The 56,565-nt window shown below is 66.6% G+C and carries 49 protein-coding genes and 1 pseudogene (1 of these 50 only partly in view); 22 read left to right on the top strand and 28 right to left on the bottom strand.

What is annotated here, in order from left to right:
* The 10 genes from BCEP18194_RS23025 to BCEP18194_RS22980 form a co-directional block, all read right to left on the bottom strand.
* Positions 1–305 carry the 5' end (the start) of an aldehyde dehydrogenase gene (locus BCEP18194_RS23025; RefSeq protein WP_011353666.1) on the bottom strand. It extends 1,144 nt beyond the left edge of the window, so only the first 305 of its 1,449 coding nucleotides appear in the window; the start codon lies at positions 303–305; its stop codon lies beyond the left edge, outside the window.
* A gap of 37 nt (positions 306–342) precedes the next feature.
* Complete coding sequence (locus BCEP18194_RS23020; protein WP_011353665.1) at positions 343–1,173, bottom strand: p-hydroxycinnamoyl CoA hydratase/lyase; 831 nt, start codon at positions 1,171–1,173, stop codon at positions 343–345.
* 220 nt (positions 1,174–1,393) lie between these two features.
* On the bottom strand, positions 1,394–1,897 hold the full coding sequence (locus tag BCEP18194_RS23015) for a MarR family winged helix-turn-helix transcriptional regulator (RefSeq protein WP_011353664.1): 504 nt from the start codon (positions 1,895–1,897) through the stop codon (positions 1,394–1,396).
* A gap of 172 nt (positions 1,898–2,069) precedes the next feature.
* Positions 2,070–2,972, bottom strand: a complete 903-nt coding sequence (locus BCEP18194_RS23010) for an SMP-30/gluconolactonase/LRE family protein (RefSeq protein ID WP_011353663.1) — start codon at positions 2,970–2,972, stop codon at positions 2,070–2,072.
* Between the two features lie 45 nt (positions 2,973–3,017).
* Positions 3,018–4,037: an L-arabinose ABC transporter permease AraH gene (gene araH, locus BCEP18194_RS23005; protein WP_011353662.1), complete on the bottom strand. Its 1,020-nt coding sequence runs from the start codon at positions 4,035–4,037 to the stop codon at positions 3,018–3,020.
* 33 nt (positions 4,038–4,070) lie between these two features.
* Positions 4,071–5,639: an L-arabinose ABC transporter ATP-binding protein AraG gene (araG, locus tag BCEP18194_RS23000; RefSeq protein WP_011353661.1), complete on the bottom strand. Its 1,569-nt coding sequence runs from the start codon at positions 5,637–5,639 to the stop codon at positions 4,071–4,073.
* A 20-nt stretch (positions 5,640–5,659) separates the two neighbouring features.
* Positions 5,660–6,673 (bottom strand): arabinose ABC transporter substrate-binding protein, encoded by a 1,014-nt coding sequence (locus BCEP18194_RS22995; protein WP_011353660.1) that lies wholly within the window; start codon positions 6,671–6,673, stop codon positions 5,660–5,662.
* A gap of 74 nt (positions 6,674–6,747) precedes the next feature.
* Positions 6,748–7,677 carry a Gfo/Idh/MocA family protein gene (locus BCEP18194_RS22990; RefSeq protein WP_011353659.1) on the bottom strand — a complete coding sequence of 310 codons (930 nt, stop codon included), beginning with the start codon at positions 7,675–7,677 and terminating at the stop codon, positions 6,748–6,750.
* 47 nt (positions 7,678–7,724) lie between these two features.
* Positions 7,725–8,654, bottom strand: coding sequence for a dihydrodipicolinate synthase family protein (locus BCEP18194_RS22985; protein WP_011353658.1), 930 nt, complete (start codon positions 8,652–8,654; stop codon positions 7,725–7,727).
* A gap of 103 nt (positions 8,655–8,757) precedes the next feature.
* Complete coding sequence (locus tag BCEP18194_RS22980) at positions 8,758–10,509, bottom strand: IlvD/Edd family dehydratase (protein WP_011353657.1); 1,752 nt, start codon at positions 10,507–10,509, stop codon at positions 8,758–8,760.
* A gap of 114 nt (positions 10,510–10,623) precedes the next feature.
* Between BCEP18194_RS22980 and BCEP18194_RS22975 the strand changes: the two genes are divergently transcribed.
* On the top strand, positions 10,624–11,574 hold the full coding sequence (locus BCEP18194_RS22975; protein WP_011353656.1) for a LysR family transcriptional regulator: 951 nt from the start codon (positions 10,624–10,626) through the stop codon (positions 11,572–11,574).
* A 103-nt stretch (positions 11,575–11,677) separates the two neighbouring features.
* On the opposite strand, the gene BCEP18194_RS22970 is transcribed toward BCEP18194_RS22975, so the two are convergent.
* Positions 11,678–12,322, bottom strand: a complete 645-nt coding sequence (locus BCEP18194_RS22970; RefSeq protein WP_244273059.1) for a glutathione S-transferase family protein — start codon at positions 12,320–12,322, stop codon at positions 11,678–11,680.
* A gap of 28 nt (positions 12,323–12,350) precedes the next feature.
* A complete protein-coding gene (locus tag BCEP18194_RS22965) occupies positions 12,351–12,827 on the bottom strand; it encodes an OsmC family protein (protein ID WP_041493435.1) in 477 nt (158 codons plus the stop codon).
* A gap of 131 nt (positions 12,828–12,958) precedes the next feature.
* On the opposite strand from BCEP18194_RS22965, the gene BCEP18194_RS22960 reads away from it, so the two are divergent.
* Positions 12,959–13,600 carry a GntR family transcriptional regulator gene (locus BCEP18194_RS22960; RefSeq protein WP_011353653.1) on the top strand — a complete coding sequence of 214 codons (642 nt, stop codon included), beginning with the start codon at positions 12,959–12,961 and terminating at the stop codon, positions 13,598–13,600.
* Between the two features lie 356 nt (positions 13,601–13,956).
* Entirely contained in the window at positions 13,957–14,979 is a 1,023-nt protein-coding gene (locus BCEP18194_RS22955; RefSeq protein ID WP_011353652.1) for a hypothetical protein, read from the top strand.
* A gap of 105 nt (positions 14,980–15,084) precedes the next feature.
* On the opposite strand, the pseudogene BCEP18194_RS22950 reads toward BCEP18194_RS22955, so the two are convergent.
* Positions 15,085–15,528, bottom strand: a pseudogene (locus BCEP18194_RS22950) (DUF6306 domain-containing protein); the annotation flags it as partial.
* 273 nt (positions 15,529–15,801) lie between these two features.
* Positions 15,802–16,572: a transcriptional regulator GlcC gene (gene glcC, locus BCEP18194_RS22945; protein ID WP_011353650.1), complete on the bottom strand. Its 771-nt coding sequence runs from the start codon at positions 16,570–16,572 to the stop codon at positions 15,802–15,804.
* Positions 16,573–16,791: 219 nt separating this feature from the next.
* On the opposite strand from glcC, the gene glcD reads away from it, so the two are divergent.
* The 8 genes from glcD to BCEP18194_RS22905 all read left to right on the top strand — a co-directional run bounded on the left by glcD (position 16,792) and on the right by BCEP18194_RS22905 (position 27,568).
* Complete coding sequence (gene glcD, locus BCEP18194_RS22940; protein WP_011353649.1) at positions 16,792–18,291, top strand: glycolate oxidase subunit GlcD; 1,500 nt, start codon at positions 16,792–16,794, stop codon at positions 18,289–18,291.
* Positions 18,291–19,367: a glycolate oxidase subunit GlcE gene (glcE, locus tag BCEP18194_RS22935; protein WP_011353648.1), complete on the top strand. Its 1,077-nt coding sequence runs from the start codon at positions 18,291–18,293 to the stop codon at positions 19,365–19,367. Before glcD ends, glcE begins: the two co-directional genes overlap by 1 nt.
* A gap of 24 nt (positions 19,368–19,391) precedes the next feature.
* On the top strand, positions 19,392–20,612 hold the full coding sequence (gene glcF / locus BCEP18194_RS22930) for a glycolate oxidase subunit GlcF (protein ID WP_011353647.1): 1,221 nt from the start codon (positions 19,392–19,394) through the stop codon (positions 20,610–20,612).
* A 20-nt stretch (positions 20,613–20,632) separates the two neighbouring features.
* Positions 20,633–21,037 carry a GlcG/HbpS family heme-binding protein gene (locus tag BCEP18194_RS22925; RefSeq protein WP_011353646.1) on the top strand — a complete coding sequence of 135 codons (405 nt, stop codon included), beginning with the start codon at positions 20,633–20,635 and terminating at the stop codon, positions 21,035–21,037.
* A 43-nt stretch (positions 21,038–21,080) separates the two neighbouring features.
* The gene (locus tag BCEP18194_RS22920; protein WP_011353645.1) at positions 21,081–23,255 is read left to right on the top strand and encodes a malate synthase G; all 2,175 of its coding nucleotides are present in this window, start codon (positions 21,081–21,083) and stop codon (positions 23,253–23,255) included.
* Between the two features lie 529 nt (positions 23,256–23,784).
* Positions 23,785–25,347, top strand: coding sequence for a sensor domain-containing diguanylate cyclase (locus BCEP18194_RS22915; RefSeq protein WP_041493140.1), 1,563 nt, complete (start codon positions 23,785–23,787; stop codon positions 25,345–25,347).
* A gap of 161 nt (positions 25,348–25,508) precedes the next feature.
* A complete protein-coding gene (locus BCEP18194_RS22910; RefSeq protein WP_011353643.1) occupies positions 25,509–26,894 on the top strand; it encodes a cache domain-containing protein in 1,386 nt (461 codons plus the stop codon).
* Positions 26,895–26,923: 29 nt separating this feature from the next.
* A complete protein-coding gene (locus BCEP18194_RS22905) occupies positions 26,924–27,568 on the top strand; it encodes a response regulator (RefSeq protein ID WP_011353642.1) in 645 nt (214 codons plus the stop codon).
* Between the two features lie 58 nt (positions 27,569–27,626).
* On the opposite strand, the gene BCEP18194_RS22900 is transcribed toward BCEP18194_RS22905, so the two are convergent.
* Positions 27,627–29,147: an MFS transporter gene (locus BCEP18194_RS22900; protein ID WP_011353641.1), complete on the bottom strand. Its 1,521-nt coding sequence runs from the start codon at positions 29,145–29,147 to the stop codon at positions 27,627–27,629.
* Between the two features lie 144 nt (positions 29,148–29,291).
* Between BCEP18194_RS22900 and BCEP18194_RS22895 the strand changes: the two genes are divergently transcribed.
* Positions 29,292–29,930, top strand: a complete 639-nt coding sequence (locus tag BCEP18194_RS22895; RefSeq protein ID WP_011353640.1) for a TetR/AcrR family transcriptional regulator — start codon at positions 29,292–29,294, stop codon at positions 29,928–29,930.
* An 80-nt stretch (positions 29,931–30,010) separates the two neighbouring features.
* Here the strand turns inward: BCEP18194_RS22895 and BCEP18194_RS22890 are convergent, their stop codons facing one another.
* Positions 30,011–30,607, bottom strand: a complete 597-nt coding sequence (locus tag BCEP18194_RS22890) for an MlaC/ttg2D family ABC transporter substrate-binding protein (RefSeq protein WP_011353639.1) — start codon at positions 30,605–30,607, stop codon at positions 30,011–30,013.
* A gap of 323 nt (positions 30,608–30,930) precedes the next feature.
* On the opposite strand from BCEP18194_RS22890, the gene BCEP18194_RS22885 reads away from it, so the two are divergent.
* Both BCEP18194_RS22885 and BCEP18194_RS22880 read left to right on the top strand, forming a co-directional pair.
* Entirely contained in the window at positions 30,931–33,564 is a 2,634-nt protein-coding gene (locus BCEP18194_RS22885; protein WP_011353638.1) for an MMPL family transporter, read from the top strand.
* Positions 33,557–34,546, top strand: a complete 990-nt coding sequence (locus BCEP18194_RS22880; protein WP_011353637.1) for an MlaA family lipoprotein — start codon at positions 33,557–33,559, stop codon at positions 34,544–34,546. Before BCEP18194_RS22885 ends, BCEP18194_RS22880 begins: the two co-directional genes overlap by 8 nt.
* 125 nt (positions 34,547–34,671) lie before the next feature.
* Here the strand turns inward: BCEP18194_RS22880 and BCEP18194_RS22875 are convergent, their stop codons facing one another.
* From BCEP18194_RS22875 to BCEP18194_RS22855, 5 genes are all read right to left on the bottom strand, one after another.
* Positions 34,672–35,328, bottom strand: a complete 657-nt coding sequence (locus BCEP18194_RS22875) for a phosphorylase (RefSeq protein ID WP_244273139.1) — start codon at positions 35,326–35,328, stop codon at positions 34,672–34,674.
* Positions 35,329–35,379: 51 nt separating this feature from the next.
* Positions 35,380–37,353, bottom strand: a complete 1,974-nt coding sequence (gene shc / locus BCEP18194_RS22870; protein WP_011353635.1) for a squalene--hopene cyclase — start codon at positions 37,351–37,353, stop codon at positions 35,380–35,382.
* 11 nt (positions 37,354–37,364) lie between these two features.
* Entirely contained in the window at positions 37,365–38,618 is a 1,254-nt protein-coding gene (gene hpnE / locus BCEP18194_RS22865; RefSeq protein WP_011353634.1) for a hydroxysqualene dehydroxylase HpnE, read from the bottom strand.
* A 13-nt stretch (positions 38,619–38,631) separates the two neighbouring features.
* Positions 38,632–39,480 carry a presqualene diphosphate synthase HpnD gene (gene hpnD, locus BCEP18194_RS22860; RefSeq protein ID WP_011353633.1) on the bottom strand — a complete coding sequence of 283 codons (849 nt, stop codon included), beginning with the start codon at positions 39,478–39,480 and terminating at the stop codon, positions 38,632–38,634.
* 259 nt (positions 39,481–39,739) lie between these two features.
* Positions 39,740–40,072, bottom strand: coding sequence for a hypothetical protein (locus tag BCEP18194_RS22855; protein ID WP_011353632.1), 333 nt, complete (start codon positions 40,070–40,072; stop codon positions 39,740–39,742).
* A gap of 175 nt (positions 40,073–40,247) precedes the next feature.
* Between BCEP18194_RS22855 and BCEP18194_RS22850 the strand changes: the two genes are divergently transcribed.
* On the top strand, positions 40,248–41,132 hold the full coding sequence (locus BCEP18194_RS22850) for an alpha/beta fold hydrolase (RefSeq protein ID WP_011353631.1): 885 nt from the start codon (positions 40,248–40,250) through the stop codon (positions 41,130–41,132).
* 69 nt (positions 41,133–41,201) lie between these two features.
* Here the strand turns inward: BCEP18194_RS22850 and BCEP18194_RS22845 are convergent, their stop codons facing one another.
* Genes BCEP18194_RS22845 through BCEP18194_RS22835 form a run of 3 tightly spaced genes read right to left on the bottom strand, consistent with a single transcriptional unit; the run spans position 41,202 to position 43,124 of the window.
* The gene (locus tag BCEP18194_RS22845; protein WP_011353630.1) at positions 41,202–42,140 is read right to left on the bottom strand and encodes a GGDEF domain-containing protein; all 939 of its coding nucleotides are present in this window, start codon (positions 42,138–42,140) and stop codon (positions 41,202–41,204) included.
* Positions 42,137–42,763 carry a chemotaxis protein CheC gene (locus BCEP18194_RS22840; RefSeq protein ID WP_039344650.1) on the bottom strand — a complete coding sequence of 209 codons (627 nt, stop codon included), beginning with the start codon at positions 42,761–42,763 and terminating at the stop codon, positions 42,137–42,139. The genes BCEP18194_RS22845 and BCEP18194_RS22840 overlap by 4 nt, the downstream gene beginning before the upstream one ends.
* On the bottom strand, positions 42,756–43,124 hold the full coding sequence (locus tag BCEP18194_RS22835) for a response regulator (RefSeq protein ID WP_011353628.1): 369 nt from the start codon (positions 43,122–43,124) through the stop codon (positions 42,756–42,758). Before BCEP18194_RS22835 ends, BCEP18194_RS22840 begins: the two co-directional genes overlap by 8 nt.
* A 20-nt stretch (positions 43,125–43,144) precedes the next feature.
* Here BCEP18194_RS22835 and BCEP18194_RS40065 point away from each other — a divergent pair, with 20 nt between their 5' ends.
* Positions 43,145–43,486: a hypothetical protein gene (locus BCEP18194_RS40065; protein ID WP_011353627.1), complete on the top strand. Its 342-nt coding sequence runs from the start codon at positions 43,145–43,147 to the stop codon at positions 43,484–43,486.
* A gap of 108 nt (positions 43,487–43,594) precedes the next feature.
* Positions 43,595–45,853, top strand: a complete 2,259-nt coding sequence (locus BCEP18194_RS22830; RefSeq protein WP_041493139.1) for a hybrid sensor histidine kinase/response regulator — start codon at positions 43,595–43,597, stop codon at positions 45,851–45,853.
* Between the two features lie 52 nt (positions 45,854–45,905).
* Here the strand turns inward: BCEP18194_RS22830 and BCEP18194_RS22825 are convergent, their stop codons facing one another.
* Complete coding sequence (locus BCEP18194_RS22825; protein WP_011353625.1) at positions 45,906–46,460, bottom strand: NADPH-dependent FMN reductase; 555 nt, start codon at positions 46,458–46,460, stop codon at positions 45,906–45,908.
* Positions 46,461–46,827: 367 nt separating this feature from the next.
* Between BCEP18194_RS22825 and BCEP18194_RS22820 the strand changes: the two genes are divergently transcribed.
* Positions 46,828–47,427: an RNA polymerase factor sigma-70 gene (locus BCEP18194_RS22820; RefSeq protein WP_011353624.1), complete on the top strand. Its 600-nt coding sequence runs from the start codon at positions 46,828–46,830 to the stop codon at positions 47,425–47,427.
* The gene (locus BCEP18194_RS40060) at positions 47,405–47,626 is read left to right on the top strand and encodes a zf-HC2 domain-containing protein (RefSeq protein WP_011353623.1); all 222 of its coding nucleotides are present in this window, start codon (positions 47,405–47,407) and stop codon (positions 47,624–47,626) included. Before BCEP18194_RS22820 ends, BCEP18194_RS40060 begins: the two co-directional genes overlap by 23 nt.
* An 87-nt stretch (positions 47,627–47,713) precedes the next feature.
* On the opposite strand, the gene arsC is transcribed toward BCEP18194_RS40060, so the two are convergent.
* Positions 47,714–48,073 carry an arsenate reductase (glutaredoxin) gene (gene arsC / locus BCEP18194_RS22815; RefSeq protein WP_011353622.1) on the bottom strand — a complete coding sequence of 120 codons (360 nt, stop codon included), beginning with the start codon at positions 48,071–48,073 and terminating at the stop codon, positions 47,714–47,716.
* A gap of 1,090 nt (positions 48,074–49,163) precedes the next feature.
* Between arsC and parA the strand changes: the two genes are divergently transcribed.
* Both parA and BCEP18194_RS22805 read left to right on the top strand, forming a co-directional pair.
* Positions 49,164–49,826, top strand: a complete 663-nt coding sequence (gene parA / locus BCEP18194_RS22810; RefSeq protein ID WP_011353621.1) for a ParA family partition ATPase — start codon at positions 49,164–49,166, stop codon at positions 49,824–49,826.
* A 23-nt stretch (positions 49,827–49,849) separates the two neighbouring features.
* Positions 49,850–50,911, top strand: a complete 1,062-nt coding sequence (locus tag BCEP18194_RS22805) for a ParB/RepB/Spo0J family partition protein (RefSeq protein ID WP_011353620.1) — start codon at positions 49,850–49,852, stop codon at positions 50,909–50,911.
* Between the two features lie 90 nt (positions 50,912–51,001).
* Here BCEP18194_RS22805 and BCEP18194_RS22800 read toward each other — a convergent pair whose 3' ends face one another.
* Complete coding sequence (locus tag BCEP18194_RS22800; protein ID WP_011353619.1) at positions 51,002–52,369, bottom strand: replication initiation protein; 1,368 nt, start codon at positions 52,367–52,369, stop codon at positions 51,002–51,004.
* Positions 52,370–54,190: 1,821 nt separating this feature from the next.
* On the opposite strand from BCEP18194_RS22800, the gene BCEP18194_RS22795 reads away from it, so the two are divergent.
* Positions 54,191–55,372 (top strand): DNA-binding protein, encoded by a 1,182-nt coding sequence (locus tag BCEP18194_RS22795; protein ID WP_011353618.1) that lies wholly within the window; start codon positions 54,191–54,193, stop codon positions 55,370–55,372.
* 136 nt (positions 55,373–55,508) lie between these two features.
* Here BCEP18194_RS22795 and BCEP18194_RS22790 read toward each other — a convergent pair whose 3' ends face one another.
* Positions 55,509–56,528: a tyrosine-type recombinase/integrase gene (locus BCEP18194_RS22790; RefSeq protein ID WP_011353617.1), complete on the bottom strand. Its 1,020-nt coding sequence runs from the start codon at positions 56,526–56,528 to the stop codon at positions 55,509–55,511.
* Positions 56,529–56,565: the final 37 nt, after the last annotated feature.

The following is a 56,565-nucleotide window of genomic DNA, read 5'->3' as shown; positions in this document are numbered from 1 at the left end:
ACGTTGAAGCCGATCCAGCCCGGCGTCGCGCCGGTTTCGGCCACACCGGTCGCGATGAACGTGTCGATGCGGGCGTCCATCAGGTCGGCCGCCTTCAGCAGCAGCCGGCGGCGCTCGGTCGGCGCGAGTGCGGACCAGGCGGGAAACGCGCGGTGCGCGGCGTCGATCGCCGCGTCGGCGTCGGCGAGGCCGGCCGCCGGCGCACGCGACGCCAGCGCACCCGTCGCGGGATTGAATCGGTCGAAGGTGCGCCCGTCGCGTGCGGCGCACCACTCGCCGGCGATCAGCATCCGTCTGTCGGTCATGTTGTCTCCTGCCATGCGTGTCTCTCGTCCGGTTGCGTCAGCGCTTGTAGGCCTGCAGGCCCGGCTTGATCGTCTTGTCGTCGAGGAACTGCTTGAGCCCCTGTTCGCGGCCGTGCTCCGGATCGCGCAGTTGCGCCTGGTCGAGCTTCGCGTACAGGTAATCCTCGCACTGCTCCCACGTCAGTTCGCGCGAGCGCTTGAAGCCGTGCTTTGCCGCGCGCAACACGACCGGGTTCTTGTCCATCAGGCGGGCCGCGAGCGCGATCGTCGCTTCACGCAGTTCGGCCAGCGGCACGCTGCTGTTCACGAGGCCCATGTCCGCCGCTTCGGTGCCGGTGAACGTGTCGCCGGTCATGATGTAGTGCAGCGCGCGGCGGTGCCCGACCGTGTCGGCCATCGCCTTGCTGACGAGGTTGCCGGGCGGGATGCCCCAGTTGATTTCCGACAGCCCGAACACGGCTTCGTCGGCCGCGATCGCGAGGTCGCACGCGACGAGCGGCGAGAAGCCGCCGCCGAAGCACCAGCCGTTCACCATCGCGATCGTCGGCTTGTTGTACATCCGCAGGCGGCGCCACTGCCATTCCGATGCGTCGCGGCGCACCTTTTCCTGCATTGCGTCGGAGCCGCCATCGATCTCGCGGAAGTATTCCTTCAGGTCCATGCCGGCCGTCCACGCGGCGCCCGCGCCGGTGAGGACGAGCACCTTCGCTTCATCGTCGAACTCGACCGCGTCGAGTACCTGCAGCATCTCCCGGTTGAGCGTCGGGCTCATCGCATTGCGCTTGTCCGGGCGGTTCAGCGTGACCCACGCGATGCCGGCCTCCACCTTCACTTCAACGGTCTGCCAGCGGTTGTCGTACTTGCTCATATCGTTTCCTGTCGTTCGTTCCTGTGCGATTCGGGGCGCAGCATCCCTGCTGCGGACGGCTTCATTTAATATCAGGCTACCTGATATTGCAAGCGGCACGAGCGCCGGTGTAAACCCGGAGCGGAAAGCGGTGGAAACGACGGAATCGGGGAACGGTCAGGCGACCGGCAAAGCGAACGCGGGCCCCACGGGCCCGCGCAATGAAGGTTCTGGAAGGGGGTCAGCCGCGCAGGTTGCGCGAGAACAGTTCGAGCGTGCGCTGCACGTCCGCGGCGGCATCGGCGGAGATGTCGCCGAGCATGCGCGTCTCGAGCGGGCGCAGGACGGCTTCGCATTCACGCAGCATCGCCGCGCCTTCGTCGGTCAGCGTCAGCAGGATGATGCGGCCGTGCGACGGGTCGGCTTCACGCGTAACGAAACCGCGGGCGGCCATCACGCTCATCACTTCATTCGCCGATTGTGGCGTGATCCACGAGCGCTCGGCCAGTTGCGCGTTCGACGATGCGCCGCGCGCCTCGAGCACCGACAGCGCCGTGTATTGCGCGAGCGTGATGCCGAGCGGTGCGAGCGCGTCGGTCATGTGGCGGCGCAGCAGCCGGTCGAGACCGCCGATCACGTAGGTCAGGCGCTGCTGCACGCGCGCCTTCGGCTTGTCGCCTGCCGCGCGGGCGGTGTGCTTCGCGGGAGTCTTCGGGTTCGCGGGTTTGGTCGGTGCGGAACTCATGGTGCGGGCGGGATGGGATTGCGGGCCATCTTACCAGCACGTCGGGCGGTGAACGGCGGGTTCCAGGCATGTCGGGCAGCAGCCGCGCGCTCACGCACGCGCGACGGACTGCCGGGCTGGCCGCGAAGCCCGCTGCGTCAGCGGCATCCCATGAACGGCATCCCGCACGCGATCAGCCGCGCGGCGTCCCCGCAAACCGCGCCGTCGCCATCCCCGCGTGCCGCGTCTGCGCGACGAACACGCCGCCCGCATGCGGGTCGCCGGCCAGCGCATCGTCGCTCAACCCGATGCGGGCGCTCGTCACGTACAGGCGGCCTTCGCCGTCGAGCGCCGTGCAGCTCGGCTGCGCGGTCGGTACGGCCACGCGATCCGTCTCGACACCGTCGGGCCCGTAGCGCACCACACGCCTGCCGCCCCACTGCGCGTTCCACAGGCCGCCATCGCGATCGATCATCGAGCCGTCCGGGTCACCGTCGGGATCGGTCAGCCGCGCGAACGGCCGCACGTTGGCGACATCTCCGCCCGCGCGGTAATCGCAGACGAAGATCTCACGCACGAGCGAATCGCAGAAATACAGCTTCGACCCGTCCGGCGAAAACGCGATGCTGTTCGCGATCGCGGCCGGCGGCAACGCGAGCCGCTCCAGCGTCAGGTCGGCATTGAGCCGGTAGAACCCGCCGACTGCCTGCGGCGGCTCGCTTCCCTCGTCCTTCATCCCGAACACGAGTGCGCCGAACGGGTCGCAGCGCCCGTCGTTGAGCCGCGTCGGCAGCTCGGGCTCGACGTCGACGATCCGAGTGAACGCACCGCTGCGCAGGTCGAAGAACGCGAGATGCGTCGCGAGCCCGACGAGCAGCACGTCCGGGTCATGCGTCAGCGCAAAGCAAGCGAGCCGCTCGGGCATGGCCCACGGCGTCAGGTCGGAGCCGTCCGCGCGACAGCGCCACAGTTGCGCGCCTTCGATGTCCACCCAATACAGCGCGTGCGTCCTGTCGCACCACGTCGCGCCTTCGCCGAGCGTGTTGCGGCTGTCGGCCAGCAGCGTCGCCTGCCCGGCCGGATGAGTCTGTTGCATGCCGTCTCCCGATATCTGTCGCGTTCGCGCGCAGCCGCGCTTTCGTCAGAGCTTCATCGCGCGCCGCTGGTTGCGACGATACTGGTCGAACAGCACCGCGAGCAACAGAATCCCGCCGCGTATCAAATATTGGTAAAACGTCGGCACGTTCAGCAGGCTCATCGCATCCTGGACAGAGCCCATGATCAGCACGCCGACCAGCACGCCGGAGATCGTCGCGACGCCGCCCGTCAGCGATACGCCGCCGAGCACGCACGCGGAGATCACGCCGAGTTCGAGCCCGACCGACGTCTTCGGGTCGCCGAGGCTCATCCGCGACGCGAGCATCACGCCCGCGAAGCCCGTCACGAGCCCCTGCAGCACGAACACGGTGATCTTGATGCGCATCACCGGCAGCCCCGCGAGCAGCGCGGCCTCGCCGTTGCCGCCGACGGCCAGCACGTTCTTGCCGAACACCGTCTTGCGCAGCAGGAAGCCGAACACGACGAAGCCGACGATGTTGCTCCAGATCGGATACGAGATGCCGAGAAACGACCCGCCGCCGAGATCGAAGAAGCGCTCCTCGGAGATCATCACCGCGTCGCCGTTCGACGTGATGAACGCGAGTCCGCGCACGACTTCCATCATCGCGAGCGTGACGATCAGCGAGTTGATCCGCCAGCGCGCGATCAGCACGCCGTTGACGAGCCCGACCGCACCGCCCGCGAGCACGCCGCCCGCGATGCCGAGCACGACGCTGTGCGTCGCGGTGATCAGCGTCGACGCGACGACGCCCGAGAACGCGACGATCGACGCGACCGACAGGTCGACCTCGCCGAGCGCGAGCACGAACATCATCGTCACCGCGATCGAGCCGATCAGCGTGACCGACAGCAGCAGGCCCTGGATGTTGCGCGGCGTGAGGAAGTCCGGCACGGTCAGCGACAGCGTCGCGAACAGCACGAGAAACACCATCACGATGCCGGAGCGGTTGATCAGCTGCCACACGCCGCCGCGCGCTCGCGCGGGTACGGCGGCGGCATCGGCGGACGGGGACGTGCGTTGGGGTTGCATTGCCTGGCTCATGTCGTTTGCATTCCGGTTGATCGTTGCGGGGCGCTAGCGCGGCAGCGCGAGTTTGATCAGCGCGTCGGGCGTCGCCTGCGCCTTCGCGACCTCGCCCGCGATCCGTCCTTCCTTCATCACGATGATCCGGTCCGACACGCCGATCACCTCGGCCAGGTCGCTCGACACGAGAATCACCGTGCGGCCCGCTTCCGCGAGTTCGTAGAACAGGTTGTAGATTTCCGCGCGCGCGCCGACGTCGATGCCGCGCGTCGGCTCGTCCATCAGGAACACGTCGATGCGTTCGGCCAACCAGCGCGCGAGCACGACCTTCTGCTGGTTGCCGCCGGACAGCGCGCCGATCGGCGTGTCGCCGTCGCGGGTCTTGATCGCGAGCCGCTCGATGTAGCGTTGCGCAAGCTCGCGTTCGCGCCGCGCGTCGAGCAGCATGCGCGCCGGGCTGAAATGCCGGCGTGCGCTGATGTTCAGGTTGTCGGCCACCGACGCGATCGCGACGATGCCCTCCTGCTTGCGGTCTTCCGGGCACAGCGCGAGGCCGGCGCGCACCGCGTCGCGCGGGCTCCCGAACGCCACCCGCTTCCCGTTCAGCTCGACGTGCCCCGCGCTCGGGCGCGCGGCGCCGTACAGCAGCTTCATCAACTCCGAGCGGCCCGCGCCGACCAGCCCGAAGAAGCCGACGATCTCGCCGCGCCGCGCGGTGAACGACACGGGCTCGGACAACCCGGGCCCCGCCAGCCCTTTCGCCTCGATCAGCACGTCGCCGGCCGTGCGCGGCCGGTAGCCGTACACATCCTCGATCGAACGGCCGACCATGCAGCCGATCAACCGGTCGCGATCGAGATCGGTCACGGAATCGAACGTGTCGATGCGGCGGCCGTCGCGGAACACCGTCACCCGGTCGCACAGTTCATAAACCTCTTCCATCCGGTGCGTGACGTAGATGATCGCGCGGCCCTCCGCACGCAGCGCCCGGATGATCCGGAACAGCTGCGTGGTCTCGCGCGCGGACAACGAACTCGTCGGTTCGTCGAACGCGATCACGCGCGCATCGCGCATCAGCGCCTTGCCGATCTCGATCATCTGGCGCTGGCCGATCGACAGATACTTCACCGGGATGCCCGGATCGATGTGCTCGCCGAGCCGCTCCAGCGCATCGAGCGCACGCGCCGCGAGCGTGCGCTCGTCGACCACGCCGAGCCGGCTCGGCAACTGCCCGAGCATCAGGTTTTCGGCGACCGTCAGCTCGGGCACCAGATGCAGCTCCTGGTAGATGATCGCGATGCCGGCCTCGAGCGCCGCGCGCGTCGACGCGAAGCGCTGCGCGGTGCCGTTCAGCGCCAGCGTGCCGGCCTGCGGCTGGTTCACGCCCGACAGCACCTTCAGCAGCGTCGACTTCCCCGCGCCGTTCTCGCCCATCAGCCCGTGCACCTCGCCCGCGCGCACCGACAGCGACACGGCATCGAGCGCGCGCACGCCCGGGAACGTCACCGTGATCCCGTCGAGCGCGAGCAGCGGGCCGCCGGGCTTCCGCGCGCCAGCATCGACATCGGCACCGGTGTCGCCGTCGTTGCCGGATACGGCCGTCATCGTCTGCGTGGTCATCGCGTTCTCGCCTCGTGCGCTCAGATGCCGAGCTCGGTACGCACGGCCTGCCAGTTCGCGCGCGTCATCAGCTTGCCGCTCGTCTGCGTGTCGGGCGCCGGCGTCTTGCCGTTGCGGATCCAGTCGACGAGGTTCTGCGTGCTGTCCTTGCCGTGGTTCGTCGAGCTGACGGCGATCGTCCCGTAGAAGCCGGTCGGCTCCTTCTTCTGGAATTCGGCGAACGCCTCGCCCGCACCGTTGATGCCCACGCCGATCACGTCGGCCGCCGGGATATGCAGCTGCTCGGTCGCGCGCACCGCGCCGAGCACGGTTTCCTCGTTCAGCGCGTAGACCACCCACTTCTTCACGTTCGGATGGCGCGCGAGCACCGGCGCGGCCGCGCTGAAACCGCCTTCGTCGTCGGTCGTCTTCTGCGGCGCGTCGAAGATGTTCTCCTTGCGGAAGCCGTTCGCGAGCAGCGCCTGCGTCGCGCCGTCGGTGCGCAGCTTCGCGGTCGGCAGCTCGTAGTTCGTGATCCGCAGCGCACCGACTTCCTCGGGCTTCCAGCCGCGCCGCTTCATCTCGTCGGCAATGGCCTGGCCGACCTGGTTGCCGATCTTGGTCGCCGACATCCCGAGGTGCGGCACGTTCGGCAGCGGCTTGCCGGTCGAATCGACGAGCTGGTCGTCTACGGTCACGAACTTCATGTTGTAGCGCTTCGCACGCGCGGCGATTGCCGGGCCGAGGCGCACGTCCGGCGCGCAGATCACGAAGCCTTGTGCGCCCTGCGAGCCGAGGTTGTCAATCGCGGCGAGCACCTTCTCGCCGTCAGGCGTGCCGATCTTCACGACCGAGAAGTTCTCCTTCTGGCCGAGCGCGGACGCGGCGTTCTGCTCGTTGATGAACCACGCCTGCTCGGGCATCTTCACCAGGAAGCCGATCTTCAGCGGCGCGTCGGCGCGCGCGGCGCCCTGCATGCCGAGCGGTGCGATGCAAAGCGCGGCGAGCAGCGCGCGCAACGTATGGCGGCGGATCGTGTGGGTCGTGCGGTTCATGCGATGTCTCCTTTGTGTCGGCTCATGCCGTAATGATTCGTCGTGCGTGATCGCGCCGCAGCGCGCCCGCAGGGTCAGCGGCCGAACGCGTCGGTCTGCACGCGCCGGCCGAACAGGAACGCATCGGCGACGAGCCGCAGCGGCCGTACGTCGACGTCGCTTTCGCCACGCGCGATCAGCGCATGGAAGTGCGCATACAGCGCCGGATACTCGCGCTCGGGACCGAGCCAGACCGGCTCGCCCGCGATCGACAACTGCGCGCCGCCGCGACTGATCGCGAGCACGCCGTCGGCCGTGTCGACCGCGATCTCCCATTGCTCGACCGGACCGTGCCGCCAGTCGAATTCCGCGCGCACCGGTACGCCGTCGGTATCCACGCAATCGAGTTCGGCGGCGATCGGCGTCTGCACGTCGCTCGGCACGATGAGCGTCGCCTCGCGCAGCACAAGCTCGCGCGGCAGGATTCGCGTGACGATCGACAGCGCATTGATGCCCGGGTCGAACACACCTAGGCCGCCGGGCTCCCAGATCCATTGCTGCCCCGGATGCCAGCGCCGCACGTCTTCCTTCCAGCGCACCTGCACCGCGCGGATCGCACGCGTCGCAAGCCAGGCGCGGGCCGGCTCCACCGCACTCGCGCAGCGCGAATGCCAGGTCGCGAACAGCGTGAGGCCGCGCTCGCGCGCGAGCGCTTCCAGCACGGCCACTTCGCCGAGCGTCGCGCCCGGCGGCTTTTCGAGCATCACGTGCTTGCCCGCTTCGAGCGCGGCGCGCGCCTGCGCATAGCGCACCTGCGGTGGCGCGCACAGCGACACGGCGTCGAGCTCGCGCTCGGCGGCCAGCAGCGCGCGCAGATCGCGGTAATTGCGTACCCCGGCGACTTCCGCGTGCCGGCTCGCGCACGCGGTCAGCTTGAAACCCGGTTCGGCGTCGATCGCCGGCAGATGCTGGTCGCGCGCGATCTTGCCGATGCCGACGACACCCAGCGAAACCTGATCACTCATCGTGCATGCCTCCTTCGCGAATCCTTCGGTGGTCCTTCGCTGATCGTTCAGCGTGCCCAGCGCAGCACAAGCGGATCGAGCCGCCGCGCGATCGCGAGCAGTTCCGCACGCGTGTCCGGATGCAGCTCCGGCATCGGGTGCCGCGGCCGCTCGCACGCGATCACGCCGCCTTCGCGCATCAGCGCCTTCGCGGTGAGAATCCCGGACTGGCGGTTCTCGTGGTTGATCAGCGGCAGCCAGGCCTGGTAGCGCGCGTAGGCGTCGTCGTGACGCCCTTCGCGGAAGGCTTCGAGGATCGGCCGGATGCCGTCCGGATACGCGCCGCCCGTCATCGCGCCGGTCGCGCCTGCGTGCAGATCGGCGAGCAGCGTGATCGCCTCCTCGCCGTCCCACGGCCCTTCGATTGCATCGCCGCCGAGCCGGATCAGCTCGCGCAGCTTGTTCGCGGCGCCCGGCGTCTCGATTTTAAAGTACGCGACCTGTTCGATCTCGCGTGCCATCCGCGCGAGGAACGGGGCCGACAGCGCGGTGCCGCTCGCGGGTGCGTCCTGGATCATGACCGGAATGGCGATCGCATCCGACACGCGCGCATAGAACTCGAAGATCTGCGCTTCGGGCACGCGGAACGTCGCGCCGTGATACGGCGGCATCGCCATCACCATCGCTGCGCCGAGCTGCTGCGCGCGCAGGCTGCGCGCCGCGCACACCTGCGTGCCGTAATGCGACGTCGTGACGATCACCGGCACGCGGCCCGCGACGTGGTCGAGAATCGTGCGCGTGAGCACGTCGCGTTCGTCGTCGGTGATCGCGAACTGCTCGGAGAAGTTCGCGAGGATGCACAGCCCGTCCGAGCCCGCGTCGATCATGAAATCGACCGCGCGCTTCTGGCTCGCGAGGTCGAGCTCGCCGGTGTCGGCAAACGTCGTCGGGACGACGGGGAAGATGCCACGATAGCGCGGCGTGCTGCTCGATGTCATGGTTCGCGTCCTGCGCCGGCCCTTGTAGCGGCCGGCCGTCATGCGTTCACGGTTTCACGAAGCGCGGGCCGGGAAAGCCCGCAACCGGCTGCCGCGCAGCCGCTCAGTGCGAATGGCTCGGCACCTCCGCGCCGCGCGTGCCGACCAGGAAGTCGAGGTCGCATCCCTCGTCGGCCTGCAGCACGTGATCGATGTACAGCCGGGCGTAGCCGCCCTTGCCGAGCTGGCCGGCGACGCCCGGCGCCGCGGCCGGATCGACGTCCGACAGGCGGCGTTGCAGTTCGTCATCCGTAATGTCGAGATGCAGCGTACCGGCCTCGCAGTCGAGCTCGATCCAGTCGCCGTTTCGCACGGCCGCGAGCGGCCCGCCGGCGGCGGCCTCCGGCGCGACGTGCAGCACGACCGTGCCGTACGCGGTGCCGCTCATCCGCGCGTCGGAAATCCGTACCATGTCCTTCACGCCCTGGCGCAACAGCTTCGGCGGCAGCCCCATGTTGCCGACCTCGGCCATCCCCGGATAACCGCGCGGCCCGCAGTTCTTCAGCACCATCACGGAGCTTGCGTCGACGTCGAGCGCCTCGTCGTTGATCGTCGCCTTGTAGTGGTCGAGGTTCTCGAACACGACCGCGCGGCCGCGATGCTTGAGCAGCTCGGGGCTCGCCGCCGACGGCTTCAGCACCGCGCCGCGCGGCGCAAGATTGCCGCGCAGGATCCGGATGCCGCCGTCCGCGATCAGCGGCCGGTCGAGCGGGCGGATCACTTCGTCGTCGTAGTTCGGCGCTTCACGCACGTTGTCCCACAGCGACTTGCCGTTCACCGTCAGCGCGTCCGGGTTCGGCAGCAGCCCGCCTTCGCCGAGCCGGCGCAGCACGGCCGGCAGCCCGCCCGCGTAATAGAACTCTTCCATCAGGAAGCGCCCCGACGGCATCAGGTCGACGATCGTCGGCGTGTCGCGGCCGATGCGCATCCAGTCCTCCAGTTCGAGCGGCACGCCGATGCGGCCCGCGATCGCCTTCAGGTGGATCACCGCGTTGGTCGAGCCGCCGATCGCCGCATTCGCGCGGATCGCGTTCTCGAACGCCGCGCGCGTGAGGATCTTCGACAGCACGAGCCCGTCGAGCGCCATCTCCACGATGCGGATGCCCGACATGTGCGCGAGCACGTAGCGGCGCGAATCGACGGCCGGAATCGCCGCGTTGTGCGGCAGCGCGACGCCGAGCGCCTCGGCCATGCACGCCATCGTCGACGCGGTGCCCATCGTGTTGCAGGTGCCGGCCGAGCGCGACATCCCGGCTTCGGCCGACAGGAAGTGATGCAGGTCGATCTCGCCGGCCTTCAGCGCTTCGTGCAGCTGCCACACGGCCGTGCCCGAGCCGATGTTCCGGCCCTCCAGCTTGCCGTTCAGCATCGGCCCGCCCGACACGACGATCGCCGGCACGTCACAGCTCGCCGCGCCCATCAGCAGCGCGGGCGTAGTCTTGTCACAGCCGGCGAGCAACACGACCGCGTCGATCGGATTGCCGCGAATCGCCTCCTCGACGTCCATCGAAGCTAAGTTGCGCGTGAGCATCGCCGACGGACGCAGGTTCGATTCACCGTTCGAGAACACCGGGAACTCGACCGGGAAACCACCGGCCTCGGAGATCCCGCGCTTCACGTGCTCGGCGAGCTTGCGGAAGTGCGCATTGCACGGCGTCAGTTCGGACCACGTATTGCAGATGCCGATGATCGGCCGGCCATCGAACTCGTGATCGGGGATGCCCTGGTTCTTCATCCAGCTCCGGTACATGAAGCCGTTCTTGTCGTTCGTGCCGAACCATTGGGTGGAGCGCAGCCTGGGTTTCGTTGCCGACATCGTCAGTCCTGTGGTGACGGGATACCGGCGCAGTCTAGGCAGAATTTTGATAACTCGCTAATGACGTTTTGGGCGATTACGATATCCATTTCGATATCGATATAAACCCGTACGATGCCCGATGCCAGCCCGTGGGGAAACCGTGGCCGCCTGAAGACGCGCCAGCTTCTGCTGGTCGTCGCGCTTGCCGACGAAGGCAGCATTCACCGCGCGGCGGCCGCGCTGAACATGACGCAGCCGGCCGCGTCGAAGCTGTTGCGCGAACTCGAGGAATCGATCGGCGCGGTGCTGTTCGAGCGCCTGCCGCGCGGGATGCGGCCGACGCTGTACGGCGACGCGCTGATCCGCCATGCGCGCGCGGCGCTCGGCAGCCTCGACCAGGCGCACGAGGAACTGGCCGCGCTGAAGGCCGGCCATCTCGGCCATGTGGCGGTGGGGGCGATCACGTCGCCGGGCCTGCGGCTCGTGCCGCCGGCCGTCGCCGCCGTGAAGGGGACGCATGCCGGTCTGCACGTGTCGGTCGAGATCGACACCAGCAACGTGCTGCTCGAACATCTTGCGCAGGAAAAGATCGACATCGTGCTCGGCCGGCTCTCCGCCGAACACGACAAGCTGCGTCTGCGCTACGAGCCGCTGACCGGCGAGCCGGTGGCCGCGGTGGTACGGCCCGGCCATCCGCTGCTCGCGCAGGCACCGCTGTCGCTCGCGGACGTGCAACGCGCCGCGTGGGTTGTGCCGCCGGCCGGCAGCGTGCTGCGGCATCGCTTCGAACTCGTGTTCCAGCGCGCGAGCCTCGCGCCGCCGGCGAACCTCGTCGAGACGTCCGCGCTGCTGTTCATCACGCAGCTGCTCGAACAGAGCGACATGATCGCGGTGCTGGCCGAGGACGTCGCGCGCTACTACGCGCGGCACGGGATCGTCACGGTGCTGCCGCTGGAGATGGATTGCCGGATGGACGATTTCGGGATCATCACGCGCACCGACCGGCTGCATTCGCCGGCCGTCGCGGTGATGGCCGATGCAATCCGTGTGACGGCGCGGGAGGTGTATGGCGTTGCGCTGTGACGCTGACGCCAATGCTGAGTTCGCGACGTCATGGCCGCTGCCGTTTCCGGATCGCTCAGCACGCATGCGCATCGAGTGACGCGCATGCTGCCGCCATGATGCGTCACACCCAGGGCTGCGCAAGCCCTTCAGTCTGCAACGCCCGCTGGATCGCCGGGCGCGCGAGCACCCGCTGCAGATAGCCGCCGAGTACCGGACGCTGCCGCGCCGGCTCGGCAAAGCCGCGCGTCCAGCGGCACAGCATCAGCGCATACGGATCGAGCACCGTGTAGTGTGCGCCGAGCAGCCAGGGGCCGCCGCTCGTCTCCAGCTGACGCTCGAGCTGATCCAGCAGCGCCGCGATTTTCGCCTCCGCGTGCGCCTTCACCTGCGTGGCGCCCGCCACGTTGCCCACGTCGACCCAGCGCTCCGGATAGAAGTACGCGATCAGCGTCGTCTGGAGCGTGTTGGTGAGCCACATCAGCCATTTGTAGAACTGCGCGCGTTCCGGTGTGCCGAGTGCGGGCGCAAGCCGCTGCTCGGGATGCGTATCCGCGAGATGCAGGCAAATGGCGGCGGCTTCGTACAGCACCAGGTCGCCGTCGGTCAGCACCGGGATAAGCCCGTTCGGATTCAGCGCGAGGTAGTCCGGCGACTTGTGCTGGTCGTGCGTGCGGTCGACGAATTCGAGTTCGAACGGCTTGCCGATTTCTTCCAGCACGAAGTGCGGCGCCATGCTGGCATTGCTGGGGTAGTAGAAGAGCTTCATCGTCGATGTCATCCGGCGGGTGTCGTTATCACGCTGCGGCGAATTCGATCACGGGTTCGCAGCGGATCGGAAAATTGACCGAGTTCGCGATATAGCACTTCGCGTGCGCGTCATGATGCAGATGTTCCGCCCGCTCGCGATCGTCGCCGGCCTGGATCGTCACGTGCGGGCGCAACACGATTTCCGTGAAGCGGCCCGGCTCGACGCTGTCGACCATCGTGCCTTCCGCGTTGTCGACATAGGCGAGCACGCGGATGCCCGCGTCGGAACACAGATGCAGGTACCAGAGCTTGTGGCACGCCGATGCCGACGCCAGCAGCAGGTCTTCCGGATTCCAGCACGCCGCATCGCCGCGAAACGCCGGGTCCGACGAACCGGGAATGTCTGGCTTGGAACCGGCCCGGATCAGATGATCGCGGCCGTACTCGCGATACCCCGACGTGCCGGTGCCACGATTGCCCGTCCACTCTACTGCGACGCGATACTTGTGTTCGCCAGATGCCATCTCGCTCTCCATTGATGTGGGTTGCTTCGGCCGGGCCGGATGTCGTTTTACGAAGCCCGCCTGCGCTCGCCATTTTGGCACCGGATTCCCGTTTGGTATACCATTATTCCAAATTGACGGAACATGCAGGCATGGAAGCCAAACTCGATTCCACGGCGGACGCCGTGGCCGCCTCGTTGCGGGACATGATCATCAACGGCGAACTGGAAGCCGGCGAGCGGCTCGTCGAGCGCGACCTCGCCGACCGGTTCGGCATCAGCCGGATTCCGATGCGTGAGGCGATCCAGCGCCTGGAGCGCGAAGGCTTGCTGGATATCTTCAGGAATCGCGGCGCCGTCGTGCGCATGCTGAGCGCATCGGACGTGCAGGAGATCTACGACCTGCGCGCGCTGCTCGAAGGCGACGCGATCTACCGGAGCGTGAAGCGGCTCGACGACGAAACGCTCGCGCGTGCCGAACTCGTCCATCGCCTGCTCGGCGATGCCGCCGTGCCGCGCCGGCAGGGCGAGCTGAACCGCGAATTCCACGCGCTGCTTTATTCGTGCTGCGGCAACGCGCGGCAGTTGAAGACGATCGCGGAGCTGCGCAGCCAGGTTGAACGGTACGAGCGCCTGCAGACCACGCTGCTCGCGGATACACCGTCGTTCCAGGTCGAGCACGAGGAGATCCTGCAGGCGTGCCGCGAACGCAATGCGCGCGCGGCACGTTCGATGACGGTCGCGCATCTCGAATCGGCCAGAAGCATCGTGCTGCGGCTCGTCGAAGGCGGTTGAGGCCGGCGGGCACGCCGTTCGTTATGCCGGGCGCGGCAATAATCCGGCCGGGATCACCGGGCGGGGCGGCGCGACCAGAGAACGTGGACTCACACCCGCACGGGTGTCGTTCGCGCTGCGAATCGCGAGGTCATCCGCTTCGACGGGCGCTCTCTTTCTGGTTGTCGCTCGTGGATTGAGCGGGCGAGATGTACTGCGAAACCCCGGAAGCTGCCATCTATAGCAGTTGACAGACTTGCTTCCGGAATCAATATTCGACACATTCGAAGCGAGAAGGTCGCCAAGGTCGCCGGCGACAAACAAAACAATCGTCGAAATCAGTAACAGCGGCTCGACAACAACAACGACAAAACGATATGAACATGCATTCCGGGAATCGCAGGTCCAAGTATTCGAAAGCGGCAATGTGGCTTGCTTTGGCGCCGACATGTGCGTTGCTGGCGGGCTGCCCGCCCTTGATCATGCCGAATGTCGAGACGCACAAATACGATAAGACATATCGCTTTCCTGCCGATCCGCAACCCTGGCTGACACTGGAACGCGACGGAATCAGTTTTTACATCTATCAGGATTGCAGCGGATCATCGGACGTGTGCCCCTGGCAAAATCTGGTGGCGTTGAAGACAGGCACACCGCCTGACTGGAAGAACCTGATCGACGCTCGTGCGATCGACTGGAACGTCAAGAATGTGGATATCCCCATCCGTCGCCCGCTCTCTGCGTATGTACCGGGTACGCGCTATCGCCTGGTGGGTTCGTTCGGCCATCATCCCAAAATCGTGCTCGCAGATCCGGAAGAACTGGTCAGCAAAAATAGCGCCTATCGTTACGTGCAGGGAAGCCGCGACATGCACATCGAGAGCTTCAACGATCTCGTTTACCCCGCAGATATCGACGTGCAGCTGGTGATCTACAACGACGATCATCAATGGGTTTTCGTCAACCCGCCCAAGTTCAAACCGAACACCGGCGAGCACCCCACCGATCTATACGTTCCCAGCAAGCTGTTTCACTTCGAAGCCGGCAACGATGCACGGTTGAACCAGCCAATGGCACTCTATTACACGCAGAAAAGGATGTCCTTTACCGGTTATCGCGTCGTATCCGGCAAGGCAGAGGAATGGTGGATCGACAAGAATCAGGTCAAACACCCCGCGAATCAGATCACGCTGGCGGAGGTCGTGTTTCCGTCAGTGCCGCTCAAACTGGACACCTTGACCCTGGATGACAAGACCGTGTCCGGCGCGCCAACGCTGCGGTGCCGCTACAGCCATACCCAGTTCAACCTGGGCTGGCTGGATTCAGGCCCGCGCGGCGGGCCTTCAGAGGCCTATCGGAAGGGTTGCGATCCGTATCCCGCGCAGGCGCAGGCCGAGTGATCGTCGAGCCGGGCTCATCGAAGCGTTGCGCTGCCGAGCGGCGCTTGCAGGCCAGGATGCCGCAGCCGCGGCAATCCGCGATGCACGTTTCCCCGCCTGCTGCCGCTACACTGCGCCCGGTTCGCCGCCCTTGATCCGCAACTGCACATCCACCGCCCCGATATTCTTCTCATGCGCCACCAGCATCTGCGTGAGCGCATGATGCATGTCCGGCTGCGCGAGCGTCGGCAGTAACGCCTGCAACTTCCGCACGACCCACCGCTGCCCACGATTCAAAAACGCCAGCCGCTCGGCCAGATCATCGATCGCCATCGCCTTCTCATAGAACGCCCCGGTAGCATGCGTCGGCGTCGCATCGAGCGACCGAATCGCATCGACCAGCACCGCACACCAGTGCGCCTCATCCTGTCGAATGCCGGCCACCAGCCGATGAAGTTCGGGATCGTCGATTTCCACCGCCGTCTCCGACGCAACCCGCGCACCGGCGCGCTCGGCTTCCAGCAGCTCATTCAGCAACGCGAGCAACGCGTCGCGCTGCGCATCAGCGGATTCGTCCGCGGCTTTGGCGGGGCGGGCGTCGTGCCCGTCGTCGTGGGTCCGGTTCGACATGCGATGTCCTCCGTTCAGGAAGCGTGGCGCACCGGTTCGTCCGGCGTGGTTCCGTCAGACACTGTTCACACGACAGCGTCCACGCATCACGACTGACAACAGCGGGGCCACACGAAGAATGGCTCACAGTCTGACATAGCCCTGTGACACGCGTCTCGAGGCGGCTCACTGTGCGTGATACGCATCAAGACACACCGCAACGCGCAGCCGACATCACGTCCACCCTTCAAGCCTCAACGTCGACCGCACCAACCGCTGCTCCTCCTGCTCGATCTCCCGCAGATACTCGACGCACTGGCGAATATGCTCGCTCGCCGCCTTGCGCGCCTGATCGGGCAACCGCCCCGTCACCGCGTTATAAAGCCGCGCATGCTGCCGATCGATCTGCTTCTTTAGCGGCTCACGGTGATAGAGATTGTTCACCGACGCAAACACCGAACTCAGCAGCAGATCCGTCAACGACTGCAGCGTATTCACCAGCACCGGGTTATGCGAAGCCTCACAGATCGCGAGATGGAACGCATGATCGAGCTTCGCGCGCGCGGCCGGATCGAGATCCTGCGCGTCGGCCGCAGTCATCTCTTCATAGCGACGCTTGATCAGGATGAAGTCGGCCGGCGTACCGCGCAGCGCCGCGAGCCGCGCGGCCTCCGTCTCGAGCATCCCGCGTACCTCGAACAGGTCGTACAGCGTGCGCGGCTGCGAGCCGAGCAGATGCATCATCGGCGTGATCTCGCGTTGCGGGGTCAGGCTCGCAACGAACGAGCCCTTGCCGTGCGCGGTGTCGATGATGCCGCGCGCACGCAGCAGCTTCATCCCTTCACGCACGGCCGTGCGCGACACGCCGAGCTTCTCGGTCAGCCGCCGTTCGGACGGTAGCGCCTGCCCGGCCTTCAGCACGCCGTCGACGATCAGCTTCTCGATGCGCTCGGCAACGACGTCGGCCACGTTGCGCGCCGGGCCCGCCTGTTCCTGCATTTCCATACTGGTATGACCACTTCGGAAGGATATCGGCGATTTTCCCACAAACCCTTGTAGCTATTCGGTTTTATAGCAATCGACGCAGCCGCCTTCCGAGCCCTCGACAAAAACTGGTATGACCACATTCACCACGTCTGGACACGCGCGCGCCGCCCGCCAAGAATCCATTCCTTCCGGCGTGCCGCGCGTCGCGCAGCCGCCTGCATGGTGGAGACAACCCCGATGAGTTTCACCTACGACGAACGGATCGACGGCCCATTGGCGACCGTCGGCCGCGACACACTCGTCGCCGCGCTGCACGCGGCGGCGCCCGGCCTCGACGTGCTGCACGAACGCGAGGCGCTCAAGCCGTTCGAATGCGACGGCCTCGCCGCGTACCGCACGGTGCCGCTCGCGGTCGCGCTGCCCGACACGGTCGAGCAAGTGCGCGCGGTGTTGCGTGTCGCGGCCGCGCTCGGCGTGCCGGTGGTTGCGCGCGGCGCGGGCACCGGCCTGTCGGGCGGCGCGATGCCCCTCGAAAAAGGCCTCCTGCTCGTGATGGCGAAGTTCAACAGGATTCTCGACATCGACCCCGATGCCGGCATCGCGCGCGTGCAGCCCGGCGTGCGCAACCTCGCGATTTCCCAGGCAGCCGCGCCATACGGCCTCTACTACGCCCCCGATCCGTCGTCGCAGATCGCCTGCTCGATCGGCGGCAACGTCGCCGAAAACGCGGGCGGCGTGCACTGCCTGAAATACGGCCTCACGGTGCACAACATCCTGAAGGTCGAGATCCTGACGATCGACGGCGACACGCTCACGCTCGGCGCCGACGCGCTCGACGCACCCGGCTTCGACCTGCTCGCCTTGTTCACCGGCTCGGAAGGGATGCTCGGCATCGTCACGGAAGTCACGGTGAAGCTGCTGCCGAAGCCGCCGAGCGTGAAGGTGCTGATGGCGAGCTTCGACGACGTCGCGGAAGCCGGCGCGGCGGTCGCGCGAATCATCGGCGCGGGCGTGATCCCCGGCGGCCTCGAGATGATGGACAACCTCGCGATCCGCGCGGCGGAGGATTTCATCCACGCGGGCTACCCGGTCGACGCGCAGGCGATCCTGCTGTGCGAGCTCGACGGCTCGCCGACCGACGTCGACGAAGACGCCGAACGCGTCGCCACGCTGCTGCGCGACGCGGGCGCAACCGAGATCCGCGTCGCGCGCGACGAAGCCGAGCGCCAGCGCTTCTGGGCCGGCCGCAAGAACGCATTCCCGGCGGTCGGCCGCATGTCGCCCGACTACTACTGCATGGACGGCACGATTCCGCGCCGCGAGCTGCCGCGCGTGCTCGAAGGCATTGCCGCGCTGTCCGCCGAATACGGGCTGCCGGTCGCGAACGTGTTCCACGCGGGCGACGGCAACATGCACCCGCTGATCCTGTTCGACGCGAACCGCGCGGGCGAGCTCGACCGCGCGGAAGCGCTCGGCGGAAAGATCCTCGAGCTGTGCGTCGCGGCGGGCGGCAGCATCACCGGCGAGCACGGCGTCGGGCGCGAGAAGATCAACCAGATGTGCGTGCAATTCAACGCCGATGAAATCACGTTCTTCCACGCTGTGAAGGCCGCGTTCGATCCGCAGGGCCTGCTCAATCCCGGCAAGAACATCCCGACGCTGCACCGCTGCGCCGAATTCGGCGCGATGCACGTCCATCACGGCAAGCTGCCGTTTCCCGAACTGGAGCGCTTCTGATGCGACGCGACATCGAATCGATCGACGACAGCGCGGCGCTCGTCGCCCAGGTCGACGCGGCGATCCACGACCGCCAGCCGCTGCACATCCGCGGCGCCGGCACGAAGGCGTTCCTCGGCCGCCCCGTCGAAGGCCGCACGCTCGACGCGCGCACGCATCGCGGCGTCGTGTCGTACGACCCGACCGAACTCGTCGTCACCGCGCGCGCGGGCACGCCGCTCGCCGAACTCGAAGCGATGCTCGACGCGGCCGGCCAGATGCTGCCGTGCGAGCCGCCGACGTTCGGCGGCGCGGCCACGGTCGGCGGCATGTTCGCGGCGGCGCTGTCGGGCCCGCGCCGCCCGTGGGCCGGCGCGGTGCGCGACTTCGTGCTCGGCTGCCGCGTGATCACCGGCCACGCGAAGCACCTGCGCTTCGGCGGCGAGGTGATGAAGAACGTCGCGGGCTACGACGTGTCGCGGCTGCTCGCGGGCAGCTTCGGCTGTCTCGGTGTCGTGACCGAGGTGTCGCTGAAGGTGCTGCCGAAGCCGCGTGCAACTGGCGATCTCGCATTACAACTTGCCGTGGATGAAGCCGTACAGCGCGTCGCCGCGTGGCGTCGCGCAGGGCTGCCGCTCGCGGGCGCATGCCACGCGGACGGCGTGCTGCGCGTGCGGATCGAAGGCGGCGAGGGCTCGGTGAAGGCCGCGCGCGACACGATCGGCGGCGAGCGCATGGACGATCGCGACGATGCTTTCTGGGCACGGCTGCGCGACCTCGCGCTGCCGTTCTTCGACGATCCGCGCCCGCTGTGGCGCCTGTCGGTGCCGGCCGCCGCGCCGCTCGACGCGTTGCCCGGCGCGCTGCTTGCCGACTGGGGCGGTGCACAGCGCTGGCTGAAGAGCGACGCCGCACCGGCCGACGTACAGCGGTTCGCCGCGCAATGGGGCGGCCACGCGACCTGCTTCACGCCGGGCACGACACGCGAGCCGTTCCAGCCGCTGCCGCCCGCGCTGCTGCGCGTGCACCGGCAGCTCAAGGCGCAGCTCGACCCGCACGCGATTTTCAATCCCGGCCGCCTGTACGCCGACTTCTGACGCGAACCCGATCCCCACCCGCCGATGCAAACCAATCTCAGCGAAGCAAGCAAGGCCCTCGCCCGGGCCGACGAAGCGGAAGCGATCCTGCGCGCGTGCGTGCACTGCGGCTTCTGCAATGCGACCTGCCCGACCTACCAGGTGCTCGGCAACGAGCTCGACGGGCCGCGCGGACGCATCTACCTGATCAAGCAGCTGCTCGAAGGCGAGCCGTGCGGCGAGCGCACGCAGCAGCATCTCGACCGCTGCCTGACGTGCCGCAACTGCGAGACGACCTGCCCGTCCGGCGTGCGCTATCACACGCTGCTCGACATCGGCCGCGCGGAAGCCGAGAAGCGCGTGCAGCGGCCCGCGCGCGAGCGCCTGCTGCGCGCGGGGCTGCGGCACGTCGTGCCGCGCCCGGCGACGTTCGCCGCGCTGCTGAAGGCCGGCCGCGCGCTGCGCCCGCTGCTGCCCGGCACGCTGCAGGACAAGATCCCGGCCGCCGTTCCCGCCGCCGCCCCGCGCCCGCCCGTGCGTCATGCTCGGCGCGTGCTGATGCTCGAAGGCTGCGTGCAGCCGTCGCTGTCGCCGAACACCAATGCGGCCGCGGCGCGCGTGCTCGACCGGCTCGGCATCAGCGTGACCCCGGCGCGCGAAGCCGGCTGCTGTGGCGCGACCGAATATCACCTGAACGCGCAGGATGCCGGCCTCGCCCGTGCGCGCCGCAATATCGACGCCTGGTGGCCCGCGATCGAAGCGGGCGCGGAAGCGATCGTGCTGACGGCCAGCGGCTGCGGCGCCTTCGTCAAGGAATACGGCGACCTGCTGCGTTCTGACCCCGTCTATGCGGAGAAAGCGCAACGCGTCAGCGCGCTCGCACGCGATCTCGCCGAAGTGATCGCTGCCGAGCCGCTCGACGCGCTGGCCGGTTCGACGCCACGTCGCATCGGGGTGCACTGCCCGTGCACGCTGCAGCACGCACAGCGCCTCGGTGGCGCGGTCGAACGCATCCTGACGCAGCTCGGCTTCGATCTGACGAATGTCGCCGACGGCCATCTGTGCTGCGGCTCGGCCGGCACGTATTCGCTGACACAGCCCGAACTCGCGACGCAACTGCGCGACAACCGGCTCGACGCGCTCGAAGCCGCGCGGCCCGACCTGATTGTCACGGCCAACGTCGGCTGCCAGACTCACTTGAACGGCGCAGGCCGCACGGCCGTGCGCCACTGGATCGAGCTCGTCGACAACCACCTCGTCAACTGACCTGATTCCGGAGGAATGCCATGCAGACGAAACCCGAACTCGAACTCGCCGATGCCGACCGCATGCTCGCCGCCGCCCGCGCGGAAGCGGAACGCCACGGCTGGGCCGTATCGATCGCCGTCGTCGACGACGGCGGCCACCTGCTCGCGTTCGCGCGGCTGAACGGCGCATCGCCGGCCAGCACCTATATCGCGCAGGACAAGGCGCGCGCGGCGGCGCTCGGCCGGCGCGAGACGAAGGCGTATGAGGATATGATCAACGGTGGCCGCACCGCGTTTCTCAGCGTGCCGCTGACGGGGTTGCTCGAAGGCGGCGTGCCGGTCACGGTGGGCGGCCGGATCGCGGGCGCGATCGGCGTGTCTGGCGTAAAGTCCGAACAGGACGCGCAGATCGCCCGCGCCGGCACACAAAGCGTCGCGGTATAACCAGCCAAAGCCGCGCGCGATTTTTTCCCCGGGAGGATTAACGATGATCGACCAAGCAGGACTGCAAGTCGCGCCAGCGCTGAGCCAGTTCATTGAAAACGAAGCGCTGCCGGGCACCGGCATCGACAAGGCCGCGTTCTGGAGCGGTTTCTCGGCCCTGGTGCACGACCTGGCGCCGCGCAACCGCGAACTGCTCGCGGAACGCGACCGCCTGCAGCAGGAACTCGACACCTGGCACCGCGCGCACCCCGGCCCCGTGCGCGACCACGCCGCGTATCGCGCGTTCCTCGAACAAATCGGCTACCTCGTGCCGGTCCCGTCGAACGTCGCGGCAGCCACCGCGAACGTCGACAGCGAGATCGCCACGCAGGCCGGCCCGCAGCTCGTCGTGCCGCTGTCGAACGCGCGCTACGCGCTGAACGCCGCGAACGCCCGCTGGGGCAGCCTGTACGACGCGCTGTACGGCACCGATGCGCTGCCTGAAGACGGCGGCGCCGAACGCACCGCGACCTACAACCCGACGCGCGGCCAGCGCGTGATCGACTACGCGCGCAACGTGCTCGACAACGCAGCGCCGCTCGCGAGCGGCTCGCACCGCGACGCGCTGCGCTACCGCGTGCAGGACGGCCAGCTCGCCGTCGAAACCGCGAAGGGCATCGTGGGCCTCGCGCAGCCGGCGCAGTTCGTCGGCTACCAGGGCGCGGCCGACGCACCGTCCGCGATCCTGCTGAAGCACAACGGCCTGCACCTCGAGATCCAGATCGACGCGTCGACGCCGATCGGCCGCGCCGATCTCGCGAACGTGAAGGACGTCGTGCTCGAAGCCGCGGTCAGCACGATCATCGACTGCGAGGATTCGGTCGCGGCGGTGGACGCAGAAGACAAGGTCCAGCTCTACCGCAACTGGCTCGGCCTGATGCAGGGCACGCTGGTCGAGGAAGTCGCGAAGGGCGGCAAAAGCTTCACGCGCCGCCTGAACGCCGATCGCGAGTACACCACGCCCGCCGGCGGCACGCTGTCGCTGCACGGCCGCTCGCTGCTGTTCGTGCGCAACGTCGGCCACCTGATGACCAACGGCGCGGTGCTCGACCGCGACGGCAACGAGATTCCGGAAGGGATTCTCGACGGCGTCGTCACGGTGCTGTGCTCGCTGCACGACCTGAAGGCGAAGCGCAACTCGCGCACGGGTTCGATCTACATCGTGAAGCCGAAGATGCACGGCCCGGTCGAAGTCGCGTTCGCCGATACGCTGTTCGCGCGCATCGAGGATCTGTACAACCTGCCGCGCAACACGCTGAAGATGGGCATCATGGACGAGGAACGCCGCACCAGCGTGAACCTCGCCGCGTGTATCGCCGCGGCCGCTGCGCGCGTGGCGTTCATCAACACCGGCTTCCTCGATCGCACCGGCGACGAGATGCACACCGCGATGGAAGCGGGCCCGATGATCCGCAAGGGCGACATGAAGTCGTCGGCGTGGATCCAGTCGTACGAGCGCAACAACGTGCTCGCGGGCCTGTCGGCCGGCCTGCGCGGCCGTGCACAGATCGGCAAGGGCATGTGGGCGATGCCGGACCTGATGCACGCGATGCTCGAGCAGAAGATCGCGCATCCGCGCGCCGGCGCGAACACCGCATGGGTGCCGTCGCCGACCGCCGCGACGCTGCACGCGCTGCACTACCACCTCGTCGACGTGCAGGCCGTCCAGCAGGAACTCGAGAAGACGCCGTACGCAAGCGAACGCGCCGCGCTGCTCGAAGGCCTGCTGACCGTGCCGGTCGTCGAGCGCGCCGCGTGGAGCGAGGCCGAGATCCTGAGCGAAGTCGAGAACAACGCGCAGGGCATCCTCGGCTACGTCGTGCGCTGGGTCGAACAGGGCGTCGGCTGCTCGAAGGTGCCCGACATCCACGACGTCGGCCTGATGGAAGACCGCGCGACGCTGCGCATCTCGAGCCAGCACATCGCGAACTGGCTGCGCCACGGCGTGATCACCGAGGCGTTCGTACTCGACGTGTTCAAGCGGATGGCGCGCGTCGTCGACCAGCAGAACGCCGGCGACCCGAACTATCGCCCGATGGCGCCCGGCTACGACCAGTCGACCGCGTTCAAGGCCGCGTGTGCGCTCGCGCTGCAGGGCACGTCGCAGCCGAGCGGCTATACCGAGCCGCTGCTGCACCGGTTCCGCCTCGCGTTCAAGGCGCAACAGCACGGCGGTTAAGCGCAGGCGTGCTTCACGAAACGGGCGGCCGCAACGGCCGCCCGTTTTCATTTTCGCGTTCGCCCGACCGTTGAAACGGATAATCGGCGCAAATCGTCTGCCTTCATTTTTCGCGTTCGCGTGCCGTTAACCGGGGGGAATCGGCAGCTGGATGCCGCGCGCGACGTCCCTGCATGCCGCAAAGCCTTGCGCTGGAACGCTCTGCCCGATATTCGCAAGCCCGTGAATTCACTGTAATTTGATCCGGATCAACGGTCCGCAACATTTTCCGCGCACGCGGACGCGCGCGTTATACTCCGTTGAATTCGCGTTGCCCGATTCGTCGGATCGTTGAATCGGCGCAGATGTCACCAGTGAATGCTTGATTTACCGGTATATCTGGCCGCGGTTACCGATAATCGGCGTCCATTTTCTCCGCCGGCCGGCAGGAAGGCGTCGGAATGGCCGCGTAACGGATCGCCGCCGGCACGTCATACGAACAATCGCATCGGCCCGCCTCCCGGCGGCAATGCCCATCGATCCACCGACCATGGCAGAAACCGACTACGCAATGCCCAGCGAATCCGGCCTGACGAGCCGTGTCGCTGCTCATCTGCGCCGGTTCCTGCTGCCGCACCTGATCTTCTATACCGGGCTGCTGATCGCGTTGGTCCTGCTGCTCCTGTGCGGGGTCGTGCTGTACGAAGGCCGCATCGACGCGCGCGACCGCTCGGCCGCGATGCAGCAGAATCTTGCGCTGATGGCGTCGTGGGACATCGAGCGCAACATCGAGATCTATTCGCTGTCGCTGCAGGCCGTCGTCGAGGGCGAGAACGACCCCGACGTCGTCAAGCTGCCGATGCCGCTGCGCCGCCAGGTGCTGTTCGACCGCGCGACGACGGCCAAGTACCTCGGCGGGATCTACGTGCTCGACGCAAAGGGCGACATCTCGGTCGACGGCAAGAGCGACGTGCCGCGCAAGGCCAACTTCGGCAACGAACCGTACTTCGCCGTACACCGCGACCATCCCGACGCCGGCCTGTACGTCAGCCCCCCGTATCACTCGCGGCTGCGCGGCGGCTCGCCGAGCATCGCGCTCAGCCGGCGGATCACGAAGCCCGACGGCTCGTTCGGCGGCGTCGCCGTGATGTCGATCCGGCTCGAATATTTCCAGAACCTGTTCTCGCGCCTGTCGCTTGGCGATCGCGGCTCGATCGCGCTGATCAACACGGACGGCAAGATGCTCGCGCGCGAGCCTTACGATCCCAAGATCGTCGGCCGCGACATCAGCCGCGCGAGCACGTTCCGGCGGTTCATGAGCGCCAATGAAGGGAGCTTCGCCGACACCGCGTCGATCGACGGCGTGCGGCGCCTTTACGTGTTCCGGCACCTCGAGAACCTGCCGCTCATCATCATGGTCGCGCGCTCGGAAGCCGATACCTACGCCGCGTGGTACGACCGTGCGATTCCGATCGGCTCCGCAATGGTTGCGCTCGCGATCGGCTTCGTCGGCCTGTCGCTGCTGCTCGACGTGCAGCTGCGCAAGCGCCACCGCGCAGAAACCGAACTGCAGGCGCTCGCGCGTACCGACGGCCTCACCGGCCTCGACAACCGCCGGATGCTCGACGTCACGCTCGCGCGCGAATGGCGCCGTGCCGCGCGCTCGCAGCACGCGCTGTCGCTGCTGTTCATCGACGTCGATTACTTCAAGCGCTACAACGACACGCAAGGGCACCAGGCCGGCGACGACGCGCTCGCCGCGGTCGGCCACTGCATCGCCGGCTGCCTGCGCCGCCCGGCCGATTACGCAGCGCGCTACGGCGGCGAGGAGTTCCTCGTCGTGCTGCCCGACGTCGACACGACCGGCGCAGTGGCGATCGCCGAGACGATCCGCACCGGCATCCTGGATCTCGGCATCCGGCACGATGCCGGTACGTCCGGCCGCCTGACGGTGAGCATCGGCGTGACGACCAGCTATCCCGAACACGACGACGACATGCAGGGCGCGCTGAAACTCGCCGACGACGCGCTGTATCGCGCGAAGGAAGGCGGGCGCAACCGCATCGTCGTGCATGCGGCCGCTTCCGGCGGCCTCGCGGCGCGGCAGGCCTGAGCGGCCGGGACACATCCCGCGCCGCCGAGCAGCAGCAGGGTGGCCGCCGGGCCGCCATCGCCGCCCGTGCGCAAAATCGCCGACAATGTCGCCTCGACACGCCGCCGCACGGCTGACGCGCCCGGCCGGCCCGCGCGGGTGCGCGGCCGCTTCGCACCACCATGAGACTCAAGGCAAAGATCTTCCTTCTGGCCATCGTGCCGTTCCTGCTCGCGATCGCCGGCATCGGCTTCGGCGTGCGCCAGCAGGCGACGTCCCTCGCGCGCACGCAGCACGCGACGATCCAGGCCGCGTACCTGTCGAGCAAGGAAGTCGAGCTGAAGCACTATGTCGAGCTGGCGACGAGCGCGATCATGCCGCTCTACGACGCGAGCGGCCGCAACGCGCGCGACGACGCGATGCTCCGCACGCAGGCGCTCGCGATGCTGCAGAAGATGGATTTCGGCCCCGACGGCTATTTCTTCGTATACGACCTGCACGGCAATTCGCTGATGCATCCGCGCGAGCCCGAGCGCGTCGGCCATAACTACTGGTCGATGCGCGACCCGCAGGGCGCACTGACGATCCAGAAGCTGATCGGCGCGGCGGCGAGCGGCGGCGGCTACGTGCGCTACGCCTGGCAGCGGCCGTCGACGGGCCGCGTCGCGCCGAAGCTCGGCTACGTCGTCGCGCTCGAACGCTGGGGCTGGATGGTCGGCACCGGCATCTATCTCGACGACGTCGACACCGCGCTGCAGCGCATCGACGCGCGCGCGTCCGCGAACATCGAGCGCACGATGAGCTGGCTCACCGCGATCGCGCTCACGGGTGCGGCGGCGATCGCCGTGTGCGCGCTGGTGCTGAACGTCAGCGAGTCGCGCAGCGCCGACGCGAAGCTCAAGCTGCTCGCGCAGCGTGTGGTCGAATCGCAGGAGCAGGAGCGCGCGCGGCTATCGCGCGAGCTGCATGACGGGATCAGCCAGATGATGGTGTCCGCGAAACTGATGCTCGAATCCGCGCTCGCCCGTTTCGAACGCGGCACGGCGCGCCTGCCCGAAGCCGAGCAGGCGCTGGCATCGGGCGTCGGACGGCTCGGCGACACGCTGCGCGAAGTGCGGCGCATCTCGCATGCGCTGCGCCCCTCCATGCTCGACGACCTCGGCCTCGCAGCCGCACTCGAACAGCTGGTTCGCGAACTCGGCGCCGAAAGCGGCATCGACATCGGCTATACGCAGGTCGCACACAGCGGCACCCGGCCGCTGCCCGAAGCCGTCAACACCGCGCTGTTCCGGATCGCCCAGGAAGCGCTCAGCAACATCGTGCATCATGCGCAGGCGTCGCGCGCGGCCGTCACGCTCGACGTCGGCGCACATTCCGTCACGCTGACCATCGCCGACAACGGCTGCGGCTTCGACGCCGAACGCTCGCAGGCCGACGCACGCCGCGGCATCGGCCTGCGCAACATGCGCGAGCGCCTCGACGCGCTCGGCGGCATGCTGACGATCTCGTCGCAGGTCGGCCACACGATCGTCGCCGCGCGCGTGCCGCTGCCCGGCGCCGCGTCATGACGCGCCCCATCACAGGAGACCTTTCACGCATGAGCGCCCCCGACACCGCCCGGCCCGTCGCCCGACTGCTGCTCGTCGACGATCACCCGCTCGTGCGCGACGGCCTGCGGATGCGGCTCGAAGCGGCCGACCTGTCCGTGGTCGGCGAAGCCGGCAACGCCGACGAGGCGCTCGCGCTCGCCGCGTCGCTCGAACCCGATCTCGCGCTGATGGACGTCGGCATGAACGGGATGAACGGCATCACGCTCGCGGGCGTATTCCACGAGCGCTTTCCGGGCATCCGCGTGCTGATGCTGTCGATGCACGACAACGTCGAATACGTGACGCAGGCCGTGCGTGCCGGCGCGAGCGGCTACCTGCTGAAGGATTCGCCCGCGAGCGAGATCGTGCGCGCGATCGGCGCGGTGCTGGCCGGCCAGACGTTCTTCAGCGAAGGGCTCGCCGCGCGGATGATCCACGCAAGCGCGACCGCGTCGCCGCTCGACCGGCTCACGCCGCGCGAACGCGACATCCTCGACGCGCTGGCGGAAGGGCTGTCGAGCAAGCAGATCGCGCAGCAGACGGGGCTGTCGGTGCGCACGGTCGAGACGCACCGGCTCAACTTGAAGCGCAAGCTGGAGATAGAAGGGCAGGCCGAGCTGATCAAGTTTGCGGTCGAGCATCGGCGAAGGTAGGCAGGTCCGACGGACGCCCCGATCCGCTACGAAAGGCTCGACCTGCCGGCACGCCGCATCATTCCGGCTGTGACGACGTCACGCACGCCGCCGCGCGTCCCGATTGCTGCTTCGTTTCACGCCGCATCATCAGCATCGCCGCAATCAAAATACTGAGGATTCCGGAGCACAAGACCGCGATCGAAAACCCGTACGCCATCGCGTCCCGATACGCACCGAGCAGCGCCGGCCGCCCCGCCGCGAACACATGTTCCATCACCGCCTGCCGCGCGAGCGTATCCGCGTGCGCGCTGCCGGCCGCCTGCATCGCGCCCGTCATCCGGTGCAGCGCCCCGACGCTCATCATGCTGCCGAGCACCGCGATGCCCATGCTCATCCCGGTCTGGCGCAACGCGTTCATCGTCGCCGACGCCATGCCCGCGCGCTCGGCCGGCGCCAGTTCCATCACGGTCATGCCGGTCGCGGGCACCGCGAGCCCCATGCCGACGCCGAGCACCGCCAGCACGATACCGACCGGCAGGTACGGCGTTCCCGCGCCGAAACCGGCCATGACCGCGAGCATCGCGCCGATCAGCCCATAACCGGCCACCATCAGCGCGTGCAATGGAATACGCGCCGCGATGCGCCCGAACAGCATCGACGTGATCGCCGTCATCACGAACTGCGGCATCAGTTGCCAGCCGGCCTCGGCGGGCGTGCGCCCCTGCGCCTGCTGCAGGAACAGCGACAGGAAGAACAGGCTGCTGTACCCCGAGAATCCGAGCACGAACGACGCGAGATTGGCGCGCACCAGCCGCCGGTCGCGAAACAGCCAGACCGGCAGCAGCGGCCGCTCGACGCGCGTTTCGACCTGCACGAACGCGACGAACGCCACCGCGGCGCCCGCCAGCGGCACGAGCACCTTCACATGCCACGCGCCGGCTTCGCCGATGCCGATCAACCCGTACGTGAGCAGCCCGAGCCAGATCACGCTCAACACCTGGCCGAGCGGATCGAACGCCGCGTGCTGCGGATGCCGGCGCTCCGGAATGCCCCATGCGCCGAGCAGCACGGTCACGATGCCGATCGGCACGTTGACGAGGAAGATGTTCTGCCAGCCGCCATGTTCGACGAGCAGGCCGCCCACCAGCGGCCCGAGGATCAGCGCGAGCGCACTGAACGCGGACCACCCGCCGATCGCGCGGGCGCGCTCGCGCGCATCGGGAAACGCATGCGTGAGGATCGGCATCGCGCCCGGTATCAGCAATGCGCCGGCGAGCCCCTGGATCGCGCGTCCGATCAGCAGCGGCTCGATGCTGCCCGCGCACGCGCAGACCACCGACCCGGCCGTGAACAGGATCACGCTGGCAAGCCACACGCGCTTGTGCCCGTAGCGATCGCCGAGCGGCCCGGCCGACAGCATGAACGCGGACAGCGCGAGCGCATACGCATTGACGACCCACTGAAGGCCGCCGATATCGGTGTCGAGTGCCGTCTGCAGCGTCGGCAGCGCGACGTTGACGATGCTGATGTCGAGCGTGGCGAGAAAGGTGCCGAGACAGGCGGCCAGGACGAGTGCGGCGCGACGATAGCGAGGCATGGTGGTCAGCCCTTCCCGGGCACGAAGATGAGAATGATTCTCATAATATATATCGACTGACCGTCGGTCAATGGATTGAATTGGCCGTGAGCAGGGCGCTGGCCTAAACTGCGGGCTTTGCACGAACGGGCGTCGAGCCGCGCGATGACGGACAGGACCAAGGCAGAGATCACGACAATGAAAGACGGCGTGCCGGCGAGCAAGCCGCGCACGAAGCCGGCGGAAGTGCGGCTCGAGGAACTGATGGCGGCGGCCGAAGCGCTGTTCCTCGCGCAGGGCGTGGAAGCGACGACCATCAGCGAGATCGTCGAGCACGCGCAGGTCGCGAAGGGCACGTTCTATCACTACTTCGAATCGAAGTCCGACATGCTCGCCGCGCTCGCGCAGCGCTACACGTCATCGTTCCTCGACCGACTACAGCACGCGGTCGACGCGTGCGACGCCGACGACTGGCTCGCGCGCCTGCGCGCGTGGATCCGCACCAACATCGAAACCTACGCGGCGACCTACCGCACGCACGACATCGTCTACACGAACCACCATCATCACGATCGCGCGAATGCCGACAAGAACGCGATCCTCGAGCAGCTCGGTGCGATTCTCGACGGCGGCGCACGGGCCGGCACCTGGCGGCTTGCGCATCCGCAGGTCACCGCGCTGCTGATCTATGCGGGCGTGCATGGCGCGACCGATCACATCATCGCGGCACCGGAAACGGATCATGCCGCGTTCGTCGAGGCGGTGGTCGACGATTGCCTGCGGATGCTCGGCGTCGGCGCGTAACGCGCCGTCAGCGCAAAGCCATGAAAAAGGGCGCCCGAGGGCGCCCTTTGTGCATCCGGACTGCAGCCTGGCCGCGGCTGTCAGTTCGTCCGCGAATTGTGCTTCTGCAGATACGCGATCAGGCCATCGATCCCGCCCGATGCGAGCTGGCTCTTGAACTGGCCCTGGTAGACCTGGATCAGCCACGCGCCCGACATGTCGATGTCGTAGATCTTCCAGTCGTTGCCGACCTTGCCGAGACGATAGCCGACCGACTGGCTGTCGCCCGGCGTCGTGACCGTCGACTGCACGAGCGCGTCGGCGCCCGACGCGCCGCCGGCCTTGAACGAGAACTTCGCGTCCTGGCTGCCGAGCTGCGCGAGCGACGCGGCGTAGGTGCGCGTCATCAGCAGCTTGAACTGCTTGTACAGCTCCTGCTGCTGTTGCGGCGTGGCCTGCTTCCACGCGTCGCCGACCGCGATGCGGGTCGTGCGCTCGAAGTTGGTCGCGGGCAGGAAGCGCTGCTCGACGACCTGCGTGACTTTCGCCATGTCACCGCCACGTGCGGCCGGATCGGCCTTCATTGCGGTGACGGTGCCCTCGACCGCATTGCGGACGATATCGACCGGCGCGCTCTGCGCAAAAGCGGAAACCGACACGGCGGCTGCCGCGACGAAAGCAAACAGATGACGTTTCATACGAATATCGCTCGATGAGAAAAAACGACCGGTTCATTGCACCGGCCGACGATGCAAAGTATACCGGGCCTGACGCCTCGGTGTGCCGCCGTGACCGACTGTTACCTTTCAGGTTCCTTTGTCACAGGCCGGCAGTGGCGCGTCGAAGCAGCGTTGCGCCGTTTATGTAAATATCCCCTTACAAACCGGCCGACCCTCGGTATCGATTCCGCCGTCGCGAACAAATCTCCTTCCCTTCTCGTAACCCCGAACGTCACGACCGCCGCCACGCCGCGCCGGTATACTTGGCTACTTTGCCCTTGCCAGCCGCTCCCCATCGCCACATGGTGACATCTCTCATCGTCCGACTCGTTGCGTGGTCGGTGCGCCGACCCGTCTCGGTCGTCGTCCTGTCGCTCGTCATCGCCGCGCTCAGCGGCGTCTATGTCGCTCAGCATTTCAAGATCAACACCGACATCAGCAAGCTCGTCGATGCGGAACCGCAATTCGCCGCGCTCGGCCAGGCCGTCGACAAAGCGTTCCCGCAACGCAACGGCACGATCCTCGCGGTCGTCGAGGCGCCCGCGCCCGAATTTGCGAATGCCGCCGCGCAGGCGCTGACCGAAGCGCTGCAGAAGGATGCCGACGCCGGCCGCATCGGCCAGGTCGCCGAGCCCGGCGGCGGGCCGTTCTTCGAGCACAACGGGCTGCTGTTCCTGTCGCCGCAGGAAGTCACCGATACGACCTCGCAACTCGCGAGCGCGCGCCCGCTCGTCAACGAACTCGCGAAGAACCCGAGCCTCACCGGGCTCGCCACGACGCTCGCCACCACGCTCGGCCAGCCGCTGCTGACCGGCCAGGTGAAACTGCCCACGATGGCGAAGCTGCTCGCCCGCAGCGCCGCGACCGTCGACGACGTGCTGGCCGGCAAGCCGGCCGCGTTCTCGTGGCGTGCGCTGGTCGACAACGATGCCGCGCGGCAGCCCGCGCGCGCGTTCGTCACCGTGCAGCCCGTGGTCAACTACGGCGCGCTGAAGGCCGGCGCGGAAACCAGCCAGGTGATCCGCGACGCGGCCCGTTCGATCGACCTCGAGAAGCGCTACGGCGCGGTCGTGCGCCTGACCGGCGAACAGCCGCTCGCCGACGACGAATTCGCATCGGTCGAGGATGGCGCGGCGCTCAACGGCGTCTTCACGCTGCTCGCCGTGCTCGTCATCCTGTGGCTCGCGCTGCGCTCGAAGCGGATGATCGGCTCGGTGCTCGTCACGCTGTTCGTCGGCCTCGTCGTGACCGCCGCGCTCGGCCTCGCGATGGTCGGCTCGCTGAACATGATCTCGGTCGCGTTCATGGTGCTGTTCGTCGGCCTCGGCGTCGACTTCTCGATCCAGTACGGCGTGAAGTACCGCGAGGAGCGCTTCCGCGATCCGCGCATCGATCACGCGCTGATCGGCGCCGCGCACTCGATGGGCATGCCGCTCGCGCTGGCCACCGCAGCCGTCGCGGCGAGCTTCTTCTCGTTCATCCCCACCGCCTATCGCGGCGTGTCCGAGCTCGGCCTGATCGCGGGCGTCGGGATGTTCGTCGCATTGCTGACCACGCTCACGCTGCTGCCCGCGCTGCTGCGCCTGTTCGCGCCGCCGGGCGAATCGAAGACGCCGGGCTTCCCGTGGCTCGCGCCGGTCGACGATTACCTCGATCGCCATCGCAAGCCGATCCTGATCGGCACGCTCGTGGTCGTGGTCGGCGCGCTGCCGCTGCTCGCGTTCCTGCGCTTCGACTTCAACCCGCTGCACCTGAAGGATCCGAACAGCGAATCGATGGCGACGCTGCTTGCACTGAAGGATTCGCCGGAAGCCGCCGTCAACGACGTCACGATGCTCGCGCCGTCGCTCGCGGAGGCCGACGCTGCCGCGAAGCGCCTCGACGCGCTGCCCGAAGTCGGCCGCACGACCACGCTGTCGACCTTCATTCCCGCCGACCAGCCTGCCAAGCGCGCGGCGATCGCCGCCGCCGCGAGCGACCTGCTGCCCGCGCTGACGCAGCCGCCCGCGCCGCCCGCGACCGACGCGCAGCGCGTCGCCGCGCTCAAGCGCGTGTCGGACCTGCTGAGCTACGCGGCAGAAGATCACCCGGGCCCGGGCGCGGCCGCCGCGCAGCACCTGTCGGCGTCGCTCGCGAAGCTCGCCGCCGCGGATGCCGCGACGCGCGACCGCGCCGAGCGCGCGTTCTCCGATACGCTGCGCATCGCGCTCAACCAGCTCGCGTCGCTGCTGCAGCCGCAGGACATCACGCGCGCATCGCTGCCGCCGCAGCTCGTGCGCGACTGGGTCGCGCCGGACGGCCACGCGCTCGTGCAGATTTCGCCGAAGGTGCCGAAGGGCGTCGACCCGAACGACGACACGATGCTGCGCCGCTTCGCGAAGACCGTGAAGGCCGCGGAGCCGGGCACGACCGGCGGGCCGATCTCGATCCTGCATTCGGCCGACACGATCATCAGCGCGTTCCTGCATGCGGCACTGTGGTCGATCATCTCGATCACGATCCTGCTGTGGGTCACGCTGCGCCGCTTCGGCGACGTGCTGCGCACGCTGGTGCCGCTGCTCGTGTCGGGTGTCGTGACGCTCGAGCTGTGCGTCGTGCTCGGCATGCCGCTCAACTTCGCGAACATCATCGCGCTGCCGCTGATGCTCGGCGTCGGCGTCGCGTTCAAGGTGTATTTCGTGATGGCGTGGCGCGCAGGGCAAACCGGCTTGCTGCACTCGAGCCTCACGCATGCCGTCCTGTTCAGCGCCGCGACGACGGCGACCGCATTCGGCAGCCTGTGGCTGTCGCACCACCCGGGCACGTCGAGCATGGGCAAGCTGCTCGCGCTGGCCCTGACCTGCACGCTGATCGGCGCCGTGGTGTTCCAGCCCGTCCTGATGGGCAAACCGCGCGTCAAACGCGCCAAGAACCAATCGCAAGGAATCAATGAATAAGGTGCGAATCATTGCGGCGACCGTTGCCGCCAGCGCAGTGCTGTCCGGCTGCGCGACGGGACCGAACCGCAACCCCAACGACCCGCTCGAGCCGATGAACCGGGCGATGTACAAGTTCAACGACACCGTCGACTCGAACATCGCCCAGCCGATCGCGAAGGGGTACCAGAAGGTCACGCCGACGCCCGTGCGCACCGCGATCAGCAACTTCTTCTCGAACCTCGGCGATCTCGGCAACATCGCGAACAACCTGCTGCAGCTCCGCATCACCGATGCCACCGAGGATCTGATGCGCGTGGCGATGAACTCGGTGTTCGGCGTCGCCGGCCTGATCGACATCGCGACGCCGGCCGGGCTGCCGAAGCATCACCAGGACTTCGGCCTGACGATGGCGCGCTGGGGCGTGCCGTCGGGCCCGTACCTCGTGCTGCCCGTGTTCGGGCCGAGCACGATCCGCGACGGCGTCGGCCGCGCGGTGGACGTGCGCTTCAACCTGCTGAACTACATCGAGCCGGCCGCGCGCAACCCGATGTACATCGCGCAGTTCATCAGCGCGCGTTCGGACCTGCTCGGCGCGACCGACCTGCTGAAGCAGGCCGCGCTCGATCCGTATTCGTTCGTGCGCGACGCGTACCTGCAGCAGCGCAAGTCGCTGACGTATCGCAGCCAGTCGTCGTCGTCCACGCTGCCGACCTACAACGAACCGGGTGAATCGGGCGCCGTGCCGGCTGCAACGCCGGCCGTGCCGGGGTTGCCGAACTACGAGGATCCGGGCGAGACGGGCGGTGCATCGGGCGCCACGCCGAACAATGCGCCGGCCGCGCCGGGGCTGCCGAACTACGACGATCCGGGCGCGGACAATGCGATGCCCGCGAGCGCGCCGGCGGCTGCTTCGGCTGCTTCGGCTGCTGCACCGGCTGCACCTGCTGCGGCATCGGCAACCGCTCCAGCGACGCCCGCGAGCAGTCCGGCCGCGCAGTAACGCTGCAACGGCCGCCGCCGCAAAGACAAAGAGCGCTGCAGTTCACCTGCAGCGCTCTTTTTTTGTCCGCGAGAAACGGGAAACCGGGAAGGAAGGAGAAGGGCGAGAAAAGCGGCGCGTGCCGCTCAAACGATCCGCATCGCGCCGGCACGCTCGAACGCGTGCCGCGCCTGGATCAGCGTCGTGCGCGCCGCGCGCGCGTCGCTCGCGACCTGCAGCAGCGGGCCGAGCTGCGACGGCTGCTTCAGCAGTTCACGCAGGATCGGCAGGATCGCCGTGCTGCCGTCGTCGCGCAGGCCGGCCGTTGCCGCGCGCGGCAACGTGCGCCACGCCGGATCGACGATCGCGCGGCACACCGCGAACGGGACGCCGCGCGCAGCCGCGAAGGCCGCCGCGATATGCGACTCCATGTCGACGGCGAGCGCGCCCTTCGCGCGATGCAGCGACGCCTTGTCCTGTTCGCTGATGACCGGGGCGCCGACGGCCGCGATCGTGCCGCGCGTGACGCGCGCCCAGACGGGCGTGTCGTGCAGCGCCGCGACCAGCCGTGTGCTCCAGCCTGCGTCGGTCTCGACACGGCCGAACGGCCCGTCGATCGCGTTCGCGACCACGAGTGCGCCGGGCGCCAGGTCGGGCGCGAGCCCGCCTGCCGTGCCGAAGCTCACGATGCCCGCGCAACCGCGCGCGGTCGCCTCGGTCAGCGCGCGTTCGAGCCGGTCGGCCCGTGCGGCAAAGACGGCTTCGACGCCTTCGCCGCGCGCGATGCGCGCCTCGAATGCCATCCCCGTCACGGCGATGACGGGCAACGTGCCGGTGGATTGCGGCGCCACGCGTTACAGCCCGACCGTCACGCGCGTCGTGTTGTCGCGCTTCAGGTTGCGATAGCGGGCGAGCGCCCACAGCGGGAAGAACTTGCGATAGCCGTGGTAGCGCAGGTAGAACACGCGCGGGAAGCCCGTCGCCGTGAAGCGCGTTTCGTCCCACAAGCCCTCTGCGTTCTGCTCGGCGATCAGGTAGTCGATGCCGCGCGCCACCGCCGGGTTGTTCACTTCGCCGGCCGCCATCAGGCCGAGCAGCGCCCACGCGGTTTGCGACGCGGTGCTCGGCGCCTGCTCGAAGCCGCGATAGTTGAGCTTGTAGCTGTCGCCGTCCTCGCCCCAGCCGCCGTCCTTGTTCTGGATCGACAGCAGCCACTGCGCGCCGCGCTTCACGCGCGGATCGTCCGGCGTCAGGCCGGCCGCGTTCAGCGAGCACAGTGCCGTCCACGTGCCGTACACGTAGTTCATCCCCCAGCGGCCATACCAGCTGCCGTCCGGTTCCTGTTCCTTGAGCATGTAGTCGAGTGCGCGACGGGCCGGTTCGCTGTTCAGCGGCGTCTCGCCGAGCTGCGACAGCATCGACAGGCAGCGGCCCGACACGTCGGCCGTCGGCGGATCGAGCAGTGCGCCGTGATCCGAGAACGGGATGTTGTTCAGGTAGTACTGCGTGTTTTCCGGTTCGAACGCACCCCAGCCGCCGTCGCTGCTCTGCATCCCGACGACCCACTCGCGCGCACGCGCGATCGAATCGCGATACGCATCGTTCTGCTTGAGTTGCTGCGCGCGCTCCATCGCCACCGCGACCACCGCCGTATCGTCGACGTCAGGGTAGTGCGCGTTCGCGTACTGGAACGCCCAGCCGCCGGGCCGCACGTGCGGGCGGCGCGAGATCCAGTCGCCGCGCACGTCGAGGATCTGCAGCGGGCGCAGCCATTCGAGGCCGCGGATCGCCGCATCCTCGGCACGCGCGTCGCGCGTTTCGAGCAGCGCATTCGCGGCGAGCGACGTGTCCCACACCGGCGACAGGCAGGGCTGGCAATACGCTTCGTCCTCCTGCACGACGAGCAGCTTCTCGATCGACTTGCGCGCGATTGCGCGATTCGGATGATCTTCCGCGTAGCCGAGCACGTCGTACATCATCACCGAGTTGGCCATCGCCGGATAGATCGCGCCGAGGCCGTCCTCGCCGTTCAGGCGCTCGTCGACGAACGACACGGCCTGGCGGATCGCGCGTTCGCGCGTGTAGTTCGGGAACAGGCCGTCGACCGCGCGCAGCGCATGGTCGACCACACGGAAGAACGCGAACCAGCCGGCGCTCTGGTGGCCCTGGCGCGGCAGCAGCCCGGCGTTGACGGGCGGATCGATGAACAGTTCGTCGATGCGCACGCCGCGCGGGTTCTTCGCGAGCGGGCGCTTCGCGTTCAGCACGAGCAGCGGCACGATCACGGTGCGCGCCCAGTACGACACCTTCGACAGATGGAACGGGAACCACTGCGGCAGCAGCATGATCTCGACCGGCATCATCGGCACCGCGCGCCACGGAATCGCACCGTACAGCGCGAGCTGGATGCGCGTGAACACGTTCGACATCTCGGCGCCGCCCATCGCGTGGATCGCACGGCGCGCGCGCTGCATGTGCTCGGCGTTCTCGTCGTCGCCGATCACCTTCAGCGCGAAATACGCCTTCACGCTCGCGCTGATGTTCGGCGCACCGTCGGTGAACAGCGGCCAGCCGCCGTCGGCCTGCTGGATGCGGCGCAGATACTTGCCGATCTTCTGCTCGAGCTCGAGGTTCGGCGTCTCGCCGAGATAGTGGACGAGCAGCACGTATTCGGCGGGAATCGTCGAATCGGCTTCGAGTTCGTAGACCCAGTGGCCATCCGCGTTCTGCGCGGCCAGCAGCGCGTCGGTCGCACGCGCGACGGCCGTATCGACGCCGGCCGGCACGGCGCCGGCGGACAGGGTAGCCATTTCGGTGAGATCGTTCATCGGTCCCTCTCTTATTGTGTCTGGAGCACGTCCGCGGCCAGCTGGCCGGAGCGGATCGCGCCCTCGATCGTGGCGGGCAAACCGGTGGCAATCCAGTCACCCGCCAGCACAAGATTGGTCCAGCGCGTACGCACGGCCGGACGTTTCATTTCCTGCGACGGCACCGCCGCAAAGCCCGCGCGCGGCTCGACGACGAGCTGCCACGCGGGGATGGTTTCCGGGTTCGCGCCGGTCACGCGCGCGACGTCTTCCCAGATGCGCCGCGCGAGCGTGTCGCGCGGCGTGTCGAGCCAGCGGCCCGCGTCGCGGATCGTCGCCGCGAGCTGGCCGCCGCCGGTGCGCACCGCGTCGACGACACCGTTGATCACGGACGTCTGCAGCGGATTGCCGGCCGGCACTTCGACCGCGAAATACGCGGTCACGACCGCGCTGAACGTGTCGGGCGCGGTGAGTTCGGGCACGAGCGGCTGTGCGACCTCGGGCGGCACGGCCAGCACGACGGCGTCGCCGGGCGCGAGATCGATGCGCTCGCCGCCGACCGAGACCGCATCGACCGCATTGCCGTGCGCACCGAATTCGAACGCGTCGAGCCGCGAGTTCAGCCGGATCTGCGCGCCGCCATGCTGCAGCATCCGCAGCGCCGGCTCGACGAATGCGCTGCCAAGGCCGTGGCGCGCGACGAGCGGACGGCAAGCGGGGCCGCCCGCGGAAAACGTGCTGCACAGCGCCGCGCGCGCGAGTTCGGCACTCGCATGGCGCGGCTCGACGTTCAGCACACCGAGGAAATACGGCCGCAGCCAACGTTCCCACAACATGCCGTCGCATCGCATCGTCTGTGCGAGTGAACGGCCCATGCGCGCGAATGCGAGCGGGGCGAGCGCGAGGTAGTCGAGCGGCGTCGTGCCCGGCGCGCGCGACGCGGCATCGAACAGCCACGACGGCCAGCGCCCGTTGCCGAAGCGCAGCGTCCAGCGCTGCTGCGACGCGACGTCGACCACCGGAAATTCAGGCAGCGCGGGCCCCACAAGCTGGTCGGTCGCGCCGATCGCACGCAGGTAGCGCTGCGTCGCGGGCTGTCCCGCGAACACCGCGTGCAGCCCGCTGTCGAGCGTCGTGTTCAGCGTCCCGTCGAACCATGAGCGGCAGCGGCCGCCCGCATGCGCGTGCGCGTCGTGCAGCACGATGCGTCGCCCGCGGCGTTGCAGCTCGACCGCGGCCGACAGGCCGGCAACGCCGGCGCCGATCACGTGGACGGTCCTGGGCATCGACTCGGTCGGCTCAGAACAGCGCGTAGCGCGCGGCGATCATCAGCATGCGCGCTTTCGGCTTGCGCAGCGGCGCGCGCGGGAACGCAAAGCCGCGTGCGATCGCGGCTTCGAGAATGCAGCGATACGCGCCCGACATGATGCGCGGCGCCTTCACCTGCGCACGCGCGCAGCTATCCATCACCGCGTCGGCCTGGCGGAAGTGCTCGAGCGCGCGCTCGACGAGCGTCGCGCACACGCGCGGCAGCGCCGGATCGCGCACGATCGTCGCCGGGTCGGTGATCGCGATGCCTTCGCGCGCAAGCAGTTCGCGCGGCAGGTAGCAACGGTTGATCGCCGCATCGTCGTCGATGTCGCGCAGGATGTTCGTCAGTTGCAGCGCGCGGCCGAGGTGATGCGACAGCTTGATCCCTTCGGCTTCCGGCATCCCGAAAATCCTCACCGACAGCCGGCCGGCCGCGCTCGCCACGCGATCGCAGAAGAGGTCGAGCGTCGGCTCGTCCGGCGCGCAGATGTCTTCGACCGCATCCATCGCCATCCCGTCGATCATCGCGTGGAAGTCGTCGCGCTGCAGGTTGAATGCGCGGATCTCGCGGTCGAGCGCAGCCAGGTGGCGCGGCGGGCGGCCGGCGAAGCACGCGTCGATGTCCGCGCGCCAGCGATCGAGGCCCGCGTTGCGCTCGGCGCGCGGCAGGTCGCTGTCGGCGATGTCGTCGACCGCGCGGCAAAACGCGTAGACCTGGAACATCGCATCGCGCTGCACGGCCGGCAGGATGCGCATCGCAAGATAGAAGGAACTGCTCGATGTGACGGCAGCGGCGTCGGTTTCTTGTTCGTCCACGACGGAATTGGAAACGGCCAAGACGAGCTCCACGGAGACACCCACGCGGGGCGATTGAAGAAGCCATGCCCGGCTGGGATGGTCAGGGTGTCAAATGCGTGCGAGATATGCGAACGATCGACGCAGACAGGCACAAATTACCGGCCGGAAGCCGGAATTGGGCGAAAGTATAGCAATCTTTGAAGTTCGATGGCGGACACGCGCCGCGTGCGGCGGCATGCCGGAAGCCGTTGGCCGGCAAGCGCGGCCGACCCGTGCGGCACCCGGCGCCGGCCGCGCGTCAGCCGTAAACGATGTCCCGCTGCAGGTCGAGCGCAATGAGCCCCATTTCGCGGGTGAGCTGCAGCATCGAACGGCGTTCGAGGCGCGAGCCCATGAAGCTCGTCACGCGACCGTCGGGCTCCGCGGTGAACTGGAAGACCGCGCCGCCCGTGCCGAACCACGCGCCCGGCACATCCGGCGATTCCTGCCAGTCGATCTGCGCGAATACGCGCGCGATGCCCGCGCGCACCAGGTCGCCCGGGCCGATCGGCGGCGCGATGTCGCCCAGGTCGTCGAGCGAATAGGGGCCGGGTTTGTCCGGCTTCCGGTAGAAGAGATAGTCGACGTTCATGGGGCGCAATCGCAGGCAAAGCAACAAATTAGCGTGCTTCAGGATAAATTCAAATCGGATACGGACGAAATGTGGCCTGTACGAGACAAGAGGGACAGGTCGAATCCGGCCCGTCTGGGCGCACGCGGGTTCGTCTAAGATGACACCTTTCTCAAAATCAGAAGACCCGGACCCCATGGAGACGAACGCAAGCGCCACCCCGCAGTCCGATCATCCCGTTTTCGTGCTCGTGCACGGCGCCTGGCACGGCGCGTGGAGCTACGCGCACGTCGCCGCCGCGCTGGCCGCGCGCGGCCACCTGTCGATCGCGCGTGACCTGCCCGCGCACGGCATCAATGCCCGCTTTCCCGCTTCGTACTTCGCCCGCCCGCTCGACAAGGACGCGTTCGGCGCGGAGCCGTCGCCGGTCGCGAACACGACGCTCGACGATTACGCGACGCAGGTGATGCAGGCGGTCGACGACGCGTACGCGCTCGGCCACGGCAAGGTCGTGCTCGTCGGGCACAGCATGGGCGGCCTCGCGATCACGGCAGCCGCCGAACGCGCGCCGGAAAAGATCGCGAAGATCGTCTATCTCGCGGCCTTCATGCCCGCGTCGGGCGTGCCGGGCCTCGATTACGTGCGTGCACCTGAAAACAAGGGTGAAATGCTCGGCCCGCTGATGCTGGCGAGCCCGCGCGTCGCCGGTGCGCTGCGCATCGATCCGCGCAGCGGCGACGCCGCGTATCGCGACCTCGCGAAGCGCGCGCTGTACGACGACGTGCCGCAGGCCGACTTCGAGGCCGTCGCGAACCTGATGACCTGCGACGTGCCGGCCGCACCGTTCGCGACCGCGATCCCGACGACGGCCGCACGCTGGGGCGCGATCGACCGCCACTACATCAAGTGCCTGCAGGATCGCGTGATCCTGCCCGCGCTGCAGCAGCGCTTCATCGACGAAGCCGATGCGTTCGCGCCCGGCAACCCGACCCACGTGCACCAGCTCGACAGCAGCCATTCGCCGTTCATGTCGCAGCCGGCCGTGCTGGCCGGCGTGCTGGCCGACATCGCGAAAAGCTGAGCGCTACATGCGCCCAGGGCATCCGCTCCGCGCACAGCGGGGCGGATGCGCGACCTGGGTGTACGCGACTTATGAGTACGCGACCGACCGATCGCGCCCGAGCCGCTTCGCGCGATAAAGCGCGGCGTCGGCCTCGTTGACGAGCACGTCGCAGGTCGGCGCACCCGTCTTCGCACACGCGCCGCCGACGCTCGCCGTCACCGGCACGCTGACACCCTCGGCATCGACCGGCATGCTGCCGATCGCATCGCGCACCTTGTCGGCCACCAGCATCGCCTCGTCGAGATTCGTGCACGGCAGCAGCAGCGCGAATTCCTCGCCGCCGAAACGGCCGAACGTATCCTGCGCGCGCACGATCGCCGCGACACGACGCGCGGTCTCGCGCAGCACGGCATCGCCGGCCGCATGCCCGAAACGGTCGTTGATCGTCTTGAAGTGGTCGAGATCGAACAGCAGCACCGACATGTCACCACCGTAGCGCTGCCAGCGCGAGAATTCGTCGCCGAGCCGCGCCTCGAAGAAACGCCGGTTCGCGATGCCGGTCAGGCCATCGCGATTCGCGTGCTCGCGCAGCTTCGCAACCGCTTCCTCGCGCTCGCGCTGCATCACGCTCACATGCGTGACGTCCGAGATCGTCACGCACACGGCCTCGACGTCGCGGCCGCGCGTGAGCGGCATGAACGTGCAGTCCTGCTGCATGTAGTCGACGCCGCCCGTGATCGGCCGGTCGTGCTCGAAGCGAAACAGGTAGGGCCGCTGCTCCCACGAGCTGAATGCGAAGCTGCCGAGCTGGAACACGCTCTCGAGCTTGCGCGACAGCCACGCGCGCGGCAGGTCGGGAAAGCAGTCGAACAGGTTGCGGCCGATCACGTCGGCGGCCGGGATACCGCTGTGGTCCTGCATGAAGCGATTCCACATCAGCACGGTCATCGCGCGGTCGAGCACGAACAGGCCGAAGCCCACCCGCTCGATCACGAGGTCGCTCAGCGACGGGGTGGTGGCCGTCATAGCGCGGACAGCAACGCGTCGAGCGCATCGCCCATCAGCCGGATCGAATCCTCGGCCATCAGCATCACGAAGTGGGCCCGGAACGCGTGGTCCTCGAGCCCGAAGTTCACTTCCAGCAACAATGCAACGCTCCATGCCAGCTCGGTCGGCTGGAATACGTCGTCGAACGACACGTTCGCGCCGAGCAGCCCCGGCGGAAAGAACACAGGCTTGCGGCCGAGCTCGTCGAGGATCGACGCGACGCACGCACCCATCAGCACGTTCGCGACGTCGAACACGACTTCGTCGGGTGTCGCCATCCCGCCGTACACGCCGTCGCCGAACGTACGGTCGACGACCGACATGAGCCGCGCGATGCTCGCGGTGCGGCACAGCACGATTGCTTCGCCCTTGATGTCGGAACGAAAGCCCTGGCGCACGGCGGTCACGTTGTCGTGAATGCCCGTCATCTCGCGCAGCGCGTCACCGGCGTCGGTCGCTTTCACGACCCGCACACGCGGCACCGACAGCTCGATGAAGTGCCCGAGCAACAACGCGAGCCGCGCGGCGGCGCGGCCCATTGCGAGGTTGGCGATCTCCTGCAACGCGTCGCGTTGCTCCGCCGTGAACACCGAGTCAGGCATACAACCCATACTCCTTGAGAATGGGCAGCAATGCCTCCGACGTCACGGGCTTGGCTACGAATGCGATCGCGCCCAATTCGCGCACGCGTGCTTGCGCCTGCGGCTGGATATCGGCGGATACCACGATCACGAACGTGTTCAGATCTTCGTGGCGCAGTGTCTCCAGGACCTGATAACCGCTCATGTCGGGCATCGTCAGGTCCAGAAACATTACGGAAGCTTTGCCGTCACGATAGAGCGCCAAGGCCTCTCGACCATTCGCGGCATACGTGACTTCGACGTCCCAGCCTCCCGGCAGCGCCTTTGTCAGAAGTTTGCGAGCGAGCAGCGAATCGTCGGCAATTACAATCGGCAAAGGCATGGAGCGAAGCGGTATACGGAATGGTCTCTCTCGCGTTAACGACCGCGCGGCGCACTTCTTTAGGCGCCATGCGTTCGGGTGCGGGCAACCGTCTTGCGGCCGCGCGCGGGCGCCGCGACGCGGGTGCGCGCGACGCACCGCGCGGCGAACGCCGGCGGGCGCATATATCTGTCATAGGGAAAGCAAGGCGCGATTCTCTGAGTAAACCGGAGGCGATGCAACTCGCCATTTTCACCATTTCGAACAGAATTGGTCCGAACACGCATCATTCCGAAAACAGCCGCGACCATTTTCGAGATAAGCACGCAAAATTTTTCCTTGTGTACGTTTGCGCTGCCGGATTCGTCGCGTTTTCAATCTGACAATTTCCCCCTGTCGAAATCGACAGGATTACCAGCGTCCGGGGCCGTGCGGCGGCCCGTCGCAACTCGTTTATGATGGCAGGCACCTCCGCCTCACCCGCTTCCTCGATGACGTCCGACCGGCCCGCCGATTCCCACGCTCCCGCCTCCCCACCCGCCGACGACTGGCAGGACGACGGCAACTACGCGTCCGGTGCGCCCGAGCACGATTTCGCGGTGCGTCGCGTGACGCTGATCGTGCTGCTCGTCGCGGCGATCGTACTGCCGTGCATCTACGTCGTGGTGATGGCGTACAACGACCTGAAGACGCGCGAGGCCGCCGCGAGCGACGTGACGATGCGCACGGTGCGAGTGGCCGAGGAGCACGCGCTCAAGGTGTTCGACCTGAGCGAAACGCTCGATGCGCGCATCGTCGATCTCGTGCAGGACATGGACGACGCGACCGTGCGCAACCGGGAGTCCGACATCCACGAAGCGCTGAACACGATCGGCGGCGGCTATCCGCAGGTGGCCGCCGTGTCGATCTTCGGCGCGAGCGGGATGCTGCTCGCGAACAGCCTCTACTATCCGGCGCCCTATGCGTCGATCGCGAACCGCGACGACTTCGCCGGCATCCGTGACGGCAAGGTCATCGAACACATCTCGCGGCTGATGATGGGGCCGCTCAAGCTCGAGAACATTCCCGTGTTCAACACGGGCGTCGCGCGCCGCCATAGCGATGGTTCGTTCGCCGGGATGGTGTCGATCGCGCTGAAGTCGTCGTATTTCAACGCGTTCTACCGCGACCTGCTCGGCGGCGCGAGCACGCCGATGACGATGGCGCTCGCGCGTTCGGACGGCGCGGTGATCGCGTCGTATCCGCCGCCGCCGGCACTCGCGCACACCGATCGCGCGGTCACGTTCGGCGACGCGCGCAACGATCCGCGCGCCGGTGTCGTGCGCGTGCGCCACGACGGCGCGAGCAGCGAAATCGTCGCGTATCGCCAGGTCGGCAGCTATCCCGTCTACGTGACGTGCGCGTACCGCACGTCGGCGATCTGGCATGAATGGTACGAACACCTGAGCGTGTTGTTCATCTCGATGTTCGCGCCGTCGGTCGCGCTGTGGTCCGTGATCTGGCTGTCGCTCAAGCGGCTGAAGGCGGAAGAGGAGGCGTGGGACCGCTGGCAGGCCGAAGCGTCGATGCGGCGCTCGATCGAATCGGCGTACCGGCAGTCGCGCAAGATGCAGGCGCTCGGCAACCTCGTCGGCAGCGTCGCGCACGACTTCAACAACCTGCTGATGATCATCTCGAGCAACGTGCAGATCGTGCGGCGGCGCGGGGTCCAGCATCTCGACAAGGAGCTCGGCGCGATCGAACGCGCGCTGAAGAACGGGCAGTCGCTCACGCGCCAGCTCCTCGGCGTCGCGCGCAAGCAGCCGCTGCACAACGAGACGATCGACGTCGGGCAATGGGTCGGCACGTGCCGCGAACTGCTGAAGACATCGCTCGGTTCGAAATCGTCGCTGGTCGTCGCGATCGAGCCCGGTGTCTGGCCGATCCGCGTCGACGTCGCGGAGCTCGAGCTCGCGGTGATTAACCTCGCGGTCAACGCGCGCGACGCGATGGCGACCGGCGGCCGCTTCACGGTCGGCGCGCGCAACGTGACGCTGCGTCGCGAGGACGGCTTTCCGCTGACCGGCGACTTCGTGCAGATCTCGCTCGACGATACGGGTTCGGGCATGGCGCCCGACGTGCTCGCGCGTGCGTTCGAGCCGCTGTTCACGACGAAGGCGCAGGGGATGGGGACCGGGCTCGGCCTGCCGCAGGTGTTCGCGTTCTGCGAACGCTCGGGCGGGCTCGCGACGATCGACAGCGCGGTCGGCGCCGGCACGTCGGTGCGTCTCTACCTGCCGCGCGCCCGCGCCGAGGATGTCGTCGCGCGGCCGCAGGCGGTCGTGCACGACGCGGGGGCAGGCGCGCTCGCCGGCCTGCACGTGCTGCTCGTCGAGGACAACAGCGAAGTCGCGGCCGGCACCGAAGCGCTGCTGTCGCTGCTCGGGCATCGCGTGACCTACGCGCCCACCGCCGACGACGCGTTGCGCCTGATCGAAGGTGCAGCCGCGAACGACGCGTTCGACCTCGTGATTTCGGATATCCACATGCCGGGCCGCCTGAACGGCATCGACCTCGCCGAAGCCGTCGAGCAGCGGCCGGAGAAACTGCCCGTGATTCTCGTCACGGGTTACGCGGAGGAGCTCGACCGCACGCGCACCGTCAACGTCCGCGTGCTGTCGAAGCCGTTCGACATCGCGCTGCTCGACGAGATCCTGCTGGGCATCCGTGAAGCGCGCGATGCACGACACGCGCGGCACGCCGGCACGTGACCCGCTGCGAGCGGGCCGGTGCCGACGCCGGCGGCGTGATCGGGTGTGACGCTCAGGCCGACTTCAGCAAACGCACCCAGCCCGTGTAGCGATCGACGAAGCCCTGCAGGAACTTGCGGGTGTCTTCGCTGACGATCTGGCCCTGGTCGTCGATGCGCGCCGGATCGTGCTTGATGAACATCTCGGGCTGCCCGAGCGTCTTCACGTCGAGATACGCGAGCACGTTGCGCAGGTGCTGCTGCGCGAGCGCGGTGCCCGTCGCGCCCGGCGACGTGCCGAGCACGGCACCCGGCTTGCCCGACCACGAGTTGGAACCCCACGGGCGCGAGCCCCAGTCGAGCGCATTCTTCAGCACGCCCGGGATCGAGCGGTTGTACTCGGGCGTGAAGAACAGCAGCGCGTCGGCGGCCTCGATCGACTGCTTGAAGCGCTTCGCGACTTCCGGGAAATCCGCGTCGTAGTCCTGGCTGTACAGCGGCAGCTCGCCGATCTCGACGAACTCGAACGAGAAATCGGCAGGGGCGAGCGAGATCACGGCGTGTGCGAGCGCACGGTTCCACGAAGCGCGACGCAGGCTGCCGACGACCACAGCGATGCGATAGGACATGGCATTCTCCTTCCGGTGAGTGAGGAATCGGATCGATTGCTTCCGAACGAGCGACAAAGGTCTGTTTATAGGCAAGCCAGCCCGCGAACCGCCCCACGGGGCCGTACGGCCGACTTTCCACAAGGTTTTCCACAGAAATTGTGGATAACTCGGCCGTTATGTTCTGACGTTACAGATTGCCTACTGCGGGTCGTTGCCGACACGCGACACAGGGTTCGGCAAGCATAGCGCAGCGCGTCGGCCGGTTTCGTGAATTCGTGACGGAACATGCATTGCAGGCCGGGACCGCGCCCAGTAAGCTGCTCGCACTGCGACGCGCCCGCCCTGTGGCGCACGCGTGATCGTTTCGAGACACCGCAACCCAGACATGCCGTCCGCCTACGACGATCCCGTTTATCTCGCGCAACTGCGGCGCGACCTGTTGCGCTTCGCGCGACTCCAGCTCCGCGACGCCGACGCGGCCGAAGACGCCGTGCAGGAAGCGCTCACCGCCGCGTGGTCGCATGCGGGCGATTTCGCCGGGCTGTCGGCGCACAAGACCTGGGTGTTCGGCATCCTGCGCAACAAGCTGATCGACGTACTGCGCGCGCGGCAGCGGACGGTGAGCCTGTCCGCGCTCGATGCCGAGCTCGACGGCGAATCGGTGCTCGATCGCGAGTTGTTCAAGGAAAACGGGCACTGGGCCGCCCACGCGAAGCCGCGACCGTGGCCGCGCCCCGAAACGCTGTTGCAGCAGCAGCAGTTCTGGACGCTGTTCGAGGCCTGCCTCGATCACCTGCCGGAGCAGATCGGACGCGTGTTCATGATGCGCGAATTTCTCGACTTCGAAATGACGGACATCTGCAGCGAATTGACGCTGACGACGAACCATTGCAGCGTGCTGCTGTACCGGGCGCGCACGCGACTGCGAACCTGCCTGAGCGAACAAGGACTGACGACCGAAGATGCTGCCGGGGAAATGTACTGACGTGACGCGACTGCTGTCGGATGCGCTCGACCGGCATCTGACCCTGCATGAGCGCCTGCAGGTGCGTATACACCTGCCGACCTGCAGTGGCTGCAGGGCCTATCGCGGGCAGATCGCGCTGCTGCGGACAGCCGCGAAAGCGGCGGCGGGGCGGGGGCCTGCCCCGGACGATGACGATACGTCGTCCGGGGAAGGCTAGGCCTGGATCGTGCCGGCTTCGATTGCCGGCGCTTGCCCTAGTGCTTGCGCCGGGCTGACGCAATCAGAAAAATACGGCGGGCAAGAATTATTCGAACAGCGCCTGCACCGATTCGGGCGGCCGGCCGATGGCGGCCTTGCCGCGATAAACAACGATGGGCCGCTGCAGCAGAATCGGATGAGCGGCAATTGCCGCATAGGCTTCCGCATCGGTCAGATCGGCACGGGCAAGATTCAGCTCCTTGTACGGCTCCTCACCGTCGCGCAGCATGTCGCGAACCGGACGGCCAAGCTGCCGATGCAGCGCTTCCAGTTCCTCGACCGTCGGCGGCGTCTTCAGGTACTCGACGACATTCAACGGCGCACCAGTGGTATTCAGCGACTCGACCAACGCAAGCGTCTCGCGCGACTTTGAGCATCGGGGGTTGTGGTAGATCGTGATCATCATTCAGGCCTGGAGGGTAGAGCCCTGTATTGTAGCCAGTCTGCATTGGTGGGCTTGATGGGGTGGTCGACGAGGGATCGTGCGATCGGGAGTGGATTCGCTGCTTCGTAGAGCCAGGCCGGTTGATGAGGCAGTGCGATGGCGCGCGAGAGGGGAGTGCTGTTCGGGATGCTCTTCAATGAATTGGTGGGTTTATGCGCATAAAGGCTAGGGAAGCTCTGTCGCGGGATGGTGAATAAAGGCCGCGCACGCCTGATCAATGCGATGGGAGGCTATCTGCGAAGGGGGTAGCCGGTGGCGTCACAGGACGGTTGGTTTATGCGCATAAAGCGGGCTATTGCCGGGTGAGGTACCTCGCGATTCGCGGCGCAGCGCTGCCGACATTTGAGCCTGCTGGGTGTGAGTCTCTGCTGGGTGTGAGTCTCTGCTGGGTGTGAGTCTCTGCTGGGTGTGAGTCTCTGCTGGGTGTGAGTCTCTGCTGGGTGTGAGTCTCTGCTGGGTGTGATTGCTGCGTCGGTATGCTGCCTCGCAAGTAGACCACCGCGCTCCGGATCCCGGCGCAGTCGGGATGTGATCCCTCGTTACTCGCCGTCTACCGCCTGCGGTTTATGCGCATAAACGTAGCGCCCGGATAGCGTGGTGTGTCGACGTACGAGGGTTCAGCGGCACACCTCGACGCTGCGTACCCTGCCAGGGCGTACCACTCACAACCCACGCTCAGAAGCACCGGCCGTTCCGTCAGGCGTTACGCAACGCGCAAGTCGCACCATCGAGCGCCCCGGCTTCCGCGGAGTTTATGCGCACAAACTCTCCGGCTCTCAGGCAAAGCTGCCCCATCGAACAAAAGGGCAGTGCACGCGCCCCCGCAGCAACTCTCTACTCACCCCGACGATGCCACACGTGATGCCACCGGGTTGCTTATCAACGCTTCAGGTATCCGCCACACCATCCAATCACGCCACCCACCATCGCCGGTTCGTTTATGCGCATAAACCGATAGCCCGAATGGCCAATGCGTAGTTGTCGAACGACAATTTCATTGAAATCCAAATATCGTCATGTAGAATTCCAACGACCAAAATAGGAGTGAAAATTGGCCGCGGAAATCATTGCAGTCACTCAACAAAAAGGTGGCGTCGGCAAAAGCACGATTGCCATGCACCTCGGTGCCGCGTTCCATGAAAAAGGGAAGCGCGTCCTCGTCATCGACGCAGACCGTCAAAACACACTGGTTCACTGGTCGAGCGCATCCGGCGACAGCGACACCGGCATTCCGTTTCCAGTCGTCAACCTGGCCGAAGCCGATGGCCAGATCCATCGCGAGATCAAGAAGTTCATCAACGACTACGACATCATCGTCGTGGACTGCCCGCCGTCGATCACCGAAAAGGTATCGGGCGTGGTCCTGTTGGCGGCATCGATTGCCGTGATCCCGACGTCGTCGTCGCCGGCCGATTACTGGTCGAGCGTCGGGCTGGTCAAGCTGATCCAGCAGGCGCAGGTCATGAACGAAGACCTCCGCGCCGTCTTCCTGCTGAACAAGACCGAAGAGAAGCGCATGCTGACCCGCGAGCTCAAGCGCGCGCTCGAGGAACTCGGCTTCCCGTTGCTGAAAACGCAGATCCCGACCCGGGAGGCGTACAAGCAGGCAATGGCGCTCGGTCAGACCGTGCTGCAGATGAACGATCGTGGCGGCAAGCTGGCTGCCGCAGAAATTCGCGCATGCGCCGACGAAATCGTCGCCATGCTGCCCTGACTTTATGCGCACAAAGGAGTCACATGAAACCTTCCCAATTTGCCAAAGGATTCCAAGCGCGCCCGGATATCACGACGAGCGAGAAGCGCACGGCGCTCGATCGACTCAATGCGATCGACGGCATCGTCAAGTCCGAGACGCCCACTCCGGCGCCGACCAAATCCGCAAAGAAAGACATCGCGCCGCCGCCCGCTCCCGAGCTCACGCTTGATCCGTCGATCGATGAATCGGCGCAATATCGCGCGTGGCGTCTCGAGAACCGCTATGCGCCGGGGCAGGTGATCGAGCTGTCGCTGAAGGCGATCAAGCACAGCCCGTTCAATCCGCGGCACTTCTATCTGAAGTCGTCGATTGCCGAACTGGCAGTCAACCTGGCGAAGCAAGGGCAGCAGCAGGCGATCCACGTGATTCCGGACTACGAGAACCCGGGCACGTATTTCGTCAGCGACGGCGGCCGCCGCGTGCGGGCACTGAAGGAAGCGAACAAGGAATCGGTCAAGGCGATCGTCATCGACGTGCCGATCGGCATCCAGAGCTACAAGCTCGGCTACGATCTCAACGTCCAGCGCGATTCGCAGACGGTGTTCGACAACGCCGTCGTGTGGCGCCGCTTCCTCGACGACAAGCATTTCCAGAGTCAGAAGGAGCTCTCCGAGCACCTCGGCCTCGACGAATCGACGGTGGCCGTCGCGCTGTCGATCGGCAAGCTGCCGGAAGCGATCATGCAGGAAATGGTCGCGCGCCCTGATCGCTTCGGTTCGAACATGGCGTATCAGGTCGGCCGTTATCACAACGCACGCGGCACCGAGGCCACGCTGCGGCTGATCAACAAGATCGTGTCGGACGATCTCAGCACGCGCCAGGTGTCGGACATCGTCAAGGGCCGCGTCGCGGCGCAGGAAACGCCGAAGGCCGCGGGCCGTCAGCGCTATGCGCAGCGTCTCGAGATCAAGCTCGGCGGCAAGTCGGTCGGCGACCTGAAGTCGTATGGCGAAGATCGCATCGAATTGCGCCTGCGCGGTCTCCCGAAGGACAAGCGCGACGCGATCCTCGAGCAGCTCGAGCGGATGCTGTTGTCGGAGTGATGGAAACGGCCGGCGGGGCCTGGTGAGGACGCCGGGCCCGCCAATCGAGGGCGGGGCCGGCGGCGGCCCGTCAACGGGCCTGAGCGGGCCTCAGGCGGCCCGCGACTGGTTCAGCGTGAACGACAGCAGGTCGCCGTCCGTCGGCTCGCCCCAGGTCCTCTGGGCCAGCCAGTCGAAAAAGGCCGTCTCGGCCAGCTTGGAATCGAGGCCGCGCTTGCGCCAGTCGTCGCGCAGATGCGTGCCCATCGTCGGCAGCGCCTCCGATTCGAACGACTCGCGCGCCACTTCGCGCTCCGCGTCGCCCTGCTCTTCGTACAGCACCTTCGCTTCCTTGCGGCGGAACGCCGCGAACTCGCTCAGCAGGCGTGCCTTCAGATCGTCCGGCTGGGCCGCTGCAATCTTCGGGGACGGCGTGCCGGCAGGCAGCGCGTCGACCGACTCGACCGGCGGCGCATAACCCTTCTTCAACGCATCCTTGAACAACGCCGGCGCGCTGCGCACCGGCGGCAGCGTCGTGCTGCGCATCCGCTGCTCGGTCATCTGCAGCGCGGCACGAATGCGGTTCTCCTCGCTATCCGCGTAGAGCGTCTGCGCTTCCTTCAGCGGAATCCCGAGCTTCACCATCCGGTCGACCAGCGTGCTGTCGAACACGTTCGGGTGTTCGTCGAGCGCGAGCATCGGCTGCTTGCGTTCGGTCACGCGGAACTGGATCTCCGCGACCCGGCGCCCTTCACGGTGCTCGATCAGCTCGACGAAGATGTTGGTGACCGCATTGACTTCCGCGATCGCGGGACGCAGATAGTCGCGCTTGAAGTACTTGTACTCGCGCTTTGCCTCGTCGCCGGCTTCCGTATCGGGCGTGCCCGACAGGATCGGCCGCCACCACTCCCACGGCTCGCGCATCGTCAGGTGGCTCGGGTTCGTCAGGTAACGCACGCAGATTTCGTACAGCGCGAGGCCGGCGCTGCTGCGCAGCTGGCTCTGGAACTGCAGGCTCAGGCGCGCGTACTGCACCGGGTCGAGCAGCTTCTTCTTGATCTTCGGCGCGAACGAGAATTCGACCCACACGCGGCGGGTTGCCGGATCCTCGAGAATTTCCGCGTCGGCGATCAGCGTCGAGATCCCCCACTTGCGGCCCGGCTTCTGGCTCGACGTCCCCGTGCTCCATTCGACCTGCACCGACACCATGCGGCGCAGGTGCTCCTTCACCAGTGCGGTGTCGTTCGAATCGAAAGCGGAGTTGGCAACGATGTCCGACAACAGCGCGCGATACGTATCGCCCGAGTCGTCGGCCTGCTGGGCTACGGCCAGCAGGACATTGAACAGCTTGCGAGTGAGGAGCGTGATCTTGCCGCTCTTCGGCTGAATTGCGATCGCCTCGACGGCCTTACGCAATTCGGCTGAACTGGCACTCACCACATCCACATCGGTTTTCTTGGCGCGCTTCGTCGTGGCCATACGTCGGGTCGGAGGAGAAGTTTTCCGGAAGGATAGCGCCTGCGGTGAAGTGCGTCCAGAACGACATGCTCACCATAGCGGGTGAAGCGCGCGTGCAAAACGGCACTCACCCCAGGCGCTCCCGAAAACCCTCACCGCTCCGGATTTGCAGCGTTCCGGACTCGTCCAGACGTGCTGCGGGATGCGCCGATTCACAGAATTTCACCTGTGCACGACACGTGCGAAATGTGCTCCCGTATCGGCTCACCTTTCGATTTGTCGTAATTTTACGACTGCGCGGCTGTGCGTTCGGCACAGGGTTGCGATCCCACGTCGTCGCACCTGCCGATCGGCCCCCATCGGCCTGTATGCATGTACAGGCGTGACTCACCGGGAGATCGGAAGCGGGTCCGGCATCCCGAAAGACGGCTGCGAAACCGGTCTGCGCGACCCGATTGGGCCTGCTTTGTCGGCCCGGGCGCGCATTGTACAGTGCACAAATCGTATCGGGTCCCGAAAATACTCACCTCGAGCACAGTATGTTCATTCGTCCGGATATCGACGAATGCCCGTCACACACGGGATTCGCTACCCGAGCCTCCCGAAAACGCTCACCTTACCGAAAAATCGCTGTGCTTCAATATCCACGGGAATGGCTCCCGAAAAGCCTCACCGTAACTGCCTCGGTATCAAAAATCCCAATGCCTTCCGATACTTATGCACAGAAGGCATTTGGCTGTGCGCCGCGGACATCCCCCGAAAAGCCTCACCTTTCGACGGAAATCCTTCATACGACAACCTCATGTCAGCCCCCGAAAAATCTCACCTGTGCCAAAAAGTGGCACAGCAAAAACGCGATTTCTTCCAGTCCTGGCGGGCTTTTCGTCGAATTCGGCCACTCACCGGTCCCGAAAAGCCTCACCTTTGACCATTTTTCAGGCAAATTCCATTCCCGAAAAGTCTCACCTGTTGCTGGAATCACAGTCTGTGATCTGGGCCCCGAAAAATCTCACCTCAGCGGGTTCCGGGCAGGAAAACCCTGATTTCCCTCCCGAAAAACCTCACCTTTAGGGCTTCACAGGCCCCCAAGCGCGCTTTTGCTGTGCAAAATGGCGTCCGTTTCCCGGAAGTCCTCACACTAAATGCCCGCGGAGTCCCGTGAAACCTCACCTTTCGGAAAAACTGCCTAAAAGATGGTCAGAAACGGGGCGCAAAGAAGGTCCCGCAAATTCTCACCTATGTCTGCACAGGCAGAAAACTGTGCAGTCAGGCACAGCGCGGGTTCTGTGGCTGTGAGGCCCCGAAAAGCCTCACCTTTGGGAAATCTCGTGTTTCACTGTGATCCTGAATCCCCTCACGACCTTTCCCGCAACGGCTCACGCAGCTCCCTGAACCCCATCACGTCAGCTCCCGCAGAAGATCACCTTGGCTCCCGTAAAACTTCACCTTGTCGGCCGGAAAGCCTTGCAACATAAGGCTGTGCCGTGGCGTTAACGTTTTTAACTAAGGGTTCAAGGGTGTTTACTTCTAATACTCTCAAGACAATGGCTGACGAGTTTTCCACAGACACCCCAACCCCTGAACACCCACAGGCAATCGGATCCGTGTTCATGTGAAACAAATGCCCAAATTCGGGGGCTGCAGGAAAATGCTTGTGGGACAAGGACTTGGCGGACTTTCTTCGCTTTGTTTCACGGAATCCGAAACCACAGTCGTCCGGATTGGCTCACAGACCCGATTTCTGTGCACAACGACGTAAATTCACAACGTCGAGCCGAAACAAGTATCAATAAATACGTATTTCGTTATGATTACCACACTTCAATGTCTGTGAGCACAGCGATGACCCTGGACGAAATCCGCCACGCCATTCGGGACGAACTGGAATCGCTGCGCGCGAACGGCGCACGACGACAGGAATTGTCGCTGCACGCGTGCAAGCGGTTGTTCTTCGATCTTGGCATCAGACCGTCGGCTGCCAACGTCCGTGATCTCACCCAGACCGGCAGCGCCAGCGATATCCCGAAAGACATCGACCATTTCTGGGAGCGCATTCGTTCCGCCTCCAAGATCAGGCTCGACGGTGCCGCAATCCCGAAAGCTGTCGAGGAAAAGGCCGGTGCGTTACTCGGCGCACTCTATGAAGAAGCGTTGAAAGCCGCGCGGGATAGTCTGGATGGCGATCGCGAGCAGGTTCGCGCCGGCGTTGCCGATGCCGAACAGCGGTTGCGCGACGCAACCGTCCGCCAGGAAACGCTCGAAGGCGCGCTCGCGCGTGGCGAAGCAAAAAACGAGCAACTGCAGGCTCGCGTGACCGAACTCGAGGTCCAGCTCGCGTCGCAAACGACGCACGGTTCGGCGAGCGAAGCAACGTTGCTCACCACAGTCGCCCGACTGGAGAAGGAACTGGCCGCGGCCGCAGGCCGCGTCGAAGCCGAGCAGACGCACAATGCGACGCTGCGTGACCGCATCGATACGCTACAGGCCGAACTGCAGCAGCGCACCGAGCACTACGCGCAGCAAATCAAGGACGCGGTGGCCGAAGCCGAACGCCGCGTCAAGCCGATGCTGGTCGAGCTGGATTCGTTGCGCAGCATGGCGTCGACCTATCAGAGCGGTTTGCGCGACGTACAGCGCAAGGAATTCGATTTCCTGCAGCAACTGAGTTCGGCCAAGGCGCGTGCCGACCGGCTCGAAGAACAGTTACGTAGCCAGGGCGATGAACTCGAACGTGCGACGCGCGATGTGAGCGCGTTGCGCGCGAGCCGCGGCATGAATCCTGAAATCGCCGCGCTGATCCGCCGCCTGGCCGATGCCGGGCAACTGGATCCGGACGCGTTTGCCGCGATCGGCACCTCGCTGGATCAGGAGATTCCGGTGCCGGCCCATTGTCCGCATTGCGACGGTGAGCCGGAGCTGTCACATAGCGAAGAGGGTTTCGAAGTGGCCTGCCCCGAGTGCGAGCACGCTTCGGGCGCATGGCCGTCCCGGTTCGAAGCGGTCGCGCGCTTTGCGCACACGTGACGCCAGGATCGGCTACACCGCACAGGTGAGACGATCCGGGGAGCTTGAGGTGAGGTTTTTCGGGAGCTGTGAAACGGTGAGGCTGCGCCACACAAGGCTGCTCACGGATCGGTTCGTGTGAGCAGCCAATTCGTGATCAGTGAGTTTCGTCGCTATCGGACGCGTCACCGTTGCTGTCGGCCAAACCGTCACGCCAGTTCTTCCATGCGCGATGCAGCCGGTTCGACGAGATCGGCCGCATGAAGCCCAGCCATTTGCCGACCCGTTCGGGCGGCACGTCGTGTTCGAACAGCTCAGCCGCATAGGTATTGCGCAGCGTTTGCGGGCTCGCGCGTGCGGTGCGCGACGACGTGAGCCCGGCGGATTCGACGATCGCGTCGATCGCGCGCAGCATTGTCGCCTTGTGCATCGGCCGCCCGGCATGGGATGCCGGGAACACGAGTTCCCCCGGAATGTCCTGGCGCTTGCGCTCGGTGAGCCAGGCTTCCAGTAGGGCGATCGCGAACGAGGCGAGGTGGGTTTCGCGTGCGAAATCCGGATGCGTCGACTCGATCTGCAGCGACGTCCCACTCGTATTGATGCAACTAATCGTAAGTGCGCGAGCTTCACCGGTTTTAATGCCGGCGCCCAGAAACGCGGCGACGAGCGCGCGGTCGCGCCGTTCTTTCCAGTACGCTGAACCGGATACGCCGATCGGCGAAAACAGGTACGCGAGCAATGCCGCGCGCTCGGCGGGCGCGAGGAAACCGGTCGGTTCGTTGTCGCGGGCCTTACGCCAGTTCGCTTCGCCATCCTGAGCAATGAACCGGGCCGGGTTGGTCGACGCGTATTCGGTGCGACGGATGTGGTCGAGCACACGCTCGATCAGCCGCAAATAGCGCATTCTCTGGGTTTTCCGGATCGGCAGCTCGCCGACGAAATTCGCGATGGTTGCGGTATCGACCGTGGCCAGGTTCTTCTGGTGTGCGCGCATCCAGGTGAGAAACGCGCCCCACTGCGCGCGGTAGACGTCGGCCGACGAGCGGCGATAGTCCTGCATGGCGAGCCATGCATCGAAGGCGGCTTCTGGCGAGACGATCCAGTCGGATGCGCCGCGGTCGAACAGATCTGTTTCTTCCGGGCGTGCGGGGGTGTCGGGAGAGGCGGGAAGAGACATGTGATTTATTCCGTTAGTTGCGTATATGGTAGCCCTT

It is taken from the genome of Burkholderia lata (assembly GCF_000012945.1).
In the GTDB taxonomy this organism is placed as follows: Bacteria; Pseudomonadota; Gammaproteobacteria; order Burkholderiales; family Burkholderiaceae; genus Burkholderia; species Burkholderia lata.
Note: the sequence above shows the minus strand (reverse complement) of the source record. Positions and strands in the feature narration are given on the sequence as shown.

Excerpts from the sequence above, each read along its gene's own strand:
- araH (WP_011353662.1), bottom strand. The coding sequence starts at position 4,037 with ATGAGCCAGGCAATGCAACCCCAACGCACGTCCCCGTCCGCCGATGCC.
- BCEP18194_RS22990 (WP_011353659.1), bottom strand. The coding sequence starts at position 7,677 with ATGAGTGATCAGGTTTCGCTGGGTGTCGTCGGCATCGGCAAGATCGCG.
- BCEP18194_RS40060 (WP_011353623.1), top strand. The coding sequence starts at position 47,405 with ATGCTGCCGGGGAAATGTACTGACGTGACGCGACTGCTGTCGGATGCG.
- BCEP18194_RS23020 (WP_011353665.1), bottom strand. The coding sequence starts at position 1,173 with ATGAGCAAGTACGACAACCGCTGGCAGACCGTTGAAGTGAAGGTGGAG.
- BCEP18194_RS22805 (WP_011353620.1), top strand. The coding sequence starts at position 49,850 with ATGAAACCTTCCCAATTTGCCAAAGGATTCCAAGCGCGCCCGGATATC.
- BCEP18194_RS22965 (WP_041493435.1), bottom strand. The coding sequence starts at position 12,827 with ATGGCATCTGGCGAACACAAGTATCGCGTCGCAGTAGAGTGGACGGGC.
- BCEP18194_RS22835 (WP_011353628.1), bottom strand. The coding sequence starts at position 43,124 with ATGCCTTTGCCGATTGTAATTGCCGACGATTCGCTGCTCGCTCGCAAA.
- BCEP18194_RS22905 (WP_011353642.1), top strand. The coding sequence starts at position 26,924 with ATGAGCGCCCCCGACACCGCCCGGCCCGTCGCCCGACTGCTGCTCGTC.
- BCEP18194_RS22880 (WP_011353637.1), top strand. The coding sequence starts at position 33,557 with ATGAATAAGGTGCGAATCATTGCGGCGACCGTTGCCGCCAGCGCAGTG.
- BCEP18194_RS22995 (WP_011353660.1), bottom strand. The coding sequence starts at position 6,673 with ATGAACCGCACGACCCACACGATCCGCCGCCATACGTTGCGCGCGCTG.
- BCEP18194_RS22970 (WP_244273059.1), bottom strand. The coding sequence starts at position 12,322 with ATGAAGCTCTTCTACTACCCCAGCAATGCCAGCATGGCGCCGCACTTC.
- BCEP18194_RS22840 (WP_039344650.1), bottom strand. The coding sequence starts at position 42,763 with ATGCCTGACTCGGTGTTCACGGCGGAGCAACGCGACGCGTTGCAGGAG.
- BCEP18194_RS40065 (WP_011353627.1), top strand. The coding sequence starts at position 43,145 with ATGGTCTCTCTCGCGTTAACGACCGCGCGGCGCACTTCTTTAGGCGCC.
- BCEP18194_RS22985 (WP_011353658.1), bottom strand. The coding sequence starts at position 8,654 with ATGACATCGAGCAGCACGCCGCGCTATCGTGGCATCTTCCCCGTCGTC.
- BCEP18194_RS22850 (WP_011353631.1), top strand. The coding sequence starts at position 40,248 with ATGGAGACGAACGCAAGCGCCACCCCGCAGTCCGATCATCCCGTTTTC.
- BCEP18194_RS22825 (WP_011353625.1), bottom strand. The coding sequence starts at position 46,460 with ATGTCCTATCGCATCGCTGTGGTCGTCGGCAGCCTGCGTCGCGCTTCG.
- araG (WP_011353661.1), bottom strand. The coding sequence starts at position 5,639 with ATGACCACGCAGACGATGACGGCCGTATCCGGCAACGACGGCGACACC.
- BCEP18194_RS22875 (WP_244273139.1), bottom strand. The coding sequence starts at position 35,328 with ATGGCATTCGAGGCGCGCATCGCGCGCGGCGAAGGCGTCGAAGCCGTC.
- arsC (WP_011353622.1), bottom strand. The coding sequence starts at position 48,073 with ATGATGATCACGATCTACCACAACCCCCGATGCTCAAAGTCGCGCGAG.
- BCEP18194_RS22795 (WP_011353618.1), top strand. The coding sequence starts at position 54,191 with ATGACCCTGGACGAAATCCGCCACGCCATTCGGGACGAACTGGAATCG.
- glcF (WP_011353647.1), top strand. The coding sequence starts at position 19,392 with ATGCAAACCAATCTCAGCGAAGCAAGCAAGGCCCTCGCCCGGGCCGAC.
- BCEP18194_RS22885 (WP_011353638.1), top strand. The coding sequence starts at position 30,931 with ATGGTGACATCTCTCATCGTCCGACTCGTTGCGTGGTCGGTGCGCCGA.
- BCEP18194_RS22920 (WP_011353645.1), top strand. The coding sequence starts at position 21,081 with ATGATCGACCAAGCAGGACTGCAAGTCGCGCCAGCGCTGAGCCAGTTC.
- glcC (WP_011353650.1), bottom strand. The coding sequence starts at position 16,572 with ATGGAAATGCAGGAACAGGCGGGCCCGGCGCGCAACGTGGCCGACGTC.
- glcE (WP_011353648.1), top strand. The coding sequence starts at position 18,291 with ATGCGACGCGACATCGAATCGATCGACGACAGCGCGGCGCTCGTCGCC.
- BCEP18194_RS22845 (WP_011353630.1), bottom strand. The coding sequence starts at position 42,140 with ATGACGGCCACCACCCCGTCGCTGAGCGACCTCGTGATCGAGCGGGTG.
- glcD (WP_011353649.1), top strand. The coding sequence starts at position 16,792 with ATGAGTTTCACCTACGACGAACGGATCGACGGCCCATTGGCGACCGTC.
- BCEP18194_RS22890 (WP_011353639.1), bottom strand. The coding sequence starts at position 30,607 with ATGAAACGTCATCTGTTTGCTTTCGTCGCGGCAGCCGCCGTGTCGGTT.
- BCEP18194_RS22830 (WP_041493139.1), top strand. The coding sequence starts at position 43,595 with ATGACGTCCGACCGGCCCGCCGATTCCCACGCTCCCGCCTCCCCACCC.
- BCEP18194_RS22915 (WP_041493140.1), top strand. The coding sequence starts at position 23,785 with ATGGCAGAAACCGACTACGCAATGCCCAGCGAATCCGGCCTGACGAGC.
- BCEP18194_RS23015 (WP_011353664.1), bottom strand. The coding sequence starts at position 1,897 with ATGAGTTCCGCACCGACCAAACCCGCGAACCCGAAGACTCCCGCGAAG.
- BCEP18194_RS22790 (WP_011353617.1), bottom strand. The coding sequence starts at position 56,528 with ATGTCTCTTCCCGCCTCTCCCGACACCCCCGCACGCCCGGAAGAAACA.
- BCEP18194_RS22895 (WP_011353640.1), top strand. The coding sequence starts at position 29,292 with ATGACGGACAGGACCAAGGCAGAGATCACGACAATGAAAGACGGCGTG.
- BCEP18194_RS22955 (WP_011353652.1), top strand. The coding sequence starts at position 13,957 with ATGAACATGCATTCCGGGAATCGCAGGTCCAAGTATTCGAAAGCGGCA.
- BCEP18194_RS22980 (WP_011353657.1), bottom strand. The coding sequence starts at position 10,509 with ATGTCGGCAACGAAACCCAGGCTGCGCTCCACCCAATGGTTCGGCACG.
- BCEP18194_RS22855 (WP_011353632.1), bottom strand. The coding sequence starts at position 40,072 with ATGAACGTCGACTATCTCTTCTACCGGAAGCCGGACAAACCCGGCCCC.
- BCEP18194_RS22910 (WP_011353643.1), top strand. The coding sequence starts at position 25,509 with ATGAGACTCAAGGCAAAGATCTTCCTTCTGGCCATCGTGCCGTTCCTG.
- BCEP18194_RS22975 (WP_011353656.1), top strand. The coding sequence starts at position 10,624 with ATGCCCGATGCCAGCCCGTGGGGAAACCGTGGCCGCCTGAAGACGCGC.
- hpnE (WP_011353634.1), bottom strand. The coding sequence starts at position 38,618 with ATGCCCAGGACCGTCCACGTGATCGGCGCCGGCGTTGCCGGCCTGTCG.
- BCEP18194_RS23010 (WP_011353663.1), bottom strand. The coding sequence starts at position 2,972 with ATGCAACAGACTCATCCGGCCGGGCAGGCGACGCTGCTGGCCGACAGC.
- BCEP18194_RS22900 (WP_011353641.1), bottom strand. The coding sequence starts at position 29,147 with ATGCCTCGCTATCGTCGCGCCGCACTCGTCCTGGCCGCCTGTCTCGGC.
- BCEP18194_RS22925 (WP_011353646.1), top strand. The coding sequence starts at position 20,633 with ATGCAGACGAAACCCGAACTCGAACTCGCCGATGCCGACCGCATGCTC.
- shc (WP_011353635.1), bottom strand. The coding sequence starts at position 37,353 with ATGAACGATCTCACCGAAATGGCTACCCTGTCCGCCGGCGCCGTGCCG.
- BCEP18194_RS22820 (WP_011353624.1), top strand. The coding sequence starts at position 46,828 with ATGCCGTCCGCCTACGACGATCCCGTTTATCTCGCGCAACTGCGGCGC.
- BCEP18194_RS22800 (WP_011353619.1), bottom strand. The coding sequence starts at position 52,369 with ATGGCCACGACGAAGCGCGCCAAGAAAACCGATGTGGATGTGGTGAGT.
- BCEP18194_RS22960 (WP_011353653.1), top strand. The coding sequence starts at position 12,959 with ATGGAAGCCAAACTCGATTCCACGGCGGACGCCGTGGCCGCCTCGTTG.